Genomic DNA, 43,278 nt, shown 5'->3' with positions numbered 1-43,278 from the left:
CACTACTCGCCCAGGCCGCCCGGCCTGCCCGGCCGGTCGGCGGGTTGCCGGTCGGGTCGGGGCGGTCCGGCCATCCCGGAGAGGAGACGCCGCCGGTCTGGTTGGCGGTGTCGTGGCTGTTGAGTTGGGTCAGGAGCATCTGGTGGTCCAGGGCGATCATGATCTGGGGGCGCTGGCCTCCGGTGGAGGGCAGCCGGTCGGTGGCCAGGGCGATCCTCAGGGCGGCGAGGATCCCGTCGAGCTCCAGCTGCGCCCGCGACCGGTCGTCCTCCAGGGCGGCGCCGGGCTCGGGCAGGAACGCCACCGACGAACCACCGGCACCACCAGCGCCGGCCGGCTCGTCCCCGGCACCGGCCGGCCGATTCTCGTCCTCGGGGCCGGACATGCCAGTGGCGTCGGGGCCGCCAACGGTGTCCGCAGCGCCGGTGCCGGCGGTGCCGGTGCCGGATCCGGGCGCACTCGTGGCGTCGGTGCTGCCGGCGCCATTGCCGCTGCCGGCGCCGCTGCCATTGCCGCTGTCGGCGCCATTGCAGGCGCCGCTGTCGGTGGTGGTCTCGGTGGTGTCGGGGGTGGTGTTGCGGGGGTTGGTCGCGGCGCCGGTGACCGTGCGGAGCAGTTCGAACTGATCCGTCGTGACGTTCAGGTGGAACCGGTGCAGCCCCTGACGCTGACCCTTGTAGAACAAGCCCTGCTGGGCCTTCCGCACGGCCTCGGAGGGAGCCAGGCCGTCCTGGTCGATCGCGGCCTCCCACTGCCGCCCGACCGCCTCCACCGTGCCCGGGTCCACGCCGCGGGCCGTCTCGGCCAGACCGGCCTCCATCGCCTCCCACAACCCGACCGCCTCCGGGCCCAGCTGCCGCGCCCGCGGCTCGACCCGCTCCAACGAGCGCACCGCGGTCACCGCGGCCTCCGCCGAGAGGTCCCCCTCGGCCGTGGCGGCGCCCAGGTGCGGGTACTTCGGCTCGAGCCGCTCCCCGGTCAGCGCCCGCCGGGGCAGGAGGGTCCGGGACAGCAGCAGCCGCCGGTTCGTCTCCGCGGTGCTCACGCGCTCGGCGTACCGGAACCAGTCCGCCGTGCCCTTGAACTCCGACAGGCCCCTCCCCGTGCCCGAGGCACCGGCCCCGGCCAGATCCGCCTCGTCGGCGGCCCTGGCCCCCAGCACCCGCCCCTGATCCGAGCGACGGCCCACCGACTCCAGCACGTGCACCAGCGAGGCCGCGGCGTGGGCGTCCAGCGGGCCCGCGCACACCGCCTCGACCGTCTCCACCACCAACCCGTCCAACACGGCCGAGACCGCCTCCCACCGCTCCAACAGCCCCGCCACCGACGGCGACACCGACGCAGGGGACGAGGAAGAGATGGCGGCGGCAGCGACAGCGGCTGCGGAGACCGTAGCGGCGGCATCCCGCACGGCAGCAGGCGAGGCATCCGCAGTCCCTGCTGGCACCTCGCCCGCCCCGCTCGCTCCACCGCTGAAATCCATACCCCCATCCTCCTCCCGCACCACCCTCGCCACCGGGGACGGCAACCCGCCTGTGCACGACCAAGACCCTCACCACCCCTGTGGAGGAGAAGTCATCGAACCGGGATCGACCCGCGCCGCGAGAGGCACGGGACCGCGCCGAGAAGCGCGGCTGGGGCCGGCGCGTCCGGGAGCGGAACCCTTGCCACCGGACCGGTCCGGTGCCACGGTGGAGGCGTCGGTCAGCGTGGACCGGCCGCGTCGAGCGACGCAGACGAGGACGACCGGAGAAAGCCATGGGCAGGTTCGAGGACGAGCGATACCAGAAGTACTACAACCGGCCGCCGCACGGTGAGATCCCGCAGGACCCCAAGCGGCGCGAGGCACTGGAGGCCGGCGCGCCGGAACCCGACGAGGTCGACTACGACCCGAATGTCGAGGCGCCGCGCGACGATTCCTGACCCGGCGCTCACCAGTCCCTGTCCGGCTGCGGCCCCGGAGCATGCCGCTACAGCAGATGCCCGACGGCAGCCCCCGGCGGAGGGACGCCGCCCGCGGGAGAACCCCCGGCTACGGGCCGGCGAGCACCTCGCCGACCCACCGCGGGACCTCGGACGCGGCCGGGCCCAGACGAACCTCCGCGAAGCCGGCGGTCACCTCCGACGGCTCGAGATTCAACTCCACCGTATGGGCCCCGGCGGCCGCCGCTACGTGGACGAACCCGGCCGCGGGGTAGACGTTGCCCGACGTCCCGATGGCTGCGAAGACGCTGCAGTGCTCGAGGGCCTCGAAGATCTCCTCCAGGCCGATCGGCATCTCGCCGAACCAGACCACGTGCGGGCGCAGAGTGCCCGTTGCACGGCAGTCCGGACAGACGGCCTCCACGGTGAGCTCGGGCCAGGCCTCCCGGACCGAGGCACAGGACGTGCAGGTCATCTTCAACAGCTCCCCGTGCATGTGAAGGACGTTCCGAGAACCCGCGCGCTCGTGCAGGTCGTCGATGTTCTGGGTGACGATCAGGACGTCGCCGTCGTACTCCTCCTCGAGCCTGGCGAGAGCCAGGTGGGCGGCATTCGGCTCCACGCCGTCAGTCGCCAGGTGCGCGCGGCGTGCGTTGTAGAAGCGGTGGACCAGGTCTGGATCGGCGTCGAAGGCCTCCGGCGTCGCCACGTCCTCCGGGCGGTGCTCCTCCCACAGGCCGTCGGCCGCGCGGAAGGTCCGGATCCCGGATTCCGCCGAGATGCCTGCCCCGGTGAGGACCACGATCCTCTGCGTCATCCGAACCAGGGCTCCTTGGCGGCGTCGTACGTCCCATCGTTCTCAGCCATGTTCAGCCACTGGTCAACGTACTCCTGGAACGCCTCGTCGCCCTGGGGGAGGAGGTACGCCTTCTGGGAGAAGTTGAACGGCTCGTCCGGGTGGACGGCGCAGAGCTCCGGCTTCTCGTTGGCCACCCACCGGGTCTCCGAGGCGTCCGTGGTCATGACGTCCGCGCGGCCGGCGATGATCTCGTCGAAGATCGCATTGTTGTCCTCGAAGCGGATGATCTCGCCCTCCGGGTAGTGCTCCTCCGCGAACTTCTCGTTGGTGCCGCCGATCGGCGTGATGGAGCGGACGCCGGGCTGGTTGATCTCCTCGATCGTGTCGAACTTCTCCACGTTCTCGCAGAGGGTGATCGGCGTCTTCCCCTCGTCGAGGGTCGCCTCGGTGTAGAACGCCTGCTCCGCCCGTTCCAGCGAGATGGAGATGCCGCCGACGCCGATGTCGCACTGCGTGAGGAAGTCCGGCATCAGATCCTTCCACGTGGTCTGGACGTACTCGACCTCGACGTCCATCCGGGAGGCGAGGTCCTCGACCATCGTGATGTCGATGCCCTCGTACTCGCCGGTCTCCGGGTCGAGGTAGGTGAAGGGGCGGTAATCGCCGGTGGTGCAGACCTTGAGGACGCCGGCCTCCTTCACGGAGGCCAGGCGGGAGTCCTCGGCGGCTGTCGCGGCGCTTCCCTCGGCCGGCTCGGACGCGGGGGCCGCTCCGCCGGAGCACCCGGCGAGGACCAGGGAAGAGGAGACGACGACGGCGGCTAGCAGAGGGCGGGAGCGCATGCGGCGGGCCTTTCGATCAGCGATGTGCTCTGGAACACTACCGAAACGGTGCTCGATCGTCATTCCTACCCGGCCGCTGGCCGGTGGAGACGCGGAGCGGCAGGGATTCAGGGTGTGAAGCGGTAGCCCATCCCGAGTTCGGTCCGGAAGTACTGGGGGTGCGAGCTGTCCAACTCCAGCTTGGACCGCAGCTGGGACATGTAGACGCGCAGATAGTTGGACTCCTCGCCGTACTTGGGGCCCCAGACCGTGGTCAGCAGCTCGGTCCGTCCGATCAGCCGGTGCGGATTGCGCGCGAGCACCTCGAGGAGGCGCCATTCGAGCTTCGTGAGACGGACGGGTTCCCCGGCCACGGAGACGGAGCGGCTCGCGAGATCGATGCGCATCCGACCGTCGGACGTCTCGATGAGCGGCTCGCCGGCGTCCGGCTGCGCCCGGCGCAGGGCGGCGCGCAGCCGGGCCAGGAGCTCATCCATCGCGAACGGTTTCGTGATGAAGTCGTCCGCTCCGCGGTCCAGGGCGTCCACCTTGCTGTGCGACTCGCCGCGGGCCGAGACGACGATGATCGGTATGGAGGACCACCCCCGGATCCCGTCGATGATGTCCGCTCCCTCGAGGTCGGGCAGGCCGAGATCGAGCAGGACCACGTCCGGGTGTACGTCGGCCGCGAGCTTCAGGGCCTGCTGACCCGTCGCCGCGTGGTGCGTGGCGTAGCCGCGGGCCCGGAGATTGACGAGCAGCGCCCGGGCGATCTGGGTGTCGTCCTCGACGACCAGCACGGTGGCGTTCACGGCAGCGGCCTCCACCCCTCGGGCCTCGCCGGGGCGGCGGCCGCTACGCCGTCGTCCGCTACGCCGTCGTCCGCTACGCCGTCGTCCGTTTCGCCGCCGTCCTCCTCGCCGCGGGCTGCTTCTCCGCCGGTCGGCAGCGAGAGCACCATGGTGAGACCGCCGCCGGGCGTGTCCTCGGCGCGGACCGTGCCACCCATGCCCTCGGCCAGCCCGCGGGCGACCGCCAGGCCCAGGCCGACGCCGACGGTCGCGTCGTGGTCCCCGAGCCGCTGGAACGGCCGGAAGATCTGTTCCCGCTGCTCGCGCGGCACCCCCGGTCCGCGGTCGACGATCCGTACCTCTCCGACATCGGCGAGGACCACGACGTCGTCCTCTGCCCGGCTGTACTTCAGCGCGTTCTCCAGCAGATTCGCGAGCACCCGGACCAGGAGCCCATGGTCGCCCAGAACCGGCGGGCACTCGGCCGGTACCTCGACCCGGATCCGGCGCCGCGCGGCGGTATCCCCGTCGACGCTGTGAATGGCTGCTGCCACGAGGTCGTCCACCTCGAGCGGGACGCGGTGGACCACCAGCTCGCCGGCCTGGATGCGGCTCATGTCCAGCAGGTCCTCGATCCGCTCCGTGAGCTGGTCCGCCGATTCCTCGACGGTCTGGAGCAGGTCCCGGGTGTCCTCCGGGCTGAACTGGACGTCCTCCATGCGGAGGCTGGACACGGCGGCCTTGATCCCGGCCAGCGGTGTGCGCAGGTCATGGGAGACGGCTGCAAGCAGAGCGGTGCGCATGGAGTTGCCGGCGGCCAGCTCCTGTGCCCGCAGCCGTGCCTCCGCCAGATCCTGCTGCTGGAGGACTCCGGCGATCCGGGCGGCGAAAGCCTCCATCACGCTGTCGTCGGAGGCATCGCGGGAGGTCCCGTCGATCAGCAGCCGGTGCCGGGCGTCCACGGACAGCGTGCGGTCGCAGGCGGCGGGGTCCGGAACGGACGGACCCGAACTGGCGACGAGCTCCCAGACCCGCTCGGTCCCGCTCGTCTCAGCGGGGCGGCCGACCAGGGCGACGCCGCGGAGGCCGTACGTGGCCCGCAGGCGCTCGAGCAGCGCCGGGACGCTCAGTCCCTCGCTGATCACGCCTCCGGCCAGCTCGAAGAGGACCGCGGCCTGCCGCCGGGCCCGGACCGCCTCTGAGGTCCGGCGTGCCTCGATGTCCACGATGCGTGCTACCCCGGCCGCGACGAGCAGGAACAGGCAGAGGGCCACCACGTTCAGCGGCTCGTGGATCAGCCATTGGCCGGTGGGCGGCGTGAAGAACCAGTTGAGGAGCATGGTGCTCAGCAGCGCGCTCGCCACGGCGGGCCACCACCCGCCGAGGATCGCGACGAACACCACCACCGTGAGATGGCAGAGGAAGTTGAGCGTCGTCGCGTCCGTGCCCGTTCCGGAGCCGAGGAAGCCGGCGGTCAGGGCGACGGGGCCGACGACGGCGAGGAGCCACCCGGCGAGCCGCCGCCTCCAGCTCAGCGGCGAGAACCGTTGACGACGCCGCAGGTCGGCCTCGAACGCCGACGGGTCTGCTGTGCTCACGGTCGCCTCCTGCGCATGGTCCCTGCGGGACGGGTCATCCCGTCCCCGCCCTCTGCCTCCCAGTATCCCCGGCCCGTCACCCGATGATCGGCCGTTCCTCCGGCAACCGGTAGAGGAGCCGCCGTGTGCGCAGCGCCAGGGCGGCCGCGATGGTGATGGTCCCGACGCGGCCCATGAACATCAGGCCGATCAGCACCAGCTCGCCCGTCGCGGGCAGATCGCCCGTGATGCCCGTGGACAAGCCCACGGTCGCGAAGGCGGAGACGCACTCGAAGAGGACCGATTCGAGGTCGTGATCCGTCAGGGCCAGCAGGGCGACGGTGCCCAGCAGGACGGAGCCGACGCCCATCAGGGCCACGGACAGCGCCTGACGCTGGACCGAGGAACTGATCGCACGCGCCCCCACGAGCACCTGGTCGTGGCCGCGGACCTCGTTCCAGATGGCGAAGGCCAGGATGAGGAAGGTGGTGATCTTGATGCCGCCGGCGGTGCCGGCGCTGCCGCCGCCGATGAACATGAGGGTGTCGGTCAGCAGCAGCGTCTCGGACGAGGCCTGGCCGTAGTCGATGCTGTTGAACCCGGCGGTGCGCGGGAAGGCCGTCAGCCCGAACGCGCCCAGGAGCTTACCGCCGACGGTCAGGCCCCCGAGGGTCTCGGGCCGGTTCCACTCGAGCAGGGCGAAGACCAGCATGCCCGAGGACAGCAGGACCGCCGTCCCCCAGAGGGTCAGGCGGAGGTGCATCGAGGGAAGCCTGTGGGTCCTGGGCCGGCTCAGCAGCTCGATGATAACGGGGAACCCCAGGCCCCCGACGATCAATGCCGCGCTCACGGGCAGGATGATCCAGGGGTCCGCCACGTACCCCACGAGGCTGTCGCTGAAGACGGAGAATCCCGCATTGTTGAACGCCGAGACGGCGTGGAAGACGCCGTGCCAGACCGCCGTGCCGGGGGGATGGTCGTAGACCATCCAGAAGCGGACGGTCAGGACGGCGGCCACGGCGGCCTCCACGGTCAGCGAGATCTGCGCGACGCGCAGGAGGACGCGGCGCACGTCGCCGAGATTGAGCGTGTGGGTCTCCGAGGCGGCGGCGAGCTGCGTGCGCACGGTCAGGCGCTTCCGGATCACCAGTGCCAGCAGCGTGCTCAGCGTCATGATGCCGAACCCGCCGACCTGGATCAGCGCCAGGATGACCGTCTGCCCGAACGGCGTCCAGAACGACGACGTGTCGACGGTGATGAGCCCCGTGACACAGACGGCGGAGAACGAGGTGAAGAGGGCGGGCATGAGCACCGGTGCGTCCGCATCGGCCCGGGACGCCGGCAGCATCAGCATCGCGGCCCCGAGGAGGATGACGGCGAGGAACCCCACCGGGACCAGTCGCACGGGGTTCTGCAGGAAGAATCGCTTCAGCCGGCCGGCCGCGGCCGACCACTGCGCCCGGACGGTCCGGCGGACCGGATCCCGGTGTGGAGACTGTACGGCCCCGGCCACGGTCCTGCTCCTCTGCTCTCGTCCTGCCTGCGGAGCCGACCGTTCCGTCGGCGCCATGGGACAGTCCACGCCTCCGAGTGCCGTGCGTGGGGCGTTCTTAATGCCGTGCTAACGCCCCGCTCGCCCTTCTTGACGCCGCCCTCACGCGGAGATGCACCGTGGGCCCGAGCGTCCCAGCGGCGGAGCCGGCTGCGCCCGGCGCGCGGCAGCCGCCGGCGACCCTGCCCACCGGCACCCGGCCGCCGCCACGAGATGCCCCGGAACAGGTAACGTGAGGGTGCGCGTGCAGGCAGCTGGCACCCCGCGGAACCACAGAAGGAGCACCACCATGAGCGACGCCATCAACCTCGGCCCGGCCGCCGAGATCGAGGAGGGCGAGGCCCGCGTGGTCCCGTCCGAGGAGATCGGGACCGACGACGACGTGACGATCTTCCACGCCGAGGACGGCAGCTTCTACGCACTCGACGACACGTGCACGCACGAGACCGCCTCGCTCGCCGACGGCTGGATCGAGGGCACCGAGATCGAGTGCCCGCTGCACTCCGCCCGGTTCTGCCTGAAGACCGGCGAGGCCACGTGCATGCCCGCCACCGTCGGCGTCCGCCCGCACAAGGTCGAGGTCGTCGACGGCGATCTGGTGCTGTACCCGAACCAGGCTCCCTGAGCCGGCCGGTCATCGAGTGCAAGCGGCGAGGACGGAGACCGGGGCGATGGAGACGAACGGCAGGGGCATCGACTCGATCGTGGTGGTCGGCGGCGGAGTCGCCGGCCTCACGGTGCTGCGCGAGCTGCGCCGGCACGGCTACGCGGGCTCGCTGACGCTCGTCGACCCCGACGGCCTGCCCTACGACCGCCCGCCCCTGAGCAAGGGGTACCTCCTCGGCGAGAAGTCGGGCGAGGACATCCTGCTCTCCCCGCCCGACTGGTTCGTCGAGAACCGTGTGGACCTCCACGCCGGACGCGTCCGCGAGATCCGCCCGGACTGCGGCGCTGTCCTGCTCGACGACGGCCGGGAGATCGCGGCGGACCGGATCGTCCTCGCCACCGGCGGGACGCCGCGCCGGCTCCCTGTCCCCGGCGGTGACCTGCCGGACGTCCTGGCGCTGCGGACCCGCGACGACGCCGACCGGCTGCGGGCCGAGCTCTCGCCGGGCCGTCGCCTCGTGGTGGTCGGCGCCGGCCTCATCGGTGCCGAGGTCGCCTCCGCGGCCGCGGCGCTCGGAGCCGAGACCACGCTGATCGAGCCCGTGGACCCGCCCCTGGTCCCGGCGGTCGGCCCGGAGATCGCCCGGCGCCTCCACGACATGCACGCCGAGCACGGCGTCCGCGTCATCACTGCGGTGCCCAGCGCGATCGAGCGCCACGCGGAGGGGTTCAGCGTCCACGTGGACCCAGACGCGGCGAGCCCCGCTGCGCCGCGTGCCGGCGCCTCCAGCGCCGCCGAGCCGACATCCACCGCCCCGGGCGCGCCCGGCGACCTCGGGCTCACGGTCCCGGCCGACGTCGTCCTGGTGGGCATCGGCGTCCGCCCCGACACGGCGCTCGCCGAGGCCGCAGGCCTGGAGGTGGACGACGGCGTCGTCGTCGATCCGTCCCAGCTCACCAGCCATCCGCGTGTGTACGCGGTCGGCGACGCGGCGCGGACCCGTGCGGCCGACGGGACGCTGCGGCGCCGGGCCGAGCACTGGGAGCACGCCATGCACAGCGGGACCACGGCCGCCGCGGCCCTGCTCGGCCTGCCGCTGCCGCAGCACGGCGCGCCCTGGTTCTGGTCCGACCGGTACGGCGTGCACGTCGAGGGCGTGGGGAGCATGGTCGGCGGCGAGACCACTGTCCTGCGCTTCGCTGCGGCCGAAGCCGAAGCCGAAGCCGTGGGCGCTGAGGGAGCCGTGGGGAACGCTGGCGGGGGAGCCCCGGGCACAGAGCCCTCGACCGAGGCTGCCGCCGGTGGTGCGTCCGCGGAGCGGGGACCCCTCGTGGCGGCCTTCCGCCTCGGGGCCGACGGGACCATGATCGGCGCCGCCGCGATCGACGGCGGAGCGCTGATCCGCGCCGCGCGCCGCATCATCGACCGCGGCATCGTCGTGGACCCGGTCCAGCTCGCCGACCCCGCAGTCGACGTGAAGCGGTTCGCCCGCGGCCGCTGAGGGTCTCCCGCGCCGTCGTACGCCGTCGCGCCGCTGACGGCCGCCATCGTCGCCGACTGCCGCCGGTCGTCACCGCCCCGCGTGCCTACGCCGGGTCGGCCGCCAGCTCCGCTGCGTACTGCTCCATGGCGCCGGCGAGACGGCGCACGCCCTCCCGCAGGCCGTCCGGCGGCACCGAGCAGAACGCGAGCCGCAGCTGGTGGGCGCCCTGCCCGTCCGTGAAGAAGGAGGCGCCCTGGATGAACACCACGTTCCGCTCCAGCGCGGCCTCGAGCAGCTCGTTCGCCCGCCAGTGCTCCGGCAGCGTGACCCAGCTGAAGAACCCGCCCTCCGGCCGGCTGAACGCGGGCCGGCTGAAGGAGGCGCCCTCCGGCAGCGAGTCCTCGAGGGCGCGGCAGAGCGCGTCGGCGCGCTCGGCGTAGCGCGCGGCCACGGCGGCGACCGACTCCCGCCAGGGCGTCTGCCGGACGAAGGCCGTCGCCAGGGCCTGGCTCAGACCCGAGGCGCTGATCGTCGTCGACTCCGCGGCCAGCTGGAGCTCGCGGCGCAGCCACGGCGGCGCGCAGACCCAGCCGACGCGCAGGCCGGGGGAGAGGATCTTGGAGAACGAGCCGAGGTACAGGACATTGTCCGGGTCCAGCCCGTGCAGCGACGGTCGCGTCGCCTCGGTGAAGCTCAGGAGGCCGTAGGGGTTGTCCTCGACGATCGGGACGCCGAAGCGCCGGCAGACCTCCACCACGGCACGGCGGCGTGCGGTCGCCAGGGTGATGCCCGTCGGGTTGTGGAAGTTGGGGACGGTGTAGACGAATCGCGGCAGCCGGGACGCGGCGGCGAGCTCCTCGAGCAGCCGTTCCAGGTCCTCCGGGACCATCCCGTCGTGGTCCATCGCGACGTGCCGGACCTGCACGCCCGCGCCGCCGAAGACGCCCAGCGCGCCCACGTAGGTGGGCCCCTCAGCGACCACCGTGTCGCCGGGGTCGCAGAGGAGCTTCACGATCAGGTCCAGGCCCATCTGGGAGCCGCTGGTCACCTGGATGGACTCCGGTGCGGCCAGGATCCCCTCGGCCGCCATGACCTCCGGGATGGCCTCCCGGAGCGCCGCCTCGCCCGGCCCGGAGCCGTACTGGAGGGTGCTCCCCGCCCGGGTCGCGATGGCCTCGGCGGCCGCCTCGGCCATCCAGTCGAGGTCCATGAGGGAGAGATCGGGATTCCCGCCGGCCAGCGAGATCATGCCGGGCTGCAGGGAAAGCTCCCAGACGTCGCGGACCGCGGACGGCGTGAAGCCGGCGGCGCGGCGGGCCAGACGCGGACCCGTCTGTGCAGAAGTCATGTGCGAACTCCTTCGTTCGGCTGCTTTCGGCGTCGTCCGGCGTCGTCCGACGACGGGAGTCCCGCAGGTCCCCCTGGGACGAAGACTAACGACGGCGGCCGCACGAGGCGAGCCTGCAGCGGAGCGACGCCCGGGTGGGCGCCTGCGCCGGGTGCGCCCCGGGAGGGGCACAGGTCCGGCTCAGCGGGCCGATCGGCGGTACCGCGTGGGCGTCAGCCCGGTCTCCCGGCGGAACTGGCGGTTGAAGTTGGAGAGGTTGGAGTACCCGACCTGGTGGGCGATCCGGGCGACCGGCAGCGACGTGCCCAGGAGGAGCTTGCTGGCGTGGGCGATGCGCAGCCGGCGCACCATGGCCGCGAAGTTCTGGCCGCTGGCCCGGGCGAAGTACCGGGAGAACGCGGAGTCGGACATGCCGGCCATGCGTGCCGCCTCGGACAGCCGGATGTCGCCCGTCAGGTTCTCGGAGACGTAGTTCAGCGCGCGTCCGACGATCTCCTGCGCGTCCGGGGTGTTCGCCGGCGGCACCCACCCGTCGGTGAGCAGCCGGTACTCGCCCTCGGGAGCCTCCGCCAGCCGGCGGAACAGGTCCAGCATGCTCAGCAGCCGGTCCATGCCGGTGGTGGCCCCGACCGCCTCGAGCAGCCGGGCAGCGTCCTCGGCGGTGGCGCCGCCGAACTCGACGCCGAACCTGGCCCTGGCCCACAGGTCGCCGAGCTCGCCGAGCTCGGGCAGGAGCAGCTCGCATTCCTGCAGCCACTCGTGCCGGAACTGCAGGACCACGTCCGAGTCCTCGAGGACCTCGCCCGGGGGCACCTGCGTCAGCCACTCGTGCGGGATGTTCGGTCCCACCAGGACCAGCTGGCCGTGCTCGAAGTGGCCGACGCTCCCGCCGACGATGTACTGGCCGTGCCGGCGGGCCAGGTGCAGCTCGTACTCGGGGTGGTAGTTCCAGCGCGCGAACACCCCCGGGTAGTCGTGCTGGTGCCAGCGGGCGGAGTGCCGGGGATCGTGCGGGACGACCTCGCGCATCGCGGGCCGCGCGTCGGCCGCCACGGATGCGGCGGGCGCGGCGGGTGCTACGGATGCGGCGGGCGCGGCGGGTGCTGCGGCACGGTCGAGCAGGGAACGGGCCATGCCCCCAGCCTACGTCGCCCACGTCACAGCGGTGCAAGAAAGTATCAGTTCCGGACTGGAGAGACGCTAGTCACACTCCCCGCCCGGTCCTAGATTCGAGGGGCAGGAGAAACGCCCGCGCCCCGGAGTGCGCACAGCACCGGGCGGGTGTCCGTGGACCAGAGAGGCTGACCGGTATGAATTTGCAGGAGACTTTCGGGCTGGCAGGCCGCGTCGCCGTGGTGACCGGCGGAACGCGTGGGCTCGGCGCGGCGTTCGCCCGGGCCCTGGCGGACGCCGGCGCCGACGTGGCGATCGCCGCCCGCAGCATCGACGACGGGGCTTCCGGCGGGACCTCTCCCGGAGCAGATGCCGACGGCGGGACCGCCTCCGGCCCGGGGACCGCCACCGGCCCGGGGACCTCCGACGGCGGCGGAGACACCGGGAGCACGGCGGCCGCGCTCGCGGACCTCGAGTCGCGCGGCGTGCGGGCGCGCGCCTACCGGGTGGACGTCACGCGGCGCGACGACGTCGAACGCCTCCTCGCCGATGTCCTGGCCGACTTCGGCCGGGTGGACGTCCTCGTGAACAACGCGGGGACCTGCATCCACCGGCCGGCGCTGGAGGTGGCGGACGAGGAGTGGGACTCCGTCCTCGACGTGAACGTCAACGCCCTGTGGAAGTGCTCCCAGGTCTTCGGCCGGCACTTCGTGGAGCAGCGGGCCGGGAACATCGTCAACATCGGCTCGATCTCGGCGCAGATCGTCAACCGCCCGCAGTGGCAGCCCGCCTACAACGCCTCCAAGGCGGCCGTCCACCAGCTCACCAAGAGCCTGGCCGCCGAGTGGGCCCCGTACAACGTCCGCGTCAACGCGCTCGCCCCCGGCTACGTGGGGACGGACATGGCGCCCGTGGACGACCCCCGGTTCAAGCCCCGCTGGATCGACGACGCGCCCATGCAGCGGGCGGCCACGCCGGAGGAGATCGCGCCCTCGGTGATCTACCTGGCCAGCGACGCCTCGACCTTCACCACGGGCACGGTGCTCGTCGCCGACGGCGGCTACACCCTCTTCTGACCCCAGACCCATCCAGTGGTACGCGCCCCGAGCGGGCGAGAACTGAGGAGACACCATGGACAACAAGCTCACGACGCCGACGCGGAGGCAGCTCCTCCGCATCGGCGGGGCCGGGCTCGCGGCCGCGGCCCTGGGCGGCCTGACCGCCTGCGGGCAGACGGCCTCCGCGCCGGTGCCGCCGCCCAGCCCGGGCGGCGACCCGTGGCGCCGGTTCGCGGGGACCACGATCAACTTCATCTCGGAGAACACGGCGCCCACGGCGGCGATCGCCGCGAACCTGCAGCCGTTCAAGGAGTTGACCGGCATCGACATCAACATCGTCACTCTGGATCTCCAGGCGCTCGTGCAGCGGGTGGCGCTGGACCTGGCCGGCGGCCAGTCCCAGTACGACGTCGTCTACGCCGATCCGTACCAGGTCCTCGCCCCGTACGCGGCCGGACTCGCGGACCTGCGCGAGTTCGCCGCGGACGACTCCTACCCACCGCTGGAGGGCGGCTTCGAGGACTTCATCCCGACGCAGCTGCAGGCCACCGGCATGTTCGGCGGGTCGGACGCGATCTACGCGCTGCCGTACGACTGCCCGACGATGATCTGGCAGTACCGGATGGACCTCTTCGAGAAGTACCACAGCCGCATGCAGGCGGACCTCGGATTCGACCCGACGCCGTCGGGGGAGCGGACCTGGGAGGAGTACTTCCGGATCGCCGAGTGGATCAACGAGAACGTGGACGAGGTGCCCTACGGCACCGGCCACCAGGCCAAGCAGCACGATTCGCTGATGGCCGACTTCTCCAACGTCCTCTGGGCCTACGGCGGGGACTACTTCCCGGACGGCCAGCAGGTGGGCCTCCGCGGCACCGACGATCCGGGCCCCTGCCTGCTCGATTCGCCGGAGGCGATCGAGGCCGCCGACTTCTACCGGCGCCTGGTCTCGATCGCCCACCCGGGGTCGCTGGGCTGGGACTGGGACGGCGTCGGCAACGCGCTGGCCGCCGGCGAGGTAGCGATGGCACCGAACTGGCACGAGTTCGCGGCCACCAACGAGGCGGCCCTGCCGGGCCAGGTCGGCTACGCGCCGCTGCCGCAGGGCCCCGCCGGCACGGCGAATCACTTCGGCGGCACCGGCATCGGGATCAGCGCGATGTCCGAGGGCGCCCGGCGCGGGGCCGCCTGGCTGTTCGTCAACTGGGCGACCTCGCCCGCCACGCAACTGAGCAACCTGAAGTCCTCCGCCGGCGGCGGAACGCCCACCCGGCAGTCCGTCTACGCGCTGCCGGAGGTCCAGGCCGCGACGACGCGGCCCTCGGAGATGCCGAACATGCTCACCGCGGACGCGGTCGGCATCGCGTGGGAGGAGGACAGGATCGGGCTCCGGCCCAAGATCCCCATGTGGAACGAGTGCGACACGGCGCTCTTCACGGAACTGTCCCGCATGCTCGCGGGCCAGAAGGCAGCGCGGGAGGCCATGGAGGACGCGACGTCCCGCATCGACGGAATTGTAGCCAGGGGGTGGGTCGCATGAGTGCCGATCAGACCGCAGACCAGGGCGCCGCGCGCGGCGGGGGCACGGCCGAGGGCAAGGCCCCGGGCCGGCCCGGGATGGGTCCGACGCCGGTCGCCCCGCCCGCCGGTCAGCACGATCGGCGGGGCCCCGGCCGCATCGCGTTCACCGGATGGATGATGGCCCCGGGCGTCGCCCTGCTCGGCGTGCTGTCCCTCATCCCGCTGGTCATGCTGATCATGATGAGCTTCAGCCGGGTCCGCCTCCTCGGCGGGCTGCAGCTGGAGTTCGTCGGACTCGACAACTGGATCCGCGCCTTCGGCGACGTGGAGCTGTGGAAGAGCTGGGGCCTGACCCTCGGCTACTTCGCGGCCACGCTGGGCGTGGAACTGGTGCTGGGCATCGCGATCGCCGTCGTCCTGAACCGGCTGAGCCGCGGCCGCGGTCTCCTGCTGCCGCTCATCCTGCTGCCGATGTTCGTGGCGCCCTCGATCGTGGGCCTGCTCGGCCGCTACATGCTGGACCCGACGTTCGGGCTCTACGCGCACCTGCTGCAGGGGCTCGGCTTCGAGCAGGACGTGCTCGGCAATCCCGTCTCCGCGTTCGTCGCCGTCACCCTGATGGATGTGTGGGAGTGGACGCCGCTGATCGCGCTCATCACCCTCGCCGGTCTGAGCGGGGTGAACCCCTCGGTGCTGGAGGCGGCGTCGATCGACGGCGCGGACGAGTGGAAGAAGTTCTGGAACATCGTCCTGCCGTCCATCAAGCCGATCCTGCTGGTCGCCATTCTGATCCGCTCCATGGACGCCGTGCGGTACTTCGACATCATCAGCGTCACCACCAACGGTGGGCCGGCGGACGCCACCAAGATCGTCCCCGTCCGGCTCTACGAGGCCGCGTTCCGGTTCTTCGACCTCGGATACGCCGCCGTCATCGGCATCATGATGCTCGCGCTGACCATCATGATCGCCCGGCTCTTCGTCGGCCTGCTCAGCGAGAAGGAGACCCACTGATGTCCACGCACACCATCGCCACGCCCCGGAGGCGCACAGTGCGCGGGCGCGGCCCCGGCGGCATCGTCGCCGTCGTCTTCCTGGTCCTCGCGCTCGCCTGGACGGTCGTCCCGCTGGTCTGGATGCTGCTCGGCTCCTTCAAGGGGCCCGGCGACGTCACCGCGTCGACGCCGCAGTGGCTGTTCACGCCGACCTGGCGGAACTACGAGAACCTCTTCAGCGGCGCCAACAACCTGGCGACCTACTTGAACCACTCCGTCATCGCAGCGGTCGGCGCGGCCGTCATCGCCACGGTGCTCGGCACGCTCGGCGGGTACGGCCTGGCGCGCACCGCCTTCAAGGGCAAGAAGGGGCTGTCCTTCTGGTTCATCTCCACCCGCATGGCCCCGATCGCGGCCGTGGTCCTGCCGCTGTTCCTGGTCTTCCGCTTCGCGGGACTGATCGACACCCTGCCCGGACTGATCCTCGCGTACCTGACGTTCAACCTGCCGTTCGCGATCTGGATCATGAGCGCCTTCTTCGAGGCGATCCCGCCGTCGCTCGAGGAGTCGGCGGAGGTCGCGGGGTGCACGCGCTGGCAGACGTTCTGGTACGTCGCGCTGCCACTGACCAAGGCCGGGATCGTCACGACGGCGGTGCTCTGCCTGGTCTTCGCGTGGAACGACTACGCGTTCGCCACGGTCATCTCCGGGCCGAACTCCCAGACCCTGCCGATCGCCGCGACGCAGCTGGTCACCCAGACCGGCGTCGACTGGGGCCAGCTCACCGCGATCGGGACGATCGTGGTGCTCCCCATGATCCTGGTGGGCCTCGCCGTGCGGCGCTGGCTCGTCACCGGGCTCACGCTCGGTGCCGTCACCGGCGAGTAGGGGCCCGCCGTGGCACAGCGAGCGAACAGAATGAGTCAGAGAGCATCAGGAACCGGTCGGCAGCGCCGACGCCGAAGTGGAGGAGAAGCATGAATCACCAGAACCCCAGCGCAGTCCTGCACGCGCCTCAGGACCTGCGCATCGAGGACCGGCCCGTCCCGGAGGCCGGGCCCGGCCAGGTGCTCGTCCGCGTCGAGGCCGTCGGCATCTGCGGGTCCGACGTCCACTACTACGAGCACGGCCGGATCGGAGACTTCGTCGTCGAGGCGCCGATGATCATCGGGCACGAGGCCGCCGGCACCATCGAGGCGGTCGGCGCCGGCGTCCCGGCCGACCGCGTCGGCCAGCTCGTGGCGCTGGAGCCGGGCGTGCCCTGCCGGTCCTGCCAGGAGTGCCTCTCGGGCCGCTACAACCTGTGCCCCGACGTCGTCTTCTTCGCCACACCGCCGGTCGACGGCGCCATCAGCCGGCTCGTGACGATCGATGCCGCCTTCGCGCACCCCGCCCCGGAGGCCGTGACCGCCGAGCAGGCCGCCATGGCCGAGCCCGTGTCGGTGGGCGTCTGGGCGTGCCGCAAGGCCGGGGTGTCCGTGGGGGATCGGGTGCTCATCACCGGGGCGGGCCCGATCGGGCTGCTCGCCGCGCAGGTGGCCCGGGCGTTCGGGGCCAGCCGCGTGACAGTGACGGACCTGAGCGACAGCCGACTGGAGAAGGCAGCCGCGCTCGGGATCGAGGCCCGGCGGGCCGACGCGGGACCCGACGGCGAGTTCGACGTCCTGCTCGAATGCTCGGGCGCCGCGCCCGCGTTCCGCTCCGGCGTGGGCCAGCTCGCCCGGGCCGGCCGGGCCGTGCTCATCGGGATGGGCGCGGACACGGTGCCCCTGGACGTGCACCTGATCCAGGGCCGCGAGCTGACCATCTCCGGCATCTTCCGCTACGCCAACTGCTACCCGGCGGCCCTGCAGCTGATCGGGACCGGCCAGGTGGACGTGGACGCCCTGATCACGCACCGATTCGGTCTCGAGGAGACGGAGGCCGCCATGACCGTCAACCGGCGTGACCCGCACGCGTTGAAGGCCATGGTCCTGCCGAACGGCTGACGAGGCCCGAACGAGCAACGGGACAGGGGCTCGGCCCGCCGGATCTCCGGCGGGCCCAGCCCCTGTCCCGTCTGTTCTGCGCTGTTCTGCTCGCGCGGACTCTCCCGAGACCTCAGTGCCGCGGGGCGGGCCGGCGCCGCGCGGCGAGCAGCAGCCCTCCGCCGGCGACCAGGGCCAGGCCGAGCAGGCCGGCCCAGGCGGCCAGGGTGCCCGTGTGCGCCAGGAAGCCGCCGTCGCGCTCTGACTGCCGCTCGACGTCGGCGGCGATGTCCGCGACCTCCGGCTCGAGCGTCGCACTGCCGGACGGGGTTGCGGCTGGGACGACCGCCGCGCTCTCGCTCGGTGCGGGCGTCGCGGACGGGGTCGGCTCGTCGGTCGGCACCGGGGTCTGGCTCGGAGCCGGCGTCTCGGACGGGGCGGGACCGTCGGTGGGGGCCGGGGTCTGGCTCGGCGCCGGCGTCTCCGACGGCGTGGTGCCGGCCGCGATCGCCCGCCCGATCTCGGCGGGGTCCACGATCTCGTGCGCCGCGAAGTAGTTCACGGTCGCATCGATGTCCACCTGTCCCGAGTCGGCCCGGTCGGTGCCCTCGGCGAACGTGGTGAAGTTGTCGCCGCCGGCGGCGAGGAAGGAGTTCGCCACGACGCGGAAGACCTCGTCGGAGCCGATCGGCTCGCCCAGGTAGGACATCTCCAGGATCCGCTCGCCCTGCGGCCGCGAGTCGTCGTACGCGTACGCGAAGCCCTCGGAGACGCCGAGGTGCAGCTTCGGCCGGGAGGACCCGGCGGGCTGCCACTGCTGCTCCAGCAGCGCCTTGATCTGCGCTCCGGTCAGGTCCATGGTGACCAGGGTGTTGGCGAACGGCTGGACCATGGCCGCCTCCGCGAAGGTCACCACGCCGCCGTCGTTCCCCACGTACAGGTCCTCGCGGACGCCGCCCGGGTTCATGAACGCGATCTGCGCCGGCTCGCCGGCGTACGTCTCGTTCGACGTCGCCCACAGCTGGATGTCCGCCACCAGGTTCACGGCGCTGGACTCGTGGCCGCGGCTGTCGCCGGGCTCGGACGCGGGGTCCGCGGGGTCCACGGCGCGCAGGATGTCGCCGGAGATCCGGCCGATCACCTCGGAGCCGACCACCTCGGCCTCCGCGACCGCCTGCTCGACGATCTTCGCGACGGTCGGGTCGGCGGCGTAGTCGCCCCCGGCGAGCGTGACGACCTCCGAGTCGTGGGCGACCACGTCGCCGGTGGCGGGGTCGACCTCGAGGGTCACGCGGGAGAGCGCCTTGCCGTAGTCGGCGCCCATCACGACGGGTCGGGTCGCACCGGCGTCGCCGACGGGCACCTCGCAGTTGTAGGACAGATGGGTGTGGCCGGAGAAGATCGCGTCGATCTCCGGGGAGGCGTCGCGCACCAGTCGCGCGTAGTCGGTCCCCTCCGTGGTCAGCGCGGCGCACTCGCCGGTCTCCGAGCCGTCGTGGGTCAGCAGGACGACGACGTCGGCCTCGCCGTTGGAGTCGTCGCCGTCGGAGAGCTGGCCGGCGACCCGGTCGGCCGCCTCGAGCTGGCTGCCGAAGTCGAGGTCCGCCACGAGCTCGGGGTTGACGAGGGACTCGACGGACTCGACGACCGTGCCGACGAACCCGATCGTCACGCCGTCGACCTCGCGCAGCGCGTACTCGGGCAGAGCCGGTGTGGTGGTGCCGGCGTGGTAGACGTTGGCGCCGAGCACGAAGGCGCTGCCGTCGGTGCCGGTGGCGGCGGCGTAGCGCTCCTGGACGCGGCCGCTCAGGTCGGCGAAGCCGCGGTCGAACTCGTGGTTGCCCACCGCGGACGCGACCAGGCCGGCGGCCGAGAGGGCATCGATGGTCGGGTTGTCCTGCTGCGACATGGACGTGAAGGTGGAGGCGCCGATGTTGTCGCCGGCCGAGACGAGCAGCGTGTTCGGGTTCTCGGCGGTGAAGGCCTGGACGGCCCCGGCGAGTTTGGCGGCGCCGACGGCGCCGCTGAACGAGTCCTCCTCGAGGCGCCCGTGGAAGTCGTTGATGCCGAGCAGGTCGACGGTCACGTTCTCGGCGGCCGCCGCGAGGGGGACGGCCTCCGGGGAAGGGCTCGAGTCCGCGCTGCTGGAGGCCGTCGCTGATGCGGTGCTCGACTCGGCCGCCGGCTGGGCGTGCGCCGGGCCGGCGAGCAAGCCGGCCCCGGCCACGGACAGCGCAGCCACCATGCCGGCGGTGCGGGCCAGCCGTGGGCGCTGTGGATCTGAACTTGTCATGAAGGCTCCCCAGGATTTACGCGAGTGAATGAAGGGTCGAGCGTCAGCAAAGCCGTCGGAGATGGCCAGCAGGTTAACGGCGGTCGGGCACGAGCGATGGAGCGACCGGAGGCGGCCGTCACGCCCCGATTTTCATCCTAGTGCGCGGTGCCCCGAAAACGCAGGGGTGGTTTCACAAGCCGGCGTTCACGGGGCCCTGCCGCCGCGGAGGCGGCCGATCGCGTCCGGCGTGCCGAGCTCCGGCCGGGCGGTGGGATGCTCCGCGTAGTGGCGCAGAGTCGCCAGCAGCGCGTTGGGGTCGCAGACCAGGTACTGGACCTCGATCGCCTCGTGGCTCGGCTCCTCGTCCAGTCGCGGCCAATGGGTGATGACGATCCTGCTGGGGCCTCGGTCCCCGAGCGGGCGGCGTTCGCCGAGAGCGGTCCGCGGCGGGTCCTCGGTGCGGATGTTCCTGACGTCCTTCCAGAACAGCTCGCGGGTCGCCCGCTGCCCCACGATGACCACCCGGCTGCGGGTGAGGTAGACGCCGGGCGGCTGGTCGGTGGCCTGGCGCAGCATCCGCACGCCCTCGATCAGGAGCAGCAGGCCCACGGCGAGGAGCATCACCGCGGCACCCAGCGGCAGCAGGTCGCGCGCGCGGGCGAAGGTGCTGACGGCCTCCGCGCCGAGGGCGAGCGCGCTGATCAGGGTGACGACGGCGACGCCCACGGTCAGCCCGCCGGTGGGCGCAGAGGCGCGGGTCGATGCGAATCGGGTCGCCGCCCGCGGCCCCGTGGAGGTGATCACGGCGGCGTTCGACGGCGCCACGTCCCGGCCGCCGCGGCGGAACTCCCGGATGATGGACCAGATGGCCGCGAAGCCGAGCGCTGCCAGCGGGATCGCGAGCAGCCACTCCCGGATCCAGGCGGCCCCGACGGCGAACCCGAGCAGCACGGCGACCAGCACGAAAGCGGGCAGCAGGTGGTGCGCCAGCTTCCAGCCGCGGTGCCGCGGTGCCCAGACATCGGTGGTCATGGCATCACCGTACCGCCACGTCAGCAGGCTGGAGGGTGAGCCGTGCGTGCGGGGTCCCGCGAGTGTCGTGGGGGCCAGCGGCCCAAGCGGCCCACGACTGTGGACCGACTGTCGATCAGTTGCCGACGACACATCGACCAGCAGTCGACATGTGATGTCTCATTCGGGGTGAAAGGTTCTCTTGCCGCCAGGAAAGTGATAGAACTCACGTTGACGCGCGGAGGAGATTCGCTCCGCCGCCAGACGTGCAGCCGACCGACGGAAGCGGGATACCCATGGCAGCCGAGACCAGTACACGCCCGAATATCGGGCAGGGGCGCGCGAGGATTCTGAAGCCCGTCTTCATCCCCGCGTCGATCATCATCTTCGCGCTGCTCGCGTTCACCGTCATCTTCAGCCGGTCCGCCGGCGACCAGATCGAGGAGGCGACCACCGCGCTCAACGCGGCGATCTCGGACGGGGTCGGCTGGTGGTACGTGCTCGTCGTGAACGTCTTCCTGATCTTCGCGGTGTACTTCGCGGCGTCGAAGATCGGGCGGATCAGGCTCGGGCGCGACGACGAGCAGCCGGAGTTCGGCATCGCCTCCTGGTTCATGATGCTCTTCAGCGCCGGCATGGGCATCGGCCTGGTGTTCTTCAGCGTCGCCGAGCCGTTGAGCCACTACATCACCCCGCCGTACGGCATCGAGGGCGAGAGCACGGAGGCCACGCAGGGATCGCTCGGCACCGTCATGCTGCACTGGGGGCTCCACCCGTGGGGCATCTACGCGATCGTCGGGCTCGGCCTGGCCTACATGACGTTCCGCCGCGGCCGTCCCCTGGCGGTCCGCTGGCTGCTCGAGCCGCTCCTCGGCCGCCAGCGCGTCGAGGGCTGGATCGGCCACGCGATCGACACGATCGCCGTCGTCGGAACCCTGTTCGGCGTCGCCACCTCCTTCGGCTTCGGCGTCAGCCAAATCGTCGGCGGACTCGAGTTCCTCGGCTGGGCCGAGAACTCGACCTGGCTGATCATCGCGATCATCGGCGGCATCACCCTGATCGCCACCTGGTCCGTGGTCTCCGGCGTCCACAAGGGCCTGAAGTGGCTCTCCAACATCAACATGTCGATCGCCGCCATGCTGGCGCTGGTGGTGTTCATCCTCGGACCCACGATCTTCCTGCTGAAGGCGTTCCCGGAGAACATCGGCAACTACATCAGCATCCTCCCGGAGTCGATGTTCCACGCCGGCCCGTTCTCCGAGGACGGGTGGGAGAAGGCCTGGACCATCTTCTACTGGGGCTGGTGGGTCAGCTGGGCGCCGTTCGTGGGCATGTTCATCGCCCGCATCTCCCGCGGCCGCACCATCCGCGAGTTCATCGTGGGCGTCCTGCTCGCCCCGACGGTGGCCAGCCTCGTCTGGTTCACGATCTTCGGCGACACCGCCATCAAGTTCCAGCGCGAGGGAACCGTGGACATGCTCGTCGACGGGGCCGTGAGCAGCACGACGGCGCTCTTCCAGTTCCTCTCCGCGTTCCCGCTGGCCACGGTGCTCAGCGTCGTCGCGATGCTCGTCGTCGTGTTCTTCTTCGTCACCTCGTCCGACTCCGGATCGCTCGTGATCGACATGCTCGCCAGCGGCGGCAGCACCAACACCCCGGTCAGCACCCGCATGTACTGGGCACTGCTCGAGGGGCTCGCGGCAGCGGTGCTGCTGATCGCCGGCGGCAGCGTCGCCCTGACGGCCCTGCAGACGCTCTCGATCGCCACGGCCGCGCCCTTCTCGATCATCATGGTCCTGACCTGCGTCTCGCTCCTCCGGGCCTTCCGGCACGACGTGGCGAACATGCCCAACTACATGCAGGTCATCCCGGCGCACGAGAACGGCTCGCCGCCCGAGCAGACCGCCGAGGGGCCGGTCGACCAGAACGGCCACCCGTTCCGGGGCATCGGCGGCACGTCCGCAGCGCTGTCCGGCTTCGCGGTCGGCCCGCGCACCGCCGCGGAGGAAGCGGCGGCGCACGAGCCGCAGATCATCAGCTTCCGCCACGTCGAGCCGGGGGCCACCTCGGTGGATCCCGAGACCGGCGCCATCCAGGTCCTCTCCGAGCCGAAGGACCCGCTGGCCGGCGAGGTGTTCGACACCCCGGAGTTCGAGTCCTCCCAGGAGTACCTCGACCAGGGCGGGGTGCCCCTGCACGACGAAGCCGAAGCCGAGGACGAGCCGGGCGCGGGCGGATCGCGCGGCCGGCACGCCGACGCCGACCCCACGGAGGCCGGGCGGTAGACCGCGCCCCCGACGGGCCGCACGGCGCCCGCGGACCGCTGGAACCCCGGCGGACCGCGGGCGCCGTCGTCCGTTAACCTCTCCGTCGCGTCGGCGACCACCGCGCGTCGCCCGGGCCGGGCAGGCTGTCCCGGTGGGCAGACTGTTCGTGGCGATCGGCGACTCCTTCACCGAGGGCGTGGGGGACTGGGACACCCGCCTGCCGAACGGCGTGCGGGGCTGGGCGGACCGCGTGGCCAAGCAGCTCTCCAAGGCGGACCCGTCCTGGCGCTACGCCAACCTGGCGATCCGCAGCCGGCGCCTCGGCCGGATCGTCGAGGAGCAGGTGGAGCCCGCCCTCGCCATGCGGCCCGACGTCATCTCCTTCTACGCCGGCGGCAACGACATCCTCGAGCTGCGCAAGGACATGGGGAGGCTCCTGGACGACTACACGGACGCCGTCGAACGGCTCTGCGCCTCCGGCGCGCAGGTCCTGCTCTTCACGGGATTCGACGTCCCGCTGCATCCCCTGCTGGAGCCCTTCAAGCGGCGCAACTGGGTGTTCAACGCGCGCGTCCGCGAGCTGGCGGCCCGCCACCCCAACGCCCTGCTCGTGGACTACTGGACGTGGGACGTCTACAACGACCGGCGCATGTGGGACACCGACAAGCTGCACATGAACCGTGCCGGCCACCGCTACATGGCCATCCAGATCCTGAACCTCCTCGGCGTCCGGCACCAGCTCGAGTTCGAGCCGTTCGGGCCCCACGAGCGCCTCGGGCCGGTCCAGCTGGCCAGCCGCGAGTTCGAGTGGATGCGGGAGTGGGTCCTGCCGATGTTCGGCCGGCGCCTGCGCGGCATCACCCTGGGGGACCGGCTGGAGCCGCGCTGGCCGGAGCCGATCCGCCCCGCGGACGGGCTGAAGAAGCTCTACCGCAAGCGGGTGGAGCGGCAGCGGGCCTCCTCCGGAACGCGCGCCTGATCAGGGACGGCATACGATATTGGCACTATGGAAACGCACGCTGCCCCCTCCAGCGTCCCGGACGCGCTCGCCGAGCCCACGGTTCCGGTCGGCGCGCGCTGGATCGCGGGGGTCGTGCTGGTCAACCTCGGCATCAACGCGGTCCTCTACGCGCCGCTGAACGTCCTCCTCGGCCTCCAGGCGACCGCGATCGACCCCGCCGCGAAGGAGGGGATGCTCTCGCTCGTCTCGGCGTTCGGGGCGGCCGTGGCACTCGTCGCGAACCCGCTGACCGGGGCGCTCTCGGACCGCACCACCAGCCGGTTCGGGCGCCGGTCGCCGTGGGTGCTCGGCGGCGCCGCGGTGGCGGTGGCCGCGTTGCTGTTCCTCGCCTCCGCGTCGACGCTCACGGGGACTGCGGCGCTGCTCGCCCTGGTGGTCGGGTGGTGCTGCGTGCAGCTGGGCGTGAACTCGGCCTACTCCACCATCGCTGCGACCGTCCCGGACCGGACACCGGTGAGCCAGCGAGCATCGGTGGGCGGGCTGGGCGCCATGGGCCAGACCGTCGGCATCCTCTGCGGGGCGGTGATCGGGTTCGTCATCGGCGGGGACATCGGCCTCGGCTACGGGCTCTGCGCGGCGGTCATGGCCCTGAGCGTGATCCCGTACTTGACCCATCGGGACGATCCGGTGCTGCCGGTCGCGGCGCGGCAGCCCTTCCGGTTCGGCGCCTTCCTGCGCGGTTTCTGGATCAGCCCGCGCCGGCACCCCGACTTCGCCTGGGCGTGGATCACCCGGTTCCTGATGTTCATGGGGAACCAGATGACGATCGTCTACCTGCTGTTCTTCCTCACGGACGTCATCCGCCATCCCGACCCGGCCGGCGGGGTGCTGGTCCTGACCGGCCTCTACTCGGTGATGGTCCTGCTCAGCGCGGTCGCGGCCGGGCGGATGAGCGACGCGACCGGCGGGCGGCGCCGGATCTTCGTGGCGGGCTCCTCCGGCCTGATCGGCGTGGCCACGCTGATCCTCGCGTTCTTCCCGGTCTGGCCGGCGGCGATGCTCGGAGCCGCCGTCCTCGGGGTGGGGTTCGGCGCGTACCTCGCCGTCGACTTCGCCCTGCTGACCCAGGTCCTCCCGTCGGCGAGCGACCGCGGCAAGGACCTCGGCGTGGTCAACATCGCCGCCACGCTCCCGCAGGTCTTCGCGCCGGCCGCGGCCTGGCTGGCCGTGACGATGCTCGGCGGGTACACCACCATGTTCCTCATCGCCGCGGTCCTGTGCGCACTGGGCGCCGTGCTGGTCTACCGCATCAAGTCCGTTCCCTGATTCCGGGCCGATCCCGCGCCGCCGCTGCCGCTCCTGCCGCCCGCCCGGTCCCAACGGACGGTCAGCTCGCCGTAAGGAAGCTCCACCCTCGCCGTCAGCTGGCGGGCGTAGTGTCGCGCTGAGGCAGCCGACGGAGACGGACGGCCGCAGACCGACGACGCCCTCCGGGGCGCAGCACGGAGAACGCACGGAAAGGGGCCCGACATGGCCGACAGGGACGAGCGCAGCACGGCGGACGGAGGCCGGACCGGCCGGGACGACGAGCCGCAGACCACGCGGCTCCCGGCCGGCTCCGGACGCAGCCCGGAGCACCGCCGCGAGGACCAGCCCGCGGGATACGACCCGTACAACGACGACGTCCAGAACGATGCCACCGTCGGCGGCGAGCCCACCGACAAGGACGGCACGACGAAGAGCAGCCACCTGAGGAGCGACGTGGACAGCGACCACCGGCAGGACGGCGACCGCGCCGAGAACGGGCGGACGGACGGCGAGAGCCGCCCCGCCGCCACGGAACCACCCGCCACGACGACGGCGGCGCCCGTCGTCGTGACCGACTCCCGGCGCACGTCGGCGGCGACCGTGCAGGTCGGCAAACCCCTCAAGCCGGCCGCCGGCATGATGGGTGCCGGGCTGGCGCTGCTGCTGCTCGGCATGGTCCTGGCCCTGGTCCCGCCGGTGCTGGTGAACATGTTGATGCCGATGATGGGCGCCGCTGGCGGCGGCCCGGCCATGCAGATCGTCATGGCCGTCATGGTCGCCGGCTACGTGGCCGTGTTCATCGGCCTCATCCTGGTGGCCATCGCCATCGTCCGGCTCGTCCGCGTGGCGGACCTCAGGGCGCGCCAGGCCAACGCCGAGGCGGACGTCGTCCGCTGACGCCGCCTGCTGGCCGACGGCCTCCGGTGGTGACGCCGGGCGCCTGCGCCGCATGATCGAGAGGCCGCCGCCTCCGGGACATCCCCGGAGGCGGCGGCCTCTCCTGCGCGCCGGCACCGCGGGCCGGGCTCCCGGCCGTGCGCCCCGATTCCCCGGGGCGGACGGCCGGTGGGGCGTCTCGTCAGGCGAGGACGTCCGCGGTGGAGACGAAGTCGACGCCGAACTCGTCGGCGACGGACTTGAAGGTCACCTGCCCGGCATGGACGTTCAGGCCGTTGGCCAGCCCGGCGTCCTCGCGCAGCGCCTGCTTCCAGCCCTTGTTCGCGATGCGGAGCGCGTACGGCAGGGTCGCGTTGGTCAGGGCGGCCGTGGAGGTCTGCGGGACGGCGCCGGGCATGTTCGCGACGCAGTAGTAGACGGCGTCGTGCACGGTGAACGTGGGGTCGGCGTGCGTGGTGGGGCGCGAGCCCTCGAAGCAGCCGCCCTGGTCGATCGCGATGTCCACGAGCACGGAGCCCGGGCGCATGGCGGCGACCATGTCCTTCGTGACGAGCTTCGGCGCCGCGGCGCCCGGGATCAGCACGGAGCCGATCACCAGGTCGGCGGCGGCGACCTGCTCGGCGATGGTCAGCTTGTTGGAGGCGAGCGTCTTGATGCGGCCGCCGAAGGCCTCGTCGATCTCCTTCAGGCGGGGGAGGCTGATGTCGATGATGGTGACATCGGCGCCCATGCCCGAGGCGATGCGGGCCGCGTGCGTGCCGGCGACGCCGCCGCCGATCACCACGACCTTGGCCGACCGGGTCCCCGGCACGCCGCCCATGAGGACGCCGGCCCCGCCGTTCGGCTGCTGCAGCTGCACGGCGCCGATCTGGGCGGCCAGACGGCCGGCGACCTCGGACATCGGCGCCAGCAGGGGCAGGCCGCGCCCGGCCGTGACGGTCTCGTAGGCGATGGCGGTGGTGCCGGACTTGACGAGGGCGTCCGTGCACGCGCGGGAGGCGGCCAGGTGCAGGTAGGTGAAGAGGATCTGGCCGTCCCGCATGCGGTGGTACTCGTCCGCGATCGGTTCCTTGACCTTCAGGATCATGTCCGCCTCGCCCCACACGGCGTCGGCGGACGGGGCGATGCGCGCGCCGGCGGCCTCGTAGTCGGCATCCGTGCTGCCGGAGCCCACGCCCGCGCCGGTCTCGACCACGACGTCGTGGCCGTGGTGCACGAACTCGGTGACTCCGGCCGGGGTGATGGCGACGCGGAACTCGTTGTTCTTGATTTCCTGGGGGACACCGATCAACATGGTGCGGCTCCGAATCTACGAGGGGTGGGCTGGATGCTGCCCGGGGAACAGACCACCAGATTAGGGAAAACTACGGCTCTTGCGCGTTCCTGCCGCAGAACTTTCGGTAGGATCGAGCAAGCTGACAATTTCTCACAGTGGGGACGGTGCGTGGTGCCGAACACAGCGAATAATCTGCAGGGCGGTCCCGTCAAGCTCGACGACCTCGACCGCCGGCTCCTGCACATGCTCGCCGAGAACTCGCGCCGGACCAACAACTCGATGGCGCAGGAGCTCGGGATCGCCCCCTCGACCTGCCTGGCGCGCCTGAACGCGCTGCGCGACGCCGGCGTGGTCCGCCGCTTCACCATCGACATCGACCCGGAGGCGATCGGCCACTCGCTCGAGGCGCTGATCTTCGTCCGGATCCGGCCCGGCGCGCGCCACCTGATGCAGGAATTCCAGGACCAGATCCGCGGCAAGCCCGGGGTGACGCAGCTCTTCTTCCTCGGTGGCACGGACGACTTCCTCATCCACGTGGCGGTCCGGGACTCCAACGACGTCCGGCAGTTCGTGCTGGACCACCTCTCCGCCAACCCGGCCGTCGCGTCGACGCAGACGTCGATCGTGTTCGAGCACGTGCCGGGCACCGCGCCCTGGGTCTAGGCGCGGGCCGGAATACGCGCAGAAATCAGCACTAAAAGATCCGCGGAATCGGGCGTACCGTGAAAGCACAGTGACCCACGCCACACGCGGGAGAGGCCCGCAGGGTCCGGAAACCGGGAGGGAACATCATGACCATCACGGTCCCGGTGGCCGACTGCACGGTCACCAACTGCTCTTTCAACGACCACTCCAACTGCCACGCCGCCGGCATCACCATCGGCGGGCACACCGAGCACGCCGAGTGCGCCACGTTCGTGGACATCGGCGCGCATGGCGGCCTGCCCAAGATGGTCGCCTCCATCGGCGCCTGCCAGCGGGCCGAGTGCGTCCACAACGACGACCTGCTGTGCACCGCCGAGGCGGTCCACGTGGGGCCCGGCGCGGACAACGCCGACTGCCTCACCTACCAGCAGCGCTGACCGCGGTTCACCGCTCCTCTGCGGTCCGGTACCCGCCGGGGACTTCGACGATCGCGAGCGTGCACCGGGAGACGCAGACCAGCTTCCCGTCCTCGTCCGTGATCCGGATGTCCCAGACCTGGGAGCGCCGCCCGCGACTGAGCGGGGTCGCGCTTCCGTGGACCCAGGTGCCGGGCAGTCCGGGGCGCACGTGGTTGGCGTTGATCTCCTGGCCCACCACGTGGAACCGCTCGCGGTCCACGGTCAGGTAGCCGCCCCACGAGGCGAGGGTCTCCGCGAAGGCCACGGAGGCCCCGCCGTGCAGGACGCCGGCCGGCTGCGTGGTGCGGTGGTCCACGGGCATGCGGGCCCGGACGGAGTCCTCCGTCAGCTCGAGGATCTCCATCCCCAGGGTCCCGTTGAGGCAGCCGGCGTGCATCGCGTTGAGCTGCTCCACCGTCAGATCGCCGAACCAGATGCTCATCCCAGGGCTCCCGCCGTCGTCGTCACCGGCCGCGGACGCGGCCGCCTGCCACGATCCTAGCCACCGGCCGGCGCCGGGCCCGCTGCGCGACCGAGGCTGAGCCGATGCCGACCCGCCGCGTTGCCGACGTGGACCCGCTGCGGAGCCGTATCGCGCTTGTCAGGCCTGCCAGGTCTGCAGGCGTCCGCACATGCCCCAGAGCCGGGGCTCGGGCTGTGGGTCGCCCCGGAACACGGTGGCGTCGCCGAGGCGACCGGGGTCCCCGTCCGCCAGTGCGTCGAGCTGCCGACGCGTCGCCTCGACTTCCGCCTCGACGTTCTCCGCCCAGATGCGCCGCCACTGGTCGATTCGCGGTCGCACGAGCGCGGCGGCCTGCCGGTGGAGCCGGTCGAGCGCGGCGGCCCCGTCCCGGCGCACCGCTTGGAGCAGGTCGTCGTACCCCTCCAGGGCCAGCTCCCGCCGGGCCCGGGCTGCGTCCGCCCGCTCGTCCTCCTGGTCGGGGAGGGCCGCGGCGGCACGGTACGCCTCGGGGTCGGCCAGGACCCGCTCCGGGAACGTCATGACGGCGTCGCCGGCCTCCGGCAGACCGGCGTTCTGCATCACCACGGCCAGGTGCAGGCCGCCGTGGTTGACCAGCCGGTGGACGGTCCCGGGGGTGAACCAGAGGAGCGATCCGGCCTCCAGCGGGTCGCGCGCCTCGCCGGCGGCGCTCACGGTGTGGACCTCGCCCCGGCCGCCGACCACCACGTAGGCCTCGGCCGAGGCGGTGTGCAGGTGCGGGGTCCCGCCCGGGCATCCGTCGGCGGACGCGAAGTCGTACACCCTCAGGTCGGAGACCGACGTGCCCCCGGGGAACTGCGGCAGGCTGCGGTTCACAACGCGAACTCCTGTCCGAGGGCCGCCAGCTCGGCGTCGTCCAGGACGCGGGCGACGAAGACGTAGCGGTGGTTCAGCGTCAGCGTGCCGCGGTGCGGCAGGTGGATCTCCTCGTAGAAGGCCGGCGAGGGGCTGACGACCGCGAAGACGCCTGTGCGCACGAACCAGCGGATCGGCGGGAGCTCCAGCGTCCGGCCCTCGTGCTCGGCGGCCGAGGAGCCGGCGAACGCCAGGATGGTGCCGCCGCCGTCGATTCCGTCGTGCTCGCTGCTCAGGGCGATCCAGTCCGCCACCGTGCCCATGACGGCCTCGTCCCCCTCGAGTCCTGTCGCGGAGCGCACCCGGGCGCCGGTCCAGGACCGGGGCCCCCGCCAGAACCAGCCCGTGTACCCGGCCTGCTCGCGGCCGGCGGTGGTGGGGCTGCCCATCGGGAGGGTCTCGCCGGAAACGTTCGTGAGCGTGGTGGTCAGGTCCACGGACCAGATCCCGCGCTCGGTGTCGAGCGAGTGCACCCGGTGGATGCGGTGCTCGTCGAACCAGTGCTGGCCGCGGGAGTCGATCCATTCGAGGGTCTCGTCGAAGACGGCCTCCCGGCCGTCTGCGGGCTGTTCGGCGAAGCCCTGGTGGACCATCCGGCCCAGATTGTCTTTCTGCTCGTAGCCGGCCTCACGGGAGAATGTCGGTCCGCCCCAGAAGTTCTGGTCCGCCACGTGCGACCACGTGAACTGCAGGCCGGTGTGCCAGCGGTGGTCCCACGGGCGGCGCACCGCGGCCTCGCCGCCGTCGAGGAAGCGCAGGGGGTACAGGTAGGGCTTGGGGGCCTCCTCGGGTGCGGTGTTGGGGCGGACCACGTAGCGGAGGATCTCGACGCCGTCGGCCGTCACTGCGACGTCCGTCTCGGTGGCGGCGACGGTGAAGTCGGCGGCCGCGGCGCCGGGGGCGGCGCCGTCAGCGGTGCGGGGGTCGGTCGTTGCGAGTGCTTCAGCCACGGGAGGTCTCCAGGATCGTGTCATCGGGCAGGTGGGCGGCGTCGGCGCCGGTGGGTGCGGCGGTGGGTGCGGCGGCGGCGGCGGCCTCGGCGGCAGGGTCGGGCGGGCCTCCGGGCCGGTCATCGCGGGCCTGCGGCGAGTCCGCCGTGGGGTAGGCGACGGCGGGGTCGTGCATGCCGGTGTAGTAGGGCCCGGAGGCGGTCAGGTCGCTGCGGCGCACCGGGCGCCCGGTCTCCGCCGACTGGTACAGCGCGGCGATGAACTCCAGGGTGCGGCGCCCGTCGGCCCCGGAGGCGCGCGGCCGCTCGCCGCGGTCCATCGAGTCGAGCAGCTCGCCGAGCTGGGCGGCGTGGGAGCTGGCCGTGCTGGCCTGCGGCAGCCAGGCGTCGCGCTGGTCCTCGGGCAGGTGCGGGCTGGGCGTGTAGCGCCAGTGGTCGTTGGTGTAGCCGTACAGGTGCTCGACTTCGACGGTCCCGTTGGTGAAGTCGAAGCGCAGGTAGCTGGTCTCCCGGGGCGCGAGCACCGTGTTGACGATGCTGCCGAGGGCGCCGGACTCGAAGCGCACGATCGCCAGCGAGGTGTCCTCGGTCTCGACGGTGCGGTCCTGCGCGTCGGCGACGGCGGTGACCTCCGTCCACTCGCCCATCAGGTCCAGGTACAGGTCCATCTGGTGGATGCCGTGCCCCATCGCGGGGCCCCCGCCCTCCGTGGCCCACTTCCCGCGCCACGGGACGTCGTAGTAGTCGTGGCCGCGGTACCAGAGGGTGTGGCAGACGGAGACCAGGGGCCGGCCGACCCGGCCCGAGGACATCTGGTCGCGGAGGTGCTGGGCCGCGGAGCCAAACCGGTGCTGGACCACGTAGCTCGCGTAGGGCCCGCCCTCGCGTTCGAGGCGAGCGACGTCGTCGTACTCCTCGAGGGAGAGCATGGGCGGCTTCTCGCACCAGACCCAGGCGCCCGCGGCGAGGCCGGCGACGACGGCGGAGCGGTGCGCGCCCGGGGGAGTGCAGACGATGAGGAGGTCCGGGCGGGTGGCCGCCAGGAGTTCCTCGGCGCTCGGGAAGTGGGCGGGGATGCCGTGCTCGGCGGCGGTGCTGGCGGCGCGTGCGGGATCGAGGTCGGCGATGCCGACGACGGCGGCGCGCTGCCGTCCCGCCTGCTCGTTGACGGCGCGGAGGGCGGGCAGATGGGCACCGGTGGCGATGCCGCCGGCACCGACGATGCCCACGCGCACGGTGGATCGGGTGGATCCGGACATGGGGACGACTCCTGGGTCGAGGATCGGGTGTGCTCGGGTTGGATTCGAACGCATCGATTCGAACCGACGCGTTCGGTCGGAGGGGGGACCGCGTCATTTTGTGATCGATCACTATTCGACGACGAGGAGGTGCGCTTTCCTTCGCGGCGAATGGGGGTGGCCCCGCGCACTGAGGCGGGATGCGCCAAAGTGATCGATCACAATATGATGTGATGCAGACTAGCGATGGCCGAATCGGGAAGTCAATAGTCCCCCAGACGAAACCCCTGCGACGAGAGGCAGTGCCATGACCCAGCAGTCGGAACAGGCCGACGGCGAGTCGGCGGCCCCCGCGGCGCCGACCCGCCGGCCGACGGTGAAGCAGGTCGCGGCTCACGCCGGTGTGTCCCACCAGACCGTCTCCCGCTATCTCCGCGGCGACCAGGGGATGAAGCCGGCGACGATCGCCCGGATCGAGCAGGCCGTCCGCGAGCTGGACTACCGCCCCGACCTGGTGGCGCGGTCCATGCGGACCGGGCGGACCCGGGTCCTGGCCGTCCTGCTGCCCTCCCCGGTGCAGGCGCTGCCCACCCCGACGCTGGCCGCGGCCGCGGAAGTGGCCCACCAGGCGGGCTACTTCATGGAGGTCGCGGTCGTGGACGGCGGAACGCCGGAGCGGGTGGAGCGGGCACGCGACCTGCTCGGTTCCGGCCGCGTGGACGGAGTCCTCTCCATGGGTGCCCTGCCCGGGCTGGAGGAGCGCCCGCGCACCCCCGAGGCGGCGGCCCTGGTGGTCCACCCGCAGTTCGACGATCGACTCCGCGGGCTCGGCGCGCTGGCGGACGGTTCCGTCGTGGCCGAGGCCGTGGAGCATCTCGCGGGCCTGGGGCATCGCGACTTCCTGCACATCGCCGGACCCGAGGAGTGGGCGTCGGCCCGCTCGCGCCGCCGGGTCTACGAGGAGGCCGTGGCCCGGCTGGGCCTGACGTCCCACGGGGTGGTCTCCCCGGGGGCCGAGTGGGACGCCTGGGGCCCGCGGTCCGGGTACGACGCCGTGGCCGCGCTGCCGCTGGACAGTCCCGTCACGGCGGTGATCGCCGCCAACGACAACGTCGCGCTCGGCGCCATCCGCGCCGCGGGTGAGCGGGGCTGGGCCGTCCCCGGCCGGCTGAGCGTCGTCGGCTGGGACGACGCGGAGTTCGGCCGCTACGCCACGCCCACGCTCTCCACCGTGGCGGTGGACCGGTCGGCCCAGGGCCGCTATGCGATGCGCCGGCTGATCTCGCTGGTGGCGGGGGAGGAGCCGGTGGACGCCCCGGAGCAGCTGAACCGGCTGGTCCTCCGCGAGAGCACCGGGCCGGCCCCGGCCCGACCCGGCCGTCCGCGGACCATTGACACGTGACTCAGGTCACTCTACTGTGTGGATCGCGCTTTCCTTCGTGGCATCACCTTCCTGCCGCCGCACTCCGCGTGCCGCGGCGAGACCAGAGGAGCATTCGATGCCGCAGACCACCCGACCATCACGCCGTCGTGCACCCCGGCCCGGAACCGGACGGTTCCTCAAGGCCGCAGCGGTGCTCTCCACCGCCGCCCTCGCCCTCACCGCCTGCGGCGGGGACGCCGCGGGCGGAGACGACGGCACAGCCACCCTGCGCTTCGTCTGGTGGGGCTCCGACGCCCGCCACCAGGCCACGCAGGAGATGATCGACGTCTTCGAGGAACAGAACCCGGACATCGACATCGTGCCCGAGTTCGTGGACTGGTCCGGCTACTGGGACCGCCTCGCCACCCAGACCGCCGCCGGCGACGCGCCGGACGTCATGCAGATGGACCTCATGTACATCCGCGAGTACGCCGAGAACGGCGTCCTGCTGGACCTGTCCGACGTCGACATGTCCCAGATCCCCGAGGACCTGCGCCAGAGCGGGCAGACCGAGGAGGGCACCTGGGGCATCCCGCACGGCCTGACCGCGCTGTCCATCGCCGCGAATAAGGACCTCTTCGCGGAGGCGGGCATCGAGCTGCCGGACGACGCCACCTGGACCTGGGAGGACCTCAAGGCCAAGGCGCTGGAGTTCGAGGAGAAGACCGACCACTACGGTCTGACCAGCCTGACGGCCACCATGACCCTGGAGCTCTGGCTCCGGCAGCACGGCCAGCAGTTCCTGACCGAGGACGGCCAGCTGGGCTGGGAACCGGAGGACGCCGTCAGCTACTTCGAGATGTACAAGGACCTGGCCGACTCCGGTGCCCTGCCCGAGACGTCGGTGATCGCGGAGGACCAGCTGCCCTCCCTGGACCAGACGTTGACGGCCAAAAACCAGACGGCGATGGCTCCGTGGTGGAGCACCCAGCTGACGGCGATCTCCGGTGCGTCCGGATCCGAGTTCGTTCCGCTGCGCCTGCCCAGCGTGACCGGCAGCGCCGAGGACGCCGAGCTCTGGTACAAGACGTCCATGTTCTTCTCCGCCTCCTCCAAGACGGAGCATCCGGAGGAGGCGAAGAAGTTCATCGACTTCCTCGTGAACTCCAAGGAGGCCGCCGAGCTGGCCATGACCGAGCGCGGGATGCTGGCCAACCAGGAGGCCCGCGACCACATCTACCCGATGCTCAGCGACCAGGAGAAGATCGTCGCGGACTACATCACCGCCATCGAGCCGGAGCTGGGCGACCCGGTCCCGATCCCGCCGCAGGGGATCTCCGACTTCCAGAACCTGAACTTCCGGTACGACCTCGAGGTCCTCTTCGGTCGGCAGACCCCCGAGGAGGCCGCGAAGAACATGCACGCCGAGATGAAGTCGGCCCTCGGCTAGCCATGCGGAAGGCCGATCGGTGCGGCGGGCGGTGCGGGGTCAGCCGCCGTCGGCGAGACCCTGGATGACGTCCAGGGGGATGCCGACCGTCACGGGCCGCCCGTCGACGGTGAGCCCGATGCGGACGACGTCGTCCCTCACCTCGGCGACCGCCTCGCCCGAGACGACTGCCTGGCCCGAGACGACTGCCTGGCCCGGGACGACTGCCTGACCCGGGACGACTGCCTGGCCCGAGGCAACCTCGCCACCGGAGGCGTCCTCGTCGTCCGGGTGGACGGCGGCGAAGCGGACGCGCGTGCCGGGGGCCAGCTGCGCGGCCAGGCGGAGGCTGCGGGGTACCACGACGCCGACCACCGGATAGCCGCCGGTCACGGGCCGATCCGCCAGGAACAGGATCGGCTCGCCGGACGGCGGCACCTGGATCGCCCCCGTGACCAGAGGCTCGCTGGGGAGCTCTGCTCTGCTGGCGGCGTCGGTCCGGCGCAGCGGGCGCTGGGATGCACCGTCGGTAGGCCGGATGCGCAGCCCGACCCGGTTGGACTCCGCCGTGACCTCCCAGAGGAGCTCGGCGAGCCGCTCCAGTTCCGCCGGGTCGAACCAGTCGTCCCGCGGGCCGGGGACGAATTCGAGGGTGACGGCCCCCTGGCCGGCCGCGAGCTGCCGTTCCAGGTCGTCGGACGGCCACGCAGCAGTCTCGGTCGGTGCTCCCGCCGGCTCCGGTCCGCCGGTGTGCGCGCCGGTGTGCTCGGCCCGGGGAGCGTCCCCGATCGGAAGGACGTCCCCGGCCTGCACGGGCCGGGGACCGAGGCCGGAGAGCAGGTCGGTGGACCAGCTGCCTAGCGCCGGGACCCCGTCCCCGGATTCGCACGCCTCCGGGGCGGCGAACCCGCCGCGGGCCGCGATCCAGCTGCGCAGCCCGGTCGCCGCTGCGGGCACCGTCAGCAGCTCGCCGTCGAAGAGGGTCGCGGCCCTCCCGCGCTCCAGCGGGCGCTCGCCGTCGGGCCCGCTGACGATGCCGTCGCTGGCTCCGCCGACGGCGACCCGGTGGTGGCCGCGGGCCCGCAGTGCCAGGCCACCGATGCTCTCCAGGACCGGTGCGCCCGCCGCGTTGCCGAGCACCCTGTTGAGGGCGGCTGCCGTCTCCGGATCCAGCACGCCGGAGGGGGAGACGCCCCACCGCTCCCCGCCGGGCCGGCCGAGGTCCTCGACCAGGGTCTGGAGCCCGGCGTCCTCGACGAGCAGTGCGCGGGCGCCGGTCGAGGTGTGCAGTGCCGAGCGATCCATCGGTGAGCCATCCGCCGGCGTGCCGGGCCGGGCCAGTTCCTCGACGGGCACGAAGCGGACGCGCGCCCCGGCCGCGAGGAGGGCTGGGGCGGGCCGACCGGTGCCGTCCACCCGGTCTGTCCGCCAGAGCGGGGCCGAGGTCGTCCCGATCAGCTGCCAGCCGCCGGGCGAGGCCTGCGGGTAGACGGCGGAGAAGCCGCCCGCGAGCGCGACGGAGCCGGACGGCACCCGTGTCCGGGGCGTCGTGCGCCGGGGGACGGCCAGCAGCCGGTGCAGGTCCGCTGCGGTCCGCGCGTCCGCCGTGTCGGCCTCGGGGACGAGGTACGCGAAACCGGGGGCGAACCCGGGGAAGGCCGCTATCCACTCGACGCCGGAGTGCGCGGCGACGATCCGGTCCGGCTCCAGGCCGGTGAGGCGGGAGATCTCGGCGAGGTCCTCACCGTCGTACACCACTTCGATCCGCACGGCCTCGGGACGGGCGCCCGGGGCGTTGCCCTCGGTGGCCGAGTCGTCGCCGGGGTCGGCGCCGGGGTCGGCATCGAGACCACCGGCACTGGCACCTGCGCTGCCACGGGCACCGGGACTGTCACCGCCGCTGCCGAGGGCGAGCTCGGCGAGGAGCGGCCGCGCCTCCCGGAGCGCGGCGCGCGAGTCGAAGCGGACCAGGAGCGTGCGCGCGCCGGGCACGAGTCCGGCGAGCCCCTCGAGGGCGGCCGGGATCCGGCCACGCAGCCGGACGACGTCGGACGTCGAGTCGAGCTCGATCAGCAGCGCCCGCGCGCCGACGGTCAGGAGGCGCACCATGCGAACCTCCGCAGCTCCACCCCGGCCGACTCCAGGCCGGAGCGCACCCGGCGGGCGATCTCCACGGCGCCGGCCGTGTCGCCGTGGACGCAGATGCTCTCCGCGGACAGCTCGATCTCCGTGCCGTCGACCGCCTCGACCCTCCCCGTGGTCGCCAGCCGCACCATGCGCGCGGCGATCGCCGCCGGGTCGTGGAGGACGGCCCCGGGCTCGCGCCGCGGGACCAGGCGCCCGTCCGGGGTGTAGGCGCGGTCGGCGAAGGCCTCGGTCACCGGGCGCAGCCCGCGCTCCTCGGCCAGCCGCAGCACGGCGGCGCCCGGCAGCCCGAGCACCGGCAGGTCCCCGAACGCCGCGACGGCCTCGACGACCGCTCCGGCGTGCGGCTCGTGCGTCACGATGGCGTTGTAGAGGGCGCCGTGCGGCTTGACGTAGGAGACGCGGGTGCCGGCGGCCCGGGCGAAGGCGTCCAGGGCACCGAGCTGGTAGAGCACGTCGTCCGCGAGCTCGGCCGGCGTGCAGTCGAGGAAGCGGCGGCCGAAGCCCGCCAGATCGCGGTAGGCCACATGGGCGCCGACGGCGACGCCGCGCTCCGCCGCCGTGGCCACCGTGGCACGCATGACGGAGGGGTCGCCGCCATGGAAGCCGCAGGCGATGTTGGCACTGGTGACCAGCGGCAGGATCGCGTCGTCGTCGCCCAGGGTCCAGGCGCCGAAGGACTCGCCGACATCGCAGTTGAGGTCGATGACGCCCGGTTCCGGGCCGGTCGAGGCCATGATGCCGTCCTCCTGTCGCCGTCGTATGGATCACATCCACCCTACTCGCCGAGGGTCTCCGGGCCGGGGGCGGATGCTCTCCGGCGGGCTCCGGCGGACGCGCCTGGGCCAACGTCTCCAGTGACCGCGTGGGACACTGTGCCCATGGAAATGGCCGTCATCGGGACCATCGTCGTGGGTCTCCTCCTGCTCGTCGCCGTGCTCGGCACTGTCTACCCGATCCTTCCCGGGAGCTGGCTGGCGCTGATCGCGCTGCTGGGCTGGGCCTGGCTCCTAGGCTCGCCCGCTGCTTGGACCACGGGCATCATCGGGGCCGCGCTCGTGTCCATCGGCTGGTCCGCCTCCGCAGTCCTCACCGGGCGGAGCCTGAAGCGTCAACGGATCCCGCGCGGCTCGATCGTCGTCGCCCTGGTCGCGGCCGTCGTCGGGATGTTCGTCATCCCCGTGGTGGGGTTGTTCGTCGGCTTCGGCGCCGGACTGCTCGGATCCGAGTACGCACGCCGCCGCGACCTCGGGGCCGCGCTGCGCTCGTCCGGCTCGGCCCTGAAGGCGACCGGCATCGGGATCCTCGTCGAGTTCGGCTGCGCGGCCCTGGCCACATCGGTCTGGGTGATCGGCGTCTTCTGGCACTTCGCCTCCACCTAGGGGCGGAGTCGCCGGTTCCGAGGCCGGTGGTAGATCGGGAGGGGATCGCGCCCGTGGCAACTGGACGACGACAACTGAAGGTTGAGACGTGACGAAGAGGAGATCCATCGCATGAGCCACCACCGGACTTGGCTGAGAATATCTCTCATCGGTGCTGTCATCAGCGGGGCTTTGGCGCTACTGCTCGCAGGTCTGACGTCGATCCTGTTTCAGGAAATTGAGAGCCCGGGAGACGTGACCAACGCGCAAGACTTCGGCTGGCGCGCAGTGGCGCTTGCAGTGTTGTCCGTCGCGCTTTTCACAGTATTTCTTGTCGGCCGCAGCGCGCAGCGTAGGAAGTTCAATAAGACGCAGAAGCACGGCACAGCTCCGTGAAAAGGCAGTAGGCGGGTTCGACGTGACACCAACCGGGACGTGAGCGCGCCCGGTCACAGGGGCCCGTGAATTCGGCGACTTTTCGCCCGGTTCTGCCCTCGGCGAACCTATGATCGCAACGTGACTTCCTTTTTCTCTGCCCGGCCGGACGGCACCCGCGCTCCGCGCACTGCTCCAGCCCGTGCGCACCGGGGGCGGATTCCGCGCAGCCGGTTCGTCTCCGCAGAGGCCGCCCGCCGCGATCCCCGCCACGGCGTGGCCGTCGACGTCCTGCTGGCGCGCCACGGGGAGCGTGCGGTGGGCTTCTACCGCAGCCGCGATTTCGACGTGACCGTCGCGTTGCTCGACGACGGCTCCACGGACCACGCACCCAACGCTCTGCTGGCCCCGGCGCAGCGGCGTGCCCTGGCCGCCGGCGACGACGAGATCCGCATCCCCGGCCGCGCGCCGCTCGCGGCCCCGGGCGCGAACGACGGCGGTGCGCGCCACGGCGGCGCCACCCGGCTGGCCGAGGCGACCGGGACGGCTGAGCCCGGTCGCGAGGTAGAAGGTGGACTCGACGGCGAATCCGCAGCCGACCAGCCGGACAGGAGCGGCGTGGTGGCGCCGTTGACGGACGGCGGCGGACCGGCGACGTCGATCGAGCGCCCGATTCGCGGTGGGGGCGATCTCGGCGGCGACCAGGGGCCCGTGCGGCGCGAGGAGGTGCGGTTCCTGCTGAAGCTGACCGGCGTGTGGATGGCGGCCAGCGCGGCGCTGATGGCCGGCGTGTACTGGTGGGCGGTCACCGTCTCCGATGTTCCGCTCGAGGACCTGACGGTCGGTTTCTAGCGGTCCTGCTCGTCGGCGAGGAGGCCGCGCGTCCGGAACGGGATGAGTTGGCGCAGGAACATCGTGGTGGACGTGCGCTCGATGCCCGGGCAGAGCCGGATCTGCTCCGACACCCGGTAGAGGTGGTCGCTGTCGCGGGCGACGATCCGGATCCGCAGGTCCGTGTCGCCTGCTGGGGCCAGGCACTCCAGGACCTCCGGGATCTCGGCGAGGGCCGCGACGGCGTCGTCCAGCCTGGACTGCTCCACCTGCGCGTCGACGGACGCCGAGACCGGGTGACCGAGCGCTGCGGGGGTGACCCGGATGCTGTTCTCGAGCAGGACCCCGGCGGCGGCGAGCTTCTCCAGGCGGGACTGGACCGTGCCTCGGGCGAGGCCGAGCTGCTGGGAGAGCATGAGCGTGGGAACGCGAGGATCCTCGTCGAGCGCCAGCAGGATGCGCTTGTCCGTGGCGTCGAGTTGGTAGCGCTGCGATGACATGGGGTTCCTCGTCCGGATAGGGATGTGCTCTAACGGTAGGCGCTGGCGCGCGAGGCGCTCAAAGTGTTGCGTCGCATGCACGTTCGGGGCGGTCGTGACCGCTCTCCCTCCACAGGCGGAGGCCGGGGATGGATGGGAGCGTTTGATGGCTGTAAATTCGTGTGTATGCGATTCATGCGACTCGAAGACGTGGCCGAGGAGCTCAACGTCAACATGCCCGTGGTCCGAGGGCTGGTGCGCTCCGGCGAGCTGCCGGCCATCCAGATCGGCGGACGCGGCCTGTGGCGCGTCGAGCGCTCCGAGTTCGAGGCGTACGTGGAGCGCCAGTATGCCGCGTCCCGCGAGGCCGCGGAGAAGCACAAGTCGGAGCAGCCCGCCGAGTAGGGGCGCGCGACGTGGGCGTCGCCGCGGGTCCGACGCGAGAATTTGGGCCGAGGCCGGTTCCGGGGCTAATCTAGCTTTCGTCCGACTCGCAGCAGTCGGCATGGGGCTTTAGCTCAGTTGGTAGAGCGTTTCGTTCGCAATGAAAAGGTCAGGGGTTCGATTCCCCTAAGCTCCACATCTGGACTCCGTCGGCATCCCGCGCACAGCAGGAGGCCGGCGGAGTCTTTTTAGTGGGCTCAATCGATGCTGTCGCGCAGGCCCGGTGCATGGTTTGCTACGGGTATGACTGACGACGCAACTGCGCACGGTGCCGACCGCGAACTCGGAGAGACGCGCCGGCCGACCGACCTGCTTCCGGATGTCTCGCCCACCTCCGTCGCCGACCTGGTCGACGTCGACCGCGTCATGGATCCGGGGATCGGCCCCCTCTGGCCGGGCATGCCGCGCGTGACCGGCCCCGCCTACGCGGTGCGCTGCGTCCCCGGCGACAACCTCATGATGCACGCCGCGATCTACCGTGCGGAGCCGGGATCCGTGATCGTCGTCGACTCCGGCGGATCGCCGCTCGCCGTCGCCGGCGGCAATGTCTGCGCGGTCGCCCAGCGCCGCGGCATCGCGGCCTTCGTCGTCGACGGCACCATCCGCGACCTCCAGGAGGTCCGCGACGCGGAGTTCCCGGTCTTCGCCCGCGGCGTGTTCCCGAAACCCGGCACCAAGCAGGGCGTCCTCCCGTCCGGTGAGGCCACCGTCGGCGGGGTCCGGGTGCGCACCGGCGACGTCGTCGTGGCCGACGAGGAGGGCATCGTGGTGGTCGAGGCGCACCGGGCGGCCGAGCTGCTCGGCGCCGCGGTCGAGCGCGACGCCGGCGAGGAGTCCCAGAGCCTCGGCGACTGGGAGGCGGCGCACCGCCGGAAGATCGAGGCCGGCCTCGCCGCCGGCGGTGACACGGCCGGGCTGCCTGACTAGGCCCGCGCGTTCGCGCCCCTCGGACCCGAGCCGCTAGGCAGCGAATCGCTACGCAGCGATTTGCTGCGCCGCGGAGGGAGGACCGAGAAGCATCTCAACCTCATGGATTCGCTGGGCGGTCGCGTCTCCATCTACCTGCAGACGCCCGGGGAGCCCGAGCGCGTCGACGGCCTCCCACGCCGCGTGGTCGAGGTCCTGGACGCCGCATCGGCCGTCGTGGTCGATCTCGCGCCGCACGCGCTGCCGGTCCTCGCGGCCGCGCGCGAGCGCGGACGCGACGCCTGGGTGGACCTGCACGACTACGACGGCGACAGCGACTTCCACCGACCGTGGTTGGAGCAGGGCACGCACGTCTTCCTCAGCTCGGACGGGCTGCCCGCGTGGCGGGACTTCCTCCGTGCCCGAGTCGACGCCGGCGCCCGGCTGGCCGTGTGCACGCACGGTGCGGAGGGCGCCACGGCGCTCACGCCCGAGGACGGCTTCCTGGAGGTCGAGGCGGTTCCGGTGGACGACGTCGTCGACACCAACGGTGCCGGCGACGGTTTCTTCGCCGCCTTCCTGGACGCTCACCTGCGGGGAGCCCAGACCGAGGAGGCCCTCCGCGCCGCGGCCGGGCATGCGGCCCGGGTGGTGCGCAGCCGCGACCTGGCCCCGTCCTGACGCGCGCTACTGCCCCGTCCTGACGCGCCCTACCGCCACGTCCTGCTCGTCGAGTCCTATTCGGCGAGCAGGAGCACCTCGGTCGCCTCACCGTGCGTGCAGCGATCCGGGATGCCCGCGGTGTCCTCGAGTGCCACGGCCTCGGCGGAGAAGTCGAACTGCTTGCCGACCTCCACCGTGCCGAGCCCGGAGGTGGTCACCGACGGCTGGCCGTCGCGCAGCACGAACTCGGCGTCCTCGGGGAAGAGCAGAAGCTGCGGCTCCGCGTTGTCCACCACGGCGAAACAGCCACCGGGGCCCGTGATCAGGCGGCCCGACGCGTCGTCGCCGTTCTGGGCCGCCTCGGCCGTCGTCAGTCCGATGGGTCCGTCGCCGATGGCCTCGACATCGATCCGGCGGTCCGCCCCGTCGGCATCCGACCCGGACTCGGACCCGGGCGCCGGCGCGTCGGTCGTTCCCTCCGTCCCGGCGGCCGTGGGGGCCGTGGCGGCCGAGTCGTCGCCGGTGCCGTTCTGCCCGCCGTCGCCCGGTCCGCAGGCCGCGAGGCCCAGCAGCAGCGTGGCGGCCACGAGGGCCAGGGGGCGTCGGTCGAACTTCTTCACGGGTCCTCCTCGTCAGTGAGCGGCCGTCGGCCGGCCGCCTGTGCGGCCGCTCCCGCTGACCGCTCTTTGCGTCGCGTCTCTGCGTCCGAGCATCAGTAGAACATTTTTGGAACGCCGGATCAGAATCGAGGGCCACGACCCACGGGTGGGGCACCGCTAGTCTGGCCGCATGCCGGTTCCCGACTTCGTCCTGCGCCTCCGCGAGCACATCGGACACGATCCGCTCTGGCTGATCGGTGTCACCGCCGTCGTCCTCCGCGAGAGCGAGGTACTCCTGGTCCGACGATCGGACACCGGGGTGTGGACGCCCGTCACCGGCATTGTCGACCCGGGCGAGCATCCCGCCGTCGCGGCCGTCCGCGAGGTGGAGGAGGAGGCAGCGGTCCGCTGCGACGTCGTCGGGCTCGCAGCCGTCGGCGTCTCCCCGGAGGTGGTCCACGTCAACGGCGACCGCGCGCAGTACCTCGA

Annotated in this window: 42 protein-coding genes and 1 tRNA gene (1 of these 43 cut by a window edge); 24 read left to right on the top strand and 19 right to left on the bottom strand. The window is 72.0% G+C overall.

From position 1 onward, the window contains the following. Positions 1-1,336: DUF222 domain-containing protein (locus ABD784_RS09545; RefSeq protein WP_344883398.1), on the bottom strand; the 1,336-nt coding region annotated here is incomplete at its 3' end. Between the two features lie 422 nt (positions 1,337-1,758). Between ABD784_RS09545 and ABD784_RS09540 the strand changes: the two genes are divergently transcribed. Beyond that, the gene (locus tag ABD784_RS09540) at positions 1,759-1,923 is read left to right on the top strand and encodes a hypothetical protein (protein ID WP_344883395.1); all 165 of its coding nucleotides are present in this window, start codon (positions 1,759-1,761) and stop codon (positions 1,921-1,923) included. Positions 1,924-2,032: 109 nt separating this feature from the next. Here ABD784_RS09540 and cobB read toward each other — a convergent pair whose 3' ends face one another. The 5 genes from cobB to ABD784_RS09515 form a co-directional block, all read right to left on the bottom strand. Beyond that, entirely contained in the window at positions 2,033-2,740 is a 708-nt protein-coding gene (cobB, locus tag ABD784_RS09535; protein ID WP_344883392.1) for a Sir2 family NAD+-dependent deacetylase, read from the bottom strand. Beyond that, positions 2,737-3,564: a transporter substrate-binding domain-containing protein gene (locus ABD784_RS09530; protein ID WP_344883389.1), complete on the bottom strand. Its 828-nt coding sequence runs from the start codon at positions 3,562-3,564 to the stop codon at positions 2,737-2,739. Before ABD784_RS09530 ends, cobB begins: the two co-directional genes overlap by 4 nt. Positions 3,565-3,671: 107 nt before the next feature. Beyond that, on the bottom strand, positions 3,672-4,355 hold the full coding sequence (locus ABD784_RS09525; RefSeq protein ID WP_344883386.1) for a response regulator: 684 nt from the start codon (positions 4,353-4,355) through the stop codon (positions 3,672-3,674). Then, a complete protein-coding gene (locus tag ABD784_RS09520) occupies positions 4,352-5,932 on the bottom strand; it encodes a sensor histidine kinase (protein ID WP_344883383.1) in 1,581 nt (526 codons plus the stop codon). The genes ABD784_RS09525 and ABD784_RS09520 overlap by 4 nt, the downstream gene beginning before the upstream one ends. A gap of 76 nt (positions 5,933-6,008) precedes the next feature. Beyond that, positions 6,009-7,424, bottom strand: coding sequence for a TrkH family potassium uptake protein (locus tag ABD784_RS09515; RefSeq protein WP_344883380.1), 1,416 nt, complete (start codon positions 7,422-7,424; stop codon positions 6,009-6,011). A 328-nt stretch (positions 7,425-7,752) separates the two neighbouring features. On the opposite strand from ABD784_RS09515, the gene ABD784_RS09510 reads away from it, so the two are divergent. Then, a complete protein-coding gene (locus tag ABD784_RS09510) occupies positions 7,753-8,088 on the top strand; it encodes a non-heme iron oxygenase ferredoxin subunit (RefSeq protein ID WP_344883377.1) in 336 nt (111 codons plus the stop codon). Between the two features lie 46 nt (positions 8,089-8,134). After that, a complete protein-coding gene (locus ABD784_RS09505) occupies positions 8,135-9,571 on the top strand; it encodes an NAD(P)/FAD-dependent oxidoreductase (protein ID WP_344883374.1) in 1,437 nt (478 codons plus the stop codon). Between the two features lie 85 nt (positions 9,572-9,656). Here ABD784_RS09505 and ABD784_RS09500 read toward each other — a convergent pair whose 3' ends face one another. Together ABD784_RS09500 and ABD784_RS09495 are read right to left on the bottom strand one after the other, a co-directional pair. Further along, positions 9,657-10,901, bottom strand: coding sequence for an aminotransferase-like domain-containing protein (locus ABD784_RS09500; protein WP_344883371.1), 1,245 nt, complete (start codon positions 10,899-10,901; stop codon positions 9,657-9,659). Between the two features lie 180 nt (positions 10,902-11,081). Beyond that, complete coding sequence (locus ABD784_RS09495) at positions 11,082-12,035, bottom strand: AraC family transcriptional regulator (protein WP_344883368.1); 954 nt, start codon at positions 12,033-12,035, stop codon at positions 11,082-11,084. A 176-nt stretch (positions 12,036-12,211) separates the two neighbouring features. On the opposite strand from ABD784_RS09495, the gene ABD784_RS09490 reads away from it, so the two are divergent. From ABD784_RS09490 to ABD784_RS09470, 5 genes are all read left to right on the top strand, one after another. Next, positions 12,212-13,090 carry an SDR family oxidoreductase gene (locus tag ABD784_RS09490; RefSeq protein WP_344883365.1) on the top strand — a complete coding sequence of 293 codons (879 nt, stop codon included), beginning with the start codon at positions 12,212-12,214 and terminating at the stop codon, positions 13,088-13,090. 55 nt (positions 13,091-13,145) lie between these two features. After that, entirely contained in the window at positions 13,146-14,612 is a 1,467-nt protein-coding gene (locus ABD784_RS09485; protein WP_344883362.1) for an ABC transporter substrate-binding protein, read from the top strand. Next, on the top strand, positions 14,609-15,604 hold the full coding sequence (locus ABD784_RS09480) for a carbohydrate ABC transporter permease (protein ID WP_344883358.1): 996 nt from the start codon (positions 14,609-14,611) through the stop codon (positions 15,602-15,604). Before ABD784_RS09485 ends, ABD784_RS09480 begins: the two co-directional genes overlap by 4 nt. Then, entirely contained in the window at positions 15,604-16,473 is an 870-nt protein-coding gene (locus tag ABD784_RS09475; protein WP_344883355.1) for a carbohydrate ABC transporter permease, read from the top strand. Before ABD784_RS09480 ends, ABD784_RS09475 begins: the two co-directional genes overlap by 1 nt. Positions 16,474-16,562: 89 nt before the next feature. After that, positions 16,563-17,573 (top strand): NAD(P)-dependent alcohol dehydrogenase, encoded by a 1,011-nt coding sequence (locus tag ABD784_RS09470; RefSeq protein ID WP_344883352.1) that lies wholly within the window; start codon positions 16,563-16,565, stop codon positions 17,571-17,573. A 112-nt stretch (positions 17,574-17,685) separates the two neighbouring features. Here the strand turns inward: ABD784_RS09470 and ABD784_RS09465 are convergent, their stop codons facing one another. Together ABD784_RS09465 and ABD784_RS09460 are read right to left on the bottom strand one after the other, a co-directional pair. Further along, positions 17,686-19,845: a bifunctional metallophosphatase/5'-nucleotidase gene (locus ABD784_RS09465; RefSeq protein WP_344883349.1), complete on the bottom strand. Its 2,160-nt coding sequence runs from the start codon at positions 19,843-19,845 to the stop codon at positions 17,686-17,688. A 186-nt stretch (positions 19,846-20,031) separates the two neighbouring features. Then, positions 20,032-20,859 (bottom strand): hypothetical protein, encoded by an 828-nt coding sequence (locus ABD784_RS09460; protein ID WP_344883346.1) that lies wholly within the window; start codon positions 20,857-20,859, stop codon positions 20,032-20,034. A 275-nt stretch (positions 20,860-21,134) separates the two neighbouring features. Here ABD784_RS09460 and ABD784_RS09455 point away from each other — a divergent pair, with 275 nt between their 5' ends. The 4 genes from ABD784_RS09455 (at position 21,135) to ABD784_RS09440 (ending at position 26,271) form a co-directional block, all read left to right on the top strand. Beyond that, positions 21,135-23,123: a BCCT family transporter gene (locus ABD784_RS09455; RefSeq protein ID WP_344883343.1), complete on the top strand. Its 1,989-nt coding sequence runs from the start codon at positions 21,135-21,137 to the stop codon at positions 23,121-23,123. Between the two features lie 133 nt (positions 23,124-23,256). Beyond that, complete coding sequence (locus ABD784_RS09450) at positions 23,257-24,084, top strand: SGNH/GDSL hydrolase family protein (protein WP_344883340.1); 828 nt, start codon at positions 23,257-23,259, stop codon at positions 24,082-24,084. A 27-nt stretch (positions 24,085-24,111) separates the two neighbouring features. Then, entirely contained in the window at positions 24,112-25,392 is a 1,281-nt protein-coding gene (locus ABD784_RS09445) for an MFS transporter (protein WP_344883337.1), read from the top strand. 204 nt (positions 25,393-25,596) lie between these two features. Next, positions 25,597-26,271, top strand: a complete 675-nt coding sequence (locus tag ABD784_RS09440) for a hypothetical protein (protein WP_344883334.1) — start codon at positions 25,597-25,599, stop codon at positions 26,269-26,271. Between the two features lie 181 nt (positions 26,272-26,452). On the opposite strand, the gene ald is transcribed toward ABD784_RS09440, so the two are convergent. Continuing rightward, the gene (ald, locus tag ABD784_RS09435; RefSeq protein WP_344883331.1) at positions 26,453-27,565 is read right to left on the bottom strand and encodes an alanine dehydrogenase; all 1,113 of its coding nucleotides are present in this window, start codon (positions 27,563-27,565) and stop codon (positions 26,453-26,455) included. Positions 27,566-27,715: 150 nt separating this feature from the next. On the opposite strand from ald, the gene ABD784_RS09430 reads away from it, so the two are divergent. Together ABD784_RS09430 and ABD784_RS09425 are read left to right on the top strand one after the other, a co-directional pair. Further along, a complete protein-coding gene (locus ABD784_RS09430; RefSeq protein WP_344883328.1) occupies positions 27,716-28,210 on the top strand; it encodes an Lrp/AsnC family transcriptional regulator in 495 nt (164 codons plus the stop codon). Positions 28,211-28,344: 134 nt separating this feature from the next. Next, complete coding sequence (locus ABD784_RS09425; RefSeq protein WP_344883527.1) at positions 28,345-28,629, top strand: DUF1540 domain-containing protein; 285 nt, start codon at positions 28,345-28,347, stop codon at positions 28,627-28,629. Between the two features lie 7 nt (positions 28,630-28,636). Here ABD784_RS09425 and ABD784_RS09420 read toward each other — a convergent pair whose 3' ends face one another. The 4 genes from ABD784_RS09420 to ABD784_RS09405 form a co-directional block, all read right to left on the bottom strand. Then, complete coding sequence (locus tag ABD784_RS09420; protein ID WP_344883325.1) at positions 28,637-29,092, bottom strand: PaaI family thioesterase; 456 nt, start codon at positions 29,090-29,092, stop codon at positions 28,637-28,639. 159 nt (positions 29,093-29,251) lie between these two features. Beyond that, a complete protein-coding gene (locus ABD784_RS09415; RefSeq protein ID WP_344883323.1) occupies positions 29,252-29,968 on the bottom strand; it encodes a cupin domain-containing protein in 717 nt (238 codons plus the stop codon). Continuing rightward, on the bottom strand, positions 29,965-30,957 hold the full coding sequence (locus tag ABD784_RS09410; protein WP_344883320.1) for a DUF6807 domain-containing protein: 993 nt from the start codon (positions 30,955-30,957) through the stop codon (positions 29,965-29,967). The genes ABD784_RS09415 and ABD784_RS09410 overlap by 4 nt, the downstream gene beginning before the upstream one ends. Continuing rightward, positions 30,950-32,215: a Gfo/Idh/MocA family protein gene (locus ABD784_RS09405; RefSeq protein ID WP_344883317.1), complete on the bottom strand. Its 1,266-nt coding sequence runs from the start codon at positions 32,213-32,215 to the stop codon at positions 30,950-30,952. Before ABD784_RS09405 ends, ABD784_RS09410 begins: the two co-directional genes overlap by 8 nt. A gap of 286 nt (positions 32,216-32,501) precedes the next feature. On the opposite strand from ABD784_RS09405, the gene ABD784_RS09400 reads away from it, so the two are divergent. Both ABD784_RS09400 and ABD784_RS09395 read left to right on the top strand, forming a co-directional pair. Next, entirely contained in the window at positions 32,502-33,596 is a 1,095-nt protein-coding gene (locus ABD784_RS09400; RefSeq protein ID WP_344883315.1) for a LacI family DNA-binding transcriptional regulator, read from the top strand. Between the two features lie 97 nt (positions 33,597-33,693). Next, complete coding sequence (locus ABD784_RS09395; protein WP_344883312.1) at positions 33,694-35,007, top strand: ABC transporter substrate-binding protein; 1,314 nt, start codon at positions 33,694-33,696, stop codon at positions 35,005-35,007. 39 nt (positions 35,008-35,046) lie between these two features. Here the strand turns inward: ABD784_RS09395 and ABD784_RS09390 are convergent, their stop codons facing one another. Further along, the gene (locus tag ABD784_RS09390; protein WP_344883309.1) at positions 35,047-37,095 is read right to left on the bottom strand and encodes a 5-oxoprolinase subunit B/C family protein; all 2,049 of its coding nucleotides are present in this window, start codon (positions 37,093-37,095) and stop codon (positions 35,047-35,049) included. After that, positions 37,080-37,868: a LamB/YcsF family protein gene (locus ABD784_RS09385; RefSeq protein WP_344883306.1), complete on the bottom strand. Its 789-nt coding sequence runs from the start codon at positions 37,866-37,868 to the stop codon at positions 37,080-37,082. Before ABD784_RS09385 ends, ABD784_RS09390 begins: the two co-directional genes overlap by 16 nt. A 144-nt stretch (positions 37,869-38,012) precedes the next feature. On the opposite strand from ABD784_RS09385, the gene ABD784_RS09380 reads away from it, so the two are divergent. The 3 genes from ABD784_RS09380 to ABD784_RS09370 all read left to right on the top strand — a co-directional run bounded on the left by ABD784_RS09380 (position 38,013) and on the right by ABD784_RS09370 (position 39,719). Further along, positions 38,013-38,513: a DUF456 domain-containing protein gene (locus ABD784_RS09380; protein ID WP_344883303.1), complete on the top strand. Its 501-nt coding sequence runs from the start codon at positions 38,013-38,015 to the stop codon at positions 38,511-38,513. A gap of 111 nt (positions 38,514-38,624) precedes the next feature. After that, on the top strand, positions 38,625-38,888 hold the full coding sequence (locus tag ABD784_RS09375) for a hypothetical protein (protein WP_344883300.1): 264 nt from the start codon (positions 38,625-38,627) through the stop codon (positions 38,886-38,888). Positions 38,889-39,008: 120 nt separating this feature from the next. Next, positions 39,009-39,719, top strand: coding sequence for a hypothetical protein (locus ABD784_RS09370; RefSeq protein ID WP_344883297.1), 711 nt, complete (start codon positions 39,009-39,011; stop codon positions 39,717-39,719). Here ABD784_RS09370 and ABD784_RS09365 read toward each other — a convergent pair. Then, on the bottom strand, positions 39,716-40,198 hold the full coding sequence (locus ABD784_RS09365; RefSeq protein WP_344883294.1) for an Lrp/AsnC family transcriptional regulator: 483 nt from the start codon (positions 40,196-40,198) through the stop codon (positions 39,716-39,718). The two genes, ABD784_RS09370 and ABD784_RS09365, sit on opposite strands and share 4 nt — an antisense overlap. 165 nt (positions 40,199-40,363) lie before the next feature. On the opposite strand from ABD784_RS09365, the gene ABD784_RS09360 reads away from it, so the two are divergent. From ABD784_RS09360 to ABD784_RS09345, 4 genes are all read left to right on the top strand, one after another. Continuing rightward, positions 40,364-40,582, top strand: coding sequence for a helix-turn-helix domain-containing protein (locus ABD784_RS09360; protein ID WP_375141900.1), 219 nt, complete (start codon positions 40,364-40,366; stop codon positions 40,580-40,582). 102 nt (positions 40,583-40,684) lie between these two features. Then, positions 40,685-40,757 (top strand) — tRNA-Ala (locus ABD784_RS09355). A gap of 107 nt (positions 40,758-40,864) precedes the next feature. Continuing rightward, positions 40,865-41,548, top strand: coding sequence for an RraA family protein (locus ABD784_RS09350; RefSeq protein ID WP_344883291.1), 684 nt, complete (start codon positions 40,865-40,867; stop codon positions 41,546-41,548). Between the two features lie 102 nt (positions 41,549-41,650). Continuing rightward, positions 41,651-42,208, top strand: a complete 558-nt coding sequence (locus tag ABD784_RS09345; RefSeq protein WP_344883288.1) for a carbohydrate kinase family protein — start codon at positions 41,651-41,653, stop codon at positions 42,206-42,208. A 56-nt stretch (positions 42,209-42,264) separates the two neighbouring features. Here ABD784_RS09345 and ABD784_RS09340 read toward each other — a convergent pair whose 3' ends face one another. Further along, positions 42,265-42,810, bottom strand: coding sequence for a hypothetical protein (locus tag ABD784_RS09340; RefSeq protein WP_344883285.1), 546 nt, complete (start codon positions 42,808-42,810; stop codon positions 42,265-42,267). 169 nt (positions 42,811-42,979) lie between these two features. On the opposite strand from ABD784_RS09340, the gene ABD784_RS09335 reads away from it, so the two are divergent. Next, positions 42,980-43,278, top strand: partial view of an NUDIX hydrolase gene (locus tag ABD784_RS09335; protein ID WP_344883282.1) — the 5' portion only. Its footprint extends 181 nt past the window's final position; 299 of the gene's 480 nt are visible here — the first part of the coding sequence; the start codon lies at positions 42,980-42,982; its stop codon lies beyond the right edge, outside the window.

The organism is Zhihengliuella alba (assembly GCF_039538765.1).
Lineage (GTDB): Bacteria > Actinomycetota > Actinomycetes > Actinomycetales > Micrococcaceae > Zhihengliuella > Zhihengliuella alba.
The sequence above is the reverse complement of the archived record's forward strand: the minus strand, read 5'-3'. Positions and strand labels throughout refer to the sequence as shown.

Bases quoted from the DNA above. Each gene is read 5' to 3' on its own strand.
- ABD784_RS09540 (WP_344883395.1), top strand. From the start codon at position 1,759: ATGGGCAGGTTCGAGGACGAGCGATACCAGAAGTACTACAACCGGCCG.
- cobB (WP_344883392.1), bottom strand. From the start codon at position 2,740: ATGACGCAGAGGATCGTGGTCCTCACCGGGGCAGGCATCTCGGCGGAA.
- ABD784_RS09530 (WP_344883389.1), bottom strand. From the start codon at position 3,564: ATGCGCTCCCGCCCTCTGCTAGCCGCCGTCGTCGTCTCCTCTTCCCTG.
- ABD784_RS09510 (WP_344883377.1), top strand. From the start codon at position 7,753: ATGAGCGACGCCATCAACCTCGGCCCGGCCGCCGAGATCGAGGAGGGC.
- ABD784_RS09505 (WP_344883374.1), top strand. From the start codon at position 8,135: ATGGAGACGAACGGCAGGGGCATCGACTCGATCGTGGTGGTCGGCGGC.
- ABD784_RS09500 (WP_344883371.1), bottom strand. From the start codon at position 10,901: ATGACTTCTGCACAGACGGGTCCGCGTCTGGCCCGCCGCGCCGCCGGC.
- ABD784_RS09495 (WP_344883368.1), bottom strand. From the start codon at position 12,035: ATGGCCCGTTCCCTGCTCGACCGTGCCGCAGCACCCGCCGCGCCCGCC.
- ABD784_RS09490 (WP_344883365.1), top strand. From the start codon at position 12,212: ATGAATTTGCAGGAGACTTTCGGGCTGGCAGGCCGCGTCGCCGTGGTG.
- ABD784_RS09485 (WP_344883362.1), top strand. From the start codon at position 13,146: ATGGACAACAAGCTCACGACGCCGACGCGGAGGCAGCTCCTCCGCATC.
- ABD784_RS09480 (WP_344883358.1), top strand. From the start codon at position 14,609: ATGAGTGCCGATCAGACCGCAGACCAGGGCGCCGCGCGCGGCGGGGGC.
- ABD784_RS09475 (WP_344883355.1), top strand. From the start codon at position 15,604: ATGTCCACGCACACCATCGCCACGCCCCGGAGGCGCACAGTGCGCGGG.
- ABD784_RS09470 (WP_344883352.1), top strand. From the start codon at position 16,563: ATGAATCACCAGAACCCCAGCGCAGTCCTGCACGCGCCTCAGGACCTG.
- ABD784_RS09465 (WP_344883349.1), bottom strand. From the start codon at position 19,845: ATGACAAGTTCAGATCCACAGCGCCCACGGCTGGCCCGCACCGCCGGC.
- ABD784_RS09460 (WP_344883346.1), bottom strand. From the start codon at position 20,859: ATGACCACCGATGTCTGGGCACCGCGGCACCGCGGCTGGAAGCTGGCG.
- ABD784_RS09455 (WP_344883343.1), top strand. From the start codon at position 21,135: ATGGCAGCCGAGACCAGTACACGCCCGAATATCGGGCAGGGGCGCGCG.
- ABD784_RS09445 (WP_344883337.1), top strand. From the start codon at position 24,112: ATGGAAACGCACGCTGCCCCCTCCAGCGTCCCGGACGCGCTCGCCGAG.
- ABD784_RS09440 (WP_344883334.1), top strand. From the start codon at position 25,597: ATGGCCGACAGGGACGAGCGCAGCACGGCGGACGGAGGCCGGACCGGC.
- ald (WP_344883331.1), bottom strand. From the start codon at position 27,565: ATGTTGATCGGTGTCCCCCAGGAAATCAAGAACAACGAGTTCCGCGTC.
- ABD784_RS09420 (WP_344883325.1), bottom strand. From the start codon at position 29,092: ATGAGCATCTGGTTCGGCGATCTGACGGTGGAGCAGCTCAACGCGATG.
- ABD784_RS09405 (WP_344883317.1), bottom strand. From the start codon at position 32,215: ATGTCCGGATCCACCCGATCCACCGTGCGCGTGGGCATCGTCGGTGCC.
- ABD784_RS09400 (WP_344883315.1), top strand. From the start codon at position 32,502: ATGACCCAGCAGTCGGAACAGGCCGACGGCGAGTCGGCGGCCCCCGCG.
- ABD784_RS09395 (WP_344883312.1), top strand. From the start codon at position 33,694: ATGCCGCAGACCACCCGACCATCACGCCGTCGTGCACCCCGGCCCGGA.
- ABD784_RS09390 (WP_344883309.1), bottom strand. From the start codon at position 37,095: ATGGTGCGCCTCCTGACCGTCGGCGCGCGGGCGCTGCTGATCGAGCTC.
- ABD784_RS09385 (WP_344883306.1), bottom strand. From the start codon at position 37,868: ATGGCCTCGACCGGCCCGGAACCGGGCGTCATCGACCTCAACTGCGAT.
- ABD784_RS09380 (WP_344883303.1), top strand. From the start codon at position 38,013: ATGGAAATGGCCGTCATCGGGACCATCGTCGTGGGTCTCCTCCTGCTC.
- ABD784_RS09375 (WP_344883300.1), top strand. From the start codon at position 38,625: ATGAGCCACCACCGGACTTGGCTGAGAATATCTCTCATCGGTGCTGTC.
- ABD784_RS09365 (WP_344883294.1), bottom strand. From the start codon at position 40,198: ATGTCATCGCAGCGCTACCAACTCGACGCCACGGACAAGCGCATCCTG.
- ABD784_RS09360 (WP_375141900.1), top strand. From the start codon at position 40,364: ATGCGATTCATGCGACTCGAAGACGTGGCCGAGGAGCTCAACGTCAAC.
- ABD784_RS09350 (WP_344883291.1), top strand. From the start codon at position 40,865: ATGACTGACGACGCAACTGCGCACGGTGCCGACCGCGAACTCGGAGAG.
- ABD784_RS09345 (WP_344883288.1), top strand. From the start codon at position 41,651: ATGGATTCGCTGGGCGGTCGCGTCTCCATCTACCTGCAGACGCCCGGG.